55 protein-coding genes, 7 pseudogenes and 2 riboswitches (1 of these 64 running past the window's edge) are annotated in these 57,671 nt (G+C 34.8%); of the genes and pseudogenes, 46 read left to right on the forward strand and 16 right to left on the reverse strand.

The annotated features are described in order from the left end of the window. A partial coding sequence (locus AC1DKZ_RS08585) for a DUF4177 domain-containing protein (protein ID WP_476996163.1) occupies window positions 1-112 on the forward strand: 112 nt, incomplete at its 5' end. 319 nt (window positions 113-431) lie between these two features. Here the strand turns inward: AC1DKZ_RS08585 and AC1DKZ_RS08590 are convergent. Further along, window positions 432-605 (reverse strand): annotated as a pseudogene (locus AC1DKZ_RS08590) (cardiolipin synthase); the annotation flags it as partial. On the opposite strand from AC1DKZ_RS08590, the pseudogene AC1DKZ_RS08595 reads away from it, so the two are divergent. The 8 genes and pseudogenes from AC1DKZ_RS08595 to AC1DKZ_RS08630 form a co-directional block, all read left to right on the forward strand. Beyond that, a pseudogene (locus AC1DKZ_RS08595) lies at window positions 599-736 on the forward strand (IS6 family transposase); the annotation flags it as partial. The pseudogenes AC1DKZ_RS08590 and AC1DKZ_RS08595 overlap by 7 nt on opposite strands. Before the next feature lie 92 nt (window positions 737-828). Next, complete coding sequence (locus tag AC1DKZ_RS08600) at window positions 829-1,038, forward strand: glycine zipper domain-containing protein (RefSeq protein ID WP_000764044.1); 210 nt, start codon at window positions 829-831, stop codon at window positions 1,036-1,038. Between the two features lie 429 nt (window positions 1,039-1,467). Then, a pseudogene (locus AC1DKZ_RS08605) lies at window positions 1,468-1,677 on the forward strand (hypothetical protein). Window positions 1,678-2,377: 700 nt separating this feature from the next. Next, window positions 2,378-2,794: a DUF1259 domain-containing protein gene (locus tag AC1DKZ_RS08610; protein WP_001061492.1), complete on the forward strand. Its 417-nt coding sequence runs from the start codon at window positions 2,378-2,380 to the stop codon at window positions 2,792-2,794. Between the two features lie 387 nt (window positions 2,795-3,181). After that, window positions 3,182-4,306 (forward strand): helix-turn-helix domain-containing protein, encoded by a 1,125-nt coding sequence (locus tag AC1DKZ_RS08615; protein ID WP_476995994.1) that lies wholly within the window; start codon window positions 3,182-3,184, stop codon window positions 4,304-4,306. A gap of 16 nt (window positions 4,307-4,322) precedes the next feature. Then, window positions 4,323-5,348 carry an alpha/beta hydrolase family protein gene (locus AC1DKZ_RS08620; RefSeq protein ID WP_476995995.1) on the forward strand — a complete coding sequence of 342 codons (1,026 nt, stop codon included), beginning with the start codon at window positions 4,323-4,325 and terminating at the stop codon, window positions 5,346-5,348. Between the two features lie 186 nt (window positions 5,349-5,534). Next, a riboswitch (purine riboswitch) is annotated at window positions 5,535-5,638 on the forward strand. A gap of 177 nt (window positions 5,639-5,815) precedes the next feature. Beyond that, window positions 5,816-6,697: a 5'-methylthioadenosine/S-adenosylhomocysteine nucleosidase gene (locus AC1DKZ_RS08625; RefSeq protein ID WP_242310961.1), complete on the forward strand. Its 882-nt coding sequence runs from the start codon at window positions 5,816-5,818 to the stop codon at window positions 6,695-6,697. 397 nt (window positions 6,698-7,094) lie between these two features. After that, a complete protein-coding gene (locus AC1DKZ_RS08630; protein WP_431182693.1) occupies window positions 7,095-7,943 on the forward strand; it encodes an endonuclease I family protein in 849 nt (282 codons plus the stop codon). Between the two features lie 142 nt (window positions 7,944-8,085). Here the strand turns inward: AC1DKZ_RS08630 and AC1DKZ_RS08635 are convergent, their stop codons facing one another. Then, window positions 8,086-9,516 (reverse strand): YfcC family protein, encoded by a 1,431-nt coding sequence (locus AC1DKZ_RS08635; RefSeq protein WP_476995996.1) that lies wholly within the window; start codon window positions 9,514-9,516, stop codon window positions 8,086-8,088. 198 nt (window positions 9,517-9,714) lie between these two features. Here AC1DKZ_RS08635 and rraA point away from each other — a divergent pair, with 198 nt between their 5' ends. From rraA to AC1DKZ_RS08670, 7 genes are all read left to right on the forward strand, one after another. Beyond that, a complete protein-coding gene (gene rraA, locus AC1DKZ_RS08640) occupies window positions 9,715-10,200 on the forward strand; it encodes a ribonuclease E activity regulator RraA (protein WP_002013954.1) in 486 nt (161 codons plus the stop codon). 506 nt (window positions 10,201-10,706) lie between these two features. Next, window positions 10,707-12,389, forward strand: a complete 1,683-nt coding sequence (locus tag AC1DKZ_RS08645) for a DUF4430 domain-containing protein (RefSeq protein ID WP_476995997.1) — start codon at window positions 10,707-10,709, stop codon at window positions 12,387-12,389. A 124-nt stretch (window positions 12,390-12,513) separates the two neighbouring features. After that, a complete protein-coding gene (locus AC1DKZ_RS08650; protein ID WP_002084440.1) occupies window positions 12,514-13,317 on the forward strand; it encodes a DUF4430 domain-containing protein in 804 nt (267 codons plus the stop codon). Window positions 13,318-13,345: 28 nt separating this feature from the next. Then, window positions 13,346-14,224: an energy-coupling factor transporter transmembrane component T gene (locus AC1DKZ_RS08655; RefSeq protein WP_476995998.1), complete on the forward strand. Its 879-nt coding sequence runs from the start codon at window positions 13,346-13,348 to the stop codon at window positions 14,222-14,224. Next, on the forward strand, window positions 14,197-15,858 hold the full coding sequence (locus AC1DKZ_RS08660; RefSeq protein WP_476995999.1) for an ABC transporter ATP-binding protein: 1,662 nt from the start codon (window positions 14,197-14,199) through the stop codon (window positions 15,856-15,858). The genes AC1DKZ_RS08655 and AC1DKZ_RS08660 overlap by 28 nt, the downstream gene beginning before the upstream one ends. Beyond that, window positions 15,831-16,532, forward strand: a complete 702-nt coding sequence (locus AC1DKZ_RS08665; protein ID WP_002167975.1) for an ECF transporter S component — start codon at window positions 15,831-15,833, stop codon at window positions 16,530-16,532. The genes AC1DKZ_RS08660 and AC1DKZ_RS08665 overlap by 28 nt, the downstream gene beginning before the upstream one ends. A 184-nt stretch (window positions 16,533-16,716) precedes the next feature. Next, complete coding sequence (locus AC1DKZ_RS08670) at window positions 16,717-17,439, forward strand: YwiC-like family protein (protein ID WP_476996000.1); 723 nt, start codon at window positions 16,717-16,719, stop codon at window positions 17,437-17,439. A 30-nt stretch (window positions 17,440-17,469) separates the two neighbouring features. Here AC1DKZ_RS08670 and AC1DKZ_RS08675 read toward each other — a convergent pair whose 3' ends face one another. After that, on the reverse strand, window positions 17,470-17,661 hold the full coding sequence (locus AC1DKZ_RS08675) for a hypothetical protein (RefSeq protein WP_002084448.1): 192 nt from the start codon (window positions 17,659-17,661) through the stop codon (window positions 17,470-17,472). A gap of 120 nt (window positions 17,662-17,781) precedes the next feature. Further along, window positions 17,782-17,880: riboswitch (SAM riboswitch) on the forward strand. A gap of 38 nt (window positions 17,881-17,918) precedes the next feature. Between AC1DKZ_RS08675 and AC1DKZ_RS08680 the strand changes: the two genes are divergently transcribed. The 4 genes from AC1DKZ_RS08680 (at window position 17,919) to AC1DKZ_RS08695 (ending at window position 19,839) form a co-directional block, all read left to right on the forward strand. Next, window positions 17,919-18,239 carry a hypothetical protein gene (locus AC1DKZ_RS08680; RefSeq protein WP_002110869.1) on the forward strand — a complete coding sequence of 107 codons (321 nt, stop codon included), beginning with the start codon at window positions 17,919-17,921 and terminating at the stop codon, window positions 18,237-18,239. Between the two features lie 214 nt (window positions 18,240-18,453). After that, window positions 18,454-18,891, forward strand: coding sequence for an SWIM zinc finger family protein (locus tag AC1DKZ_RS08685; protein WP_476996001.1), 438 nt, complete (start codon window positions 18,454-18,456; stop codon window positions 18,889-18,891). Window positions 18,892-18,913: 22 nt separating this feature from the next. Next, window positions 18,914-19,489, forward strand: a complete 576-nt coding sequence (locus AC1DKZ_RS08690) for an NAD(P)H-dependent oxidoreductase (RefSeq protein ID WP_431182686.1) — start codon at window positions 18,914-18,916, stop codon at window positions 19,487-19,489. Further along, a complete protein-coding gene (locus AC1DKZ_RS08695) occupies window positions 19,486-19,839 on the forward strand; it encodes a hypothetical protein (RefSeq protein ID WP_002084455.1) in 354 nt (117 codons plus the stop codon). Before AC1DKZ_RS08690 ends, AC1DKZ_RS08695 begins: the two co-directional genes overlap by 4 nt. Window positions 19,840-19,879: 40 nt before the next feature. Here the strand turns inward: AC1DKZ_RS08695 and AC1DKZ_RS08700 are convergent, their stop codons facing one another. Further along, window positions 19,880-21,226 (reverse strand): short-chain fatty acid transporter, encoded by a 1,347-nt coding sequence (locus AC1DKZ_RS08700; protein ID WP_002084456.1) that lies wholly within the window; start codon window positions 21,224-21,226, stop codon window positions 19,880-19,882. 512 nt (window positions 21,227-21,738) lie between these two features. Between AC1DKZ_RS08700 and AC1DKZ_RS08705 the strand changes: the two genes are divergently transcribed. Both AC1DKZ_RS08705 and AC1DKZ_RS08710 read left to right on the forward strand, forming a co-directional pair. Then, on the forward strand, window positions 21,739-22,509 hold the full coding sequence (locus AC1DKZ_RS08705; RefSeq protein WP_476996002.1) for a putative protein N(5)-glutamine methyltransferase: 771 nt from the start codon (window positions 21,739-21,741) through the stop codon (window positions 22,507-22,509). A gap of 105 nt (window positions 22,510-22,614) precedes the next feature. Beyond that, entirely contained in the window at window positions 22,615-23,049 is a 435-nt protein-coding gene (locus AC1DKZ_RS08710; RefSeq protein WP_476996003.1) for a hypothetical protein, read from the forward strand. 112 nt (window positions 23,050-23,161) lie between these two features. Here the strand turns inward: AC1DKZ_RS08710 and AC1DKZ_RS08715 are convergent, their stop codons facing one another. Next, the gene (locus AC1DKZ_RS08715; protein ID WP_476996004.1) at window positions 23,162-23,509 is read right to left on the reverse strand and encodes a VOC family protein; all 348 of its coding nucleotides are present in this window, start codon (window positions 23,507-23,509) and stop codon (window positions 23,162-23,164) included. A 44-nt stretch (window positions 23,510-23,553) separates the two neighbouring features. Then, window positions 23,554-24,483 carry a phosphotransferase gene (locus AC1DKZ_RS08720; protein ID WP_476996164.1) on the reverse strand — a complete coding sequence of 310 codons (930 nt, stop codon included), beginning with the start codon at window positions 24,481-24,483 and terminating at the stop codon, window positions 23,554-23,556. A 743-nt stretch (window positions 24,484-25,226) separates the two neighbouring features. Between AC1DKZ_RS08720 and AC1DKZ_RS08725 the strand changes: the two are divergent. Beyond that, window positions 25,227-26,867, forward strand: a pseudogene (locus tag AC1DKZ_RS08725) (M20/M25/M40 family metallo-hydrolase). A gap of 404 nt (window positions 26,868-27,271) precedes the next feature. Continuing rightward, a complete protein-coding gene (locus AC1DKZ_RS08730) occupies window positions 27,272-27,940 on the forward strand; it encodes a protein kinase family protein (RefSeq protein ID WP_476996005.1) in 669 nt (222 codons plus the stop codon). A 310-nt stretch (window positions 27,941-28,250) separates the two neighbouring features. Here AC1DKZ_RS08730 and AC1DKZ_RS08735 read toward each other — a convergent pair whose 3' ends face one another. Then, entirely contained in the window at window positions 28,251-28,814 is a 564-nt protein-coding gene (locus AC1DKZ_RS08735) for a GNAT family N-acetyltransferase (RefSeq protein WP_016091782.1), read from the reverse strand. Between the two features lie 117 nt (window positions 28,815-28,931). Then, window positions 28,932-29,081 carry a hypothetical protein gene (locus AC1DKZ_RS08740; RefSeq protein WP_176523476.1) on the reverse strand — a complete coding sequence of 50 codons (150 nt, stop codon included), beginning with the start codon at window positions 29,079-29,081 and terminating at the stop codon, window positions 28,932-28,934. A gap of 132 nt (window positions 29,082-29,213) precedes the next feature. Here AC1DKZ_RS08740 and AC1DKZ_RS08745 point away from each other — a divergent pair. Then, window positions 29,214-29,501: pseudogene (locus AC1DKZ_RS08745) on the forward strand (uridine kinase); the annotation flags it as partial. A 249-nt stretch (window positions 29,502-29,750) separates the two neighbouring features. Further along, window positions 29,751-31,235: a WD40/YVTN/BNR-like repeat-containing protein gene (locus tag AC1DKZ_RS08750; protein WP_476996006.1), complete on the forward strand. Its 1,485-nt coding sequence runs from the start codon at window positions 29,751-29,753 to the stop codon at window positions 31,233-31,235. A 702-nt stretch (window positions 31,236-31,937) separates the two neighbouring features. On the opposite strand, the gene plsY is transcribed toward AC1DKZ_RS08750, so the two are convergent. Beyond that, window positions 31,938-32,570, reverse strand: coding sequence for a glycerol-3-phosphate 1-O-acyltransferase PlsY (plsY, locus tag AC1DKZ_RS08755; RefSeq protein ID WP_476996007.1), 633 nt, complete (start codon window positions 32,568-32,570; stop codon window positions 31,938-31,940). A 119-nt stretch (window positions 32,571-32,689) separates the two neighbouring features. Continuing rightward, a pseudogene (locus AC1DKZ_RS08760) lies at window positions 32,690-32,870 on the reverse strand (hotdog family protein); the annotation flags it as partial. 146 nt (window positions 32,871-33,016) lie between these two features. On the opposite strand from AC1DKZ_RS08760, the gene AC1DKZ_RS08765 reads away from it, so the two are divergent. Further along, window positions 33,017-34,006 (forward strand): beta-ketoacyl-ACP synthase 3, encoded by a 990-nt coding sequence (locus tag AC1DKZ_RS08765; protein WP_476996008.1) that lies wholly within the window; start codon window positions 33,017-33,019, stop codon window positions 34,004-34,006. 302 nt (window positions 34,007-34,308) lie between these two features. Here the strand turns inward: AC1DKZ_RS08765 and AC1DKZ_RS08770 are convergent, their stop codons facing one another. Beyond that, entirely contained in the window at window positions 34,309-34,554 is a 246-nt protein-coding gene (locus AC1DKZ_RS08770) for an Imm59 family immunity protein (protein WP_002203318.1), read from the reverse strand. A gap of 493 nt (window positions 34,555-35,047) precedes the next feature. On the opposite strand from AC1DKZ_RS08770, the gene AC1DKZ_RS08775 reads away from it, so the two are divergent. The 5 genes from AC1DKZ_RS08775 (at window position 35,048) to AC1DKZ_RS08795 (ending at window position 37,156) form a co-directional block, all read left to right on the forward strand. Continuing rightward, window positions 35,048-35,488: an SMI1/KNR4 family protein gene (locus tag AC1DKZ_RS08775; protein ID WP_476996009.1), complete on the forward strand. Its 441-nt coding sequence runs from the start codon at window positions 35,048-35,050 to the stop codon at window positions 35,486-35,488. A 474-nt stretch (window positions 35,489-35,962) separates the two neighbouring features. Beyond that, the gene (locus AC1DKZ_RS08780; RefSeq protein ID WP_476996010.1) at window positions 35,963-36,091 is read left to right on the forward strand and encodes a hypothetical protein; all 129 of its coding nucleotides are present in this window, start codon (window positions 35,963-35,965) and stop codon (window positions 36,089-36,091) included. A gap of 116 nt (window positions 36,092-36,207) precedes the next feature. After that, window positions 36,208-36,390 carry a hypothetical protein gene (locus tag AC1DKZ_RS08785; protein ID WP_476996011.1) on the forward strand — a complete coding sequence of 61 codons (183 nt, stop codon included), beginning with the start codon at window positions 36,208-36,210 and terminating at the stop codon, window positions 36,388-36,390. Then, the gene (locus AC1DKZ_RS08790) at window positions 36,374-36,733 is read left to right on the forward strand and encodes a hypothetical protein (protein WP_476996012.1); all 360 of its coding nucleotides are present in this window, start codon (window positions 36,374-36,376) and stop codon (window positions 36,731-36,733) included. The genes AC1DKZ_RS08785 and AC1DKZ_RS08790 overlap by 17 nt, the downstream gene beginning before the upstream one ends. Before the next feature lie 147 nt (window positions 36,734-36,880). Then, entirely contained in the window at window positions 36,881-37,156 is a 276-nt protein-coding gene (locus AC1DKZ_RS08795) for a hypothetical protein (protein WP_002084476.1), read from the forward strand. 522 nt (window positions 37,157-37,678) lie between these two features. On the opposite strand, the gene AC1DKZ_RS08800 is transcribed toward AC1DKZ_RS08795, so the two are convergent. The 4 genes from AC1DKZ_RS08800 to AC1DKZ_RS08815 form a co-directional block, all read right to left on the reverse strand. Further along, window positions 37,679-38,050, reverse strand: a complete 372-nt coding sequence (locus tag AC1DKZ_RS08800; RefSeq protein WP_002013813.1) for a cupredoxin domain-containing protein — start codon at window positions 38,048-38,050, stop codon at window positions 37,679-37,681. 159 nt (window positions 38,051-38,209) lie between these two features. Next, window positions 38,210-39,469: a serine hydrolase domain-containing protein gene (locus AC1DKZ_RS08805; protein WP_476996013.1), complete on the reverse strand. Its 1,260-nt coding sequence runs from the start codon at window positions 39,467-39,469 to the stop codon at window positions 38,210-38,212. Between the two features lie 99 nt (window positions 39,470-39,568). Next, entirely contained in the window at window positions 39,569-40,768 is a 1,200-nt protein-coding gene (locus AC1DKZ_RS08810) for an MFS transporter (RefSeq protein WP_404449680.1), read from the reverse strand. 15 nt (window positions 40,769-40,783) lie between these two features. Continuing rightward, window positions 40,784-41,203, reverse strand: coding sequence for a MarR family winged helix-turn-helix transcriptional regulator (locus AC1DKZ_RS08815; RefSeq protein WP_002013810.1), 420 nt, complete (start codon window positions 41,201-41,203; stop codon window positions 40,784-40,786). 173 nt (window positions 41,204-41,376) lie between these two features. On the opposite strand from AC1DKZ_RS08815, the gene phaZ reads away from it, so the two are divergent. The 10 genes and pseudogenes from phaZ (at window position 41,377) to AC1DKZ_RS08865 (ending at window position 49,968) form a co-directional block, all read left to right on the forward strand. Beyond that, the gene (phaZ, locus tag AC1DKZ_RS08820; protein ID WP_476996014.1) at window positions 41,377-42,294 is read left to right on the forward strand and encodes an intracellular short-chain-length polyhydroxyalkanoate depolymerase; all 918 of its coding nucleotides are present in this window, start codon (window positions 41,377-41,379) and stop codon (window positions 42,292-42,294) included. A 140-nt stretch (window positions 42,295-42,434) separates the two neighbouring features. After that, window positions 42,435-43,631: an MFS transporter gene (locus AC1DKZ_RS08825; protein ID WP_219303127.1), complete on the forward strand. Its 1,197-nt coding sequence runs from the start codon at window positions 42,435-42,437 to the stop codon at window positions 43,629-43,631. Further along, complete coding sequence (locus AC1DKZ_RS08830; RefSeq protein ID WP_000166302.1) at window positions 43,615-43,815, forward strand: NETI motif-containing protein; 201 nt, start codon at window positions 43,615-43,617, stop codon at window positions 43,813-43,815. The genes AC1DKZ_RS08825 and AC1DKZ_RS08830 overlap by 17 nt, the downstream gene beginning before the upstream one ends. A 448-nt stretch (window positions 43,816-44,263) precedes the next feature. Continuing rightward, on the forward strand, window positions 44,264-44,692 hold the full coding sequence (locus AC1DKZ_RS08835) for a hypothetical protein (protein ID WP_476996015.1): 429 nt from the start codon (window positions 44,264-44,266) through the stop codon (window positions 44,690-44,692). Beyond that, window positions 44,677-45,252: a hypothetical protein gene (locus tag AC1DKZ_RS08840; protein WP_476996016.1), complete on the forward strand. Its 576-nt coding sequence runs from the start codon at window positions 44,677-44,679 to the stop codon at window positions 45,250-45,252. Before AC1DKZ_RS08835 ends, AC1DKZ_RS08840 begins: the two co-directional genes overlap by 16 nt. Before the next feature lie 698 nt (window positions 45,253-45,950). Further along, window positions 45,951-47,186, forward strand: a complete 1,236-nt coding sequence (locus AC1DKZ_RS08845) for a CapA family protein (protein ID WP_113935898.1) — start codon at window positions 45,951-45,953, stop codon at window positions 47,184-47,186. A 48-nt stretch (window positions 47,187-47,234) separates the two neighbouring features. After that, a complete protein-coding gene (locus tag AC1DKZ_RS08850; RefSeq protein WP_476996017.1) occupies window positions 47,235-47,966 on the forward strand; it encodes a M15 family metallopeptidase in 732 nt (243 codons plus the stop codon). 442 nt (window positions 47,967-48,408) lie between these two features. Next, a pseudogene (locus tag AC1DKZ_RS08855) lies at window positions 48,409-48,570 on the forward strand (alpha/beta fold hydrolase); the annotation flags it as partial. A 246-nt stretch (window positions 48,571-48,816) separates the two neighbouring features. Further along, window positions 48,817-49,128, forward strand: a complete 312-nt coding sequence (locus tag AC1DKZ_RS08860; protein ID WP_002190151.1) for a DUF3895 domain-containing protein — start codon at window positions 48,817-48,819, stop codon at window positions 49,126-49,128. Between the two features lie 381 nt (window positions 49,129-49,509). Beyond that, on the forward strand, window positions 49,510-49,968 hold the full coding sequence (locus AC1DKZ_RS08865; protein ID WP_431182677.1) for a hypothetical protein: 459 nt from the start codon (window positions 49,510-49,512) through the stop codon (window positions 49,966-49,968). 170 nt (window positions 49,969-50,138) lie between these two features. On the opposite strand, the gene AC1DKZ_RS08870 is transcribed toward AC1DKZ_RS08865, so the two are convergent. After that, window positions 50,139-51,386 carry an MFS transporter gene (locus tag AC1DKZ_RS08870; protein WP_476996018.1) on the reverse strand — a complete coding sequence of 416 codons (1,248 nt, stop codon included), beginning with the start codon at window positions 51,384-51,386 and terminating at the stop codon, window positions 50,139-50,141. A gap of 221 nt (window positions 51,387-51,607) precedes the next feature. Between AC1DKZ_RS08870 and AC1DKZ_RS08875 the strand changes: the two genes are divergently transcribed. The 4 genes from AC1DKZ_RS08875 to AC1DKZ_RS08890 form a co-directional block, all read left to right on the forward strand. Beyond that, complete coding sequence (locus tag AC1DKZ_RS08875) at window positions 51,608-52,189, forward strand: TetR/AcrR family transcriptional regulator (RefSeq protein ID WP_404449662.1); 582 nt, start codon at window positions 51,608-51,610, stop codon at window positions 52,187-52,189. A 448-nt stretch (window positions 52,190-52,637) separates the two neighbouring features. Then, the gene (locus AC1DKZ_RS08880; RefSeq protein ID WP_476996019.1) at window positions 52,638-53,381 is read left to right on the forward strand and encodes a DnaD domain-containing protein; all 744 of its coding nucleotides are present in this window, start codon (window positions 52,638-52,640) and stop codon (window positions 53,379-53,381) included. 111 nt (window positions 53,382-53,492) lie between these two features. Continuing rightward, complete coding sequence (locus tag AC1DKZ_RS08885) at window positions 53,493-56,921, forward strand: DUF4132 domain-containing protein (protein WP_476996020.1); 3,429 nt, start codon at window positions 53,493-53,495, stop codon at window positions 56,919-56,921. Window positions 56,922-57,022: 101 nt separating this feature from the next. After that, a protein-coding gene (locus AC1DKZ_RS08890; protein ID WP_476996021.1) for a penicillin acylase family protein crosses the window boundary here: on the forward strand, window positions 57,023-57,671 show its start. It continues 1,742 nt past the right edge of the window; the window shows 649 of its 2,391 coding nt (coding positions 1-649); it begins with the start codon at window positions 57,023-57,025; its stop codon lies beyond the right edge, outside the window.

The raw sequence follows: 57,671 nt of genomic DNA on the forward strand, positions 1-57,671 counted from the left end.
ACATGCTGAAGATGGACATGCTGAAGATGGTTGGGAATTTGTTCAAGTCCTTACTCTAACAATGGCAGGATACACGAGTTCTTTGGAGATTATCTTCAAACGAACCAAATAACTCCTTTCAAAAACAAGAGAGGTTTGCTTTAAATAACATACAAAAAGAACTGGAATATTTGGGGATCTAATTGTTCTCAATTTAACTTATAAGACAAATAAGCTAATATTAATCAACTTCTAATAACAAAAATTATGTAAATGAGCTGTCCATATGGACAGCTCATTGTATTTTTGCTTAGCGTGGTTTTTTGATGCATGTTGATCGTTTTTATCGTTTTGGGGTAACTCCTCCTTGTTAGCTTGATGGATATGGGGTATTTGCATTTCTTATCTTGATGGCAATGTGAAACTATCCCTAATATAAAAATACTTTGTCTTTACAAATAATACTCAAACATTTTTGCAACCTTTTCTTTCATTTTTTCTTTTATAGATAATTGATTGACGTCAGAGGATGTTACTTGCTTTGAATTTTGTAAGTCTGCATTAATCACTGGTTTTATTCTCGAAATATAGATAGGGTCATGAATATAACAGTTCATTTCTTCATTGTTCACTCAAAAAATTAAAGGTGAATGACTTTTATAAAAGTACTGCTCATTCTACAATCAAACATTTCAATAATTACATAGAACAAGATCATTGTTATGTAAAGCGCCGGTTTGCTAAATCCTCAGGATTCTAACACTTTGAATAAATCTGTCCTTATAGGTCAAAATATGTAAGGTATTGTGCTGGAATGCACTTGCCTATTCTAAATAAGGAGTGAGATGAGTGGCTGATAAAAACGAACGTAATCGTGTTGATAATGATGCTGGCGAAGCGGTAGGAACTGGTGTCGGTGCTGTTGCTGGAGCTGCTTTGGGTTCTGTTCTTGGTCCACTTGGTACCGTTGCAGGAGCTGTTGCAGGAGGAGCGATGGGTAACAAAGTCGGCGAAGGTGCCGATGAGGCTAATGACAGTGTTGCGAACCGAGAAGATTAGACTTTAATCAAAGTGACACTGAATGAATTGGATTCCCAAAAAGGGAGTCCTTTTTTTATTAAGTTAATTCAGATTTTTTAAGTAAATCATCGGTGAGATTGTGAATCAATTCACTTAAAGTAAAGGGTGCGTTAGTTCAACAAGCTATAAGCAGCAATCATAATCATTTTCTTGATTTTCCGCAATCGGGCGCCTGAATAAACCTTAGATTTTTAATCGACTTTATTGTTATATTTTTGAGTACAGTGAAGTATCTTATATTGGAAATTAAACAACTATATTTTAACCCCGTCCTAAATTTAGAACGGGGTTATGCTTGTTTTAGCTTTTAAAATTTAATAGCACCACCTAAATGGAAGTTTTATCTCGCAACGAAGAGGTAACTCCAGTTCTAAAAGAAGAGCCTGAAGTATTTTGGAGTTTGTAGAGTTGATAGATGCTTTAAAATATGTTTCACCAAGTCGTGATAAACCTTTTAAAGCTTATAAGCATATTACTGAAAATTGGGATGATAACTGGGATAGTGTAAATTCACAGTAGAAAAATATAATTGGAGGATTATCAATTTCTAGTGTCCAAGGTGAAGCATTCAAGGCAGTTGCTAGTACCATAGAATGTTTCTTTAAGGAACAGGAATGACTTAATAGTCATTCCTGTTTGTTTTTTTGCGGTATCAAGTTAAGAAGCACATTCTTCCCCAAAAATCATAAAAATGAACTTCGGTGCTATAAAAAAAATTCCATTTAGGGGGTACTTTAAAATCTTAGCTTGATGGGCATGTGGCGGTACCCCTTATTAAAATTAAAGTGGTTCAAGTTGGAGGAAGGCACCCTAGGCTGTTTTTTCTTTATGCGTTAAAAAGCCTACCTATTTCCGTAGGTGGGCTTTATCTTTATTACACAATACCAAAGTATACTTTCTTTTTTTCGTAAGCTTAATGCAATTATACATATTCGGTAAAATTACACCAAATAAATATTACATGTAGTAAAGTATAACTTGTGGACACGTTCTATAAAGCAGATTCTCCGATTAGAAGGCGTAACACATCTCAACCATATAGATGTGGCGTTGCTTTAATCTAGCCAAACAAACGATCTCGATTTTCTTGTATTTGTACACTAACAATCTGGTAAAAATAAATAATTCTGTTTTATAGGACGTGTTTACTTAATGTCTAATACATATTATTAAAAGTAAAGTGGTTCAAGTCGGAGGAAGGCACCTTAGGGTGTCTTTTCTTTATGGGAATTTCTTGAATTACTTATATAAAAGTTACTTCATAAGTATTAATACTTATGAAGTAACTTTTATCTGATAAGAAAGGGGCATCAGATTTATGAACAACCTTAATTTCCTTTGTGAGCAATTTGCTAAAATTCTTAATGGAAAAAGCAACATAAATCAGGGTGTTTGTTCTGTCTCCTTGCGTCGTAATATTAAAGTGTTTGTTCAAGGACGACCAAGCACCTCAGTGATACCGGTTGGGCTATCTTTTGAATCGTTAGATCAAAGTGGCAATGCGTTGAACTTTGGAGAAATCGCTATTTTACAAGAAGAAATTCCTTTATTTATACAATCAATTGTTCAACAAGGGATTATTGTTAGCGCCTTACATAATCATTGGTTATATATGAAACCATTGATTATGTATATTCATATCCAATCTGTTGAACCACCATTAAGTTTTGCGAAAAAATTGGCAAATTCCTTTTCGGTTTTAAGTAGTTATCCAATTACTGATAACGGGAGCTAATGTTAAGTAGATCCTATTTATTCATTTCTTATATCGAGAATCATGTGAACAAAGAATGCCCTCCAGCTAAGCGATCTGGAAAGCATTTTTATAAATTTTTAGATACATTGAATTCCGATAATCGAAAATTATGTAAATAAGCTGTTCATTGGATTCTCATAGAAAACTGTGGTGAGATGCAAGTTTTGATTTTGAAGCACTTCAAAATTTTAGCTAGATGGCTATGTATCGGTACCCACAATAAAAAGGCAGGAACATATCAAATATGTTCCTGCCTTTGATTTTAGAGAGATGTTTCCTAACAGTTGATTTTGTTAACGAAAGTCGACTTTAAATCCATATTTTGTATAGAATAAAGTACATATAATAAAAGTATGAGGTGATACAGTGAGAGAGATTAATATTCATAAAATCATTGCGGATAAGAGAAAAGAAAAGGGAATTACACAAGAAGAGTTAGCGGCGTATATCGGTATTACAAAGGCATCTGTTTCCAAATGGGAGACGGGGCAGAGTTATCCGGATATTACATTTTTACCACTGTTAGCATCGTACTTTAACATAAGTATAGATGAACTAATCTGTTATACACCGCAAATGAAACAGGAAGATATTAAAAATTTATATCATAGACTAGCGGAAGCTTTTAGTGAGGAACCGTTTGATGAAGTAATGATGGAGTGCAGGGAAATAATCAAAAAATATTATTCTTGTTTTCCATTATTACTTCAAATGGGACTACTTTTTATTAACCACCATATGTTAACAGAGAATACGGATAAAAGAATTGAAATTTTAGAAGAGGCAATGTATCTCTTTAGCCGAGTGCAGGAAGAAAGTGATGATGTTTCTCTTGTGAAAGAGGCGGTATCGTTTCAAGCAACTTGCTATCTTATACTCAATAGACCAAATGAGGTGCTTCAATTACTTGGCGAAACGATACGTCCTAACTTTCCAGAGGAAGATCTAATTGCGCAGGCGTATCAAATGCTTGGAAATGCTGAAAAGGCGAATGAAATGATGCAAATTAGTATGTATCAACATTTAATACAACTCGTTGCGACAATACCGAATTATGTAGTAGTAAATGCCTCAAACGCTGAAAAGGTAGAGGTAATTTTAAATAGAGCATTCATGTTAATAGACATGTATGAAATAGAAAAACTACATCCTAATATGACTTTAAAAGTATACTATGCTGCTGCACAAGTATATTGCATGCAAGACAATTTTGAAGGTTCATTAGAAATGCTACGGAAATATGCAGCAGTTTGTGCGGATAGCTTTACAGTAAATAGCCTGCATTTACACGGCGATTCATATTTTGATGCGATTGATGGATGGTTTGCAGAATTTCCGCTTGGCGCTAAAACGGTTAGAAATGAGGATATTATAAAGCGAAGCATGCTACAAGGTATTGCAGAGAACCCGATTTTCGCATCGATGAAAGATGTAAGAGAGTACAAAAATATAATAGCGAGTTTGAAATTTAAATTGGATATAAAAGAATAGAGGGAGGATAAATATAATGACCTTTGATGAATATGAAGTAGCGATAAATAGTGAATTTACTTTGCGCGGTACGATTACAAAGCCAAAAGCTGACGGGAAGTATGCTGCTGTTGTCATTATTGCTGGATCTGGAGAAGTTGATCGTGATGGAACGATAGTGCCACTGAATATGAAAGGGAATATGTATAAAGACTTGGCACATCTGATTACAAACCTCGGAGTAGTTACATTACGTTTTGATAAACGTGGTGTTGGAGCAAGTAGGGGTGAATTTATGAAAGCTGGGATGTGGGATTTAGTATCCGATATAGAAGCTGTTATTGCGTATTTGAAAGAGCAACCATTTGTTGATCCGGAAAATATCATTTTAGCTGGTCATAGTGAAGGGTGTATGTTAGCGACTGTAGTAAACGCAAGAACACCAGTTAATGGACTCATACTTCTTACAGGAGCTGCGGAATCGTTAAAAGAAGCTACTAAAAGACAAAGAGAGATTATTTATAAAGAGTTAAAAGAGCAAAAAGGAATAAAAGGAAAGTTAATGCGTCTTCTCAATATTGAGAAACGGGGAGAAAAGCAGGCGCAAAAAGCAACAGAGAAAATGATAAACTCCAAAAAAGATATTGTTAAAATTGGTTTTAAGCCAATGAATGCAAAATGGCTTAGAGAGCATTTTCAGCATGACATTTATAAAGATTTAATGAAAGTAAAATGTCCAGTACTAGCAATTGCTGGTGATAAAGACTTTCAGACAAATCCTGAAAAAGCGAAGCGAATTGGTAATTATGTTAAGGGTGATTCTGAAGTATATGTAATAAAAAATATGGATCATACGTTAAAATATTTTGAAGGTGATTTTAAAGCGTTAGAATTTAAAAAGATTTATGCGGAAGGTGCAGATAAGCCGCTTCATCCGAAGCTGGAAGAAATTATTGTGAATTGGATGGATACGAATTTTACTTCGCAATATGCGGGCAGTAAGACTCTCAGCTCAATATTAGGCGAAGGTGAGGAAGTTGGAAGGGAGAGTAATTGTCCGTAAAAGATCGGTTGTTGTAGGTTAATCTAGTTTAGTATATGGGTAATAAGTTTTTTATCGTCGTTTTCCATTTGGTAATGATAAATCCTAACTATTTAAGTTGTAAAAACGAACATTCTTATTATTTTTATTAAAAATGTTAACTTTTAGATTGCGTATACACTAATAGTTTGTTATATTACCAATATAATAATTTTAAATAACATCACTCGTATATACTCGGTAATATGGTCCGAGCGTTTCTACCTAGTTCCCAATGAAAGAACTGGACTACGGGTTAAAGTATTCGGTCGTTCGGTGTATTGAGCCGCTACCGATCTATAATTTAGCAATGGCCTCATCTTTTGCTTAATTAACTTTGACTACCGTAGTTCTAGAAAGTAGAGATTCTTCTACAATTTCTAGAGCTTTTTTCTTTGGACCAAAACCTCGAGTATAGAAAACAACAAGAGAAAGAGGAGAGATTATTTATGAAGAAAAATCTGTTGAAAAAATATGGTGCCCTAGCAACTACTATCGCATTGTCATTCGCAATACTTGCAGGATGTAATGCTAGTCCAAAACAAGTAGCAGAGGCAAAAAGTAATCAAGACCCTATCTTAATTCAAGGCCCAATGCCAATAGAAGCTGAAAAATTTGCAAAAAGGTTAAAAAATGTGAAAGAAGAAAAATCTGGGAGTTTTGTATTTTATAAAGGAACTGTAGACAATTATCCTGTAATCGTTGCGAAAACAGGTAAAGGAATGGAAAATACAGCAGCCGCTACAGCAGTGGCTATTGAAAAATATAAGCCTATAGCGATTATTAACCAAGGAACATCAGGTGGACATGATCCTAATTTAAACGTATTTGATATTGTTTTAGGAAAACAAGTGGCGAATATAGGTTCGTTAAAAACAACAAATATGAATGAGAACCAAGGGATTGAGCCGGCAAAATGGATATCTATGGACCTGATGGCTTCTGAAGGAAGTGCAGGAGAAGATCCAAATGCTGAGAAAATCCGATACTACGAGGGAGATAAGGATTTACTTGCAGCAGCTAATGCAGTAAAAGACAAGTATACAAAAGGTAAAGTGGTGGAAGGTACTATAGGTTCAGCAGACGTTTGGAATAATGAAGTTGATAGAATTAAGTGGTTCCATACAAAATACGGTACATCTGTAGAAGAAATGGAAGGCGCTGCCGCAGCGCAAATTGCAAAAGCTTATGACGTACCATTTTTAGGGATTCGAGTATTATCTAACAATAAAACAAACGGCGGAAAATACAATCCAAATACAGCGGCGGCAAATCAAGAATATGTATATGAAGTAGTTAAAAAGTATATAGATTCGATACCAAATAAATAAAAGTAGTACTATTCTTACCATAAACGTCAAGTAACTCCAAAAGTTTCCGAGACAGATAGACCTATATTAGGATTAGTAGTTGGAAAAGAAAAGCTTGTTTCTTATTTAAAAAAGATAAGAAACAAGCTTTTTTATGTAAATTTTTTTTATGAACTATTCAATAAATATGTATAATTGCATAAAAAAATTGAAGTTTATAAGTTATCATTAAACTACTTTTTACTGTAAGAGAATATTTTAATAGTCTTTACTAGAGAAGAATATTCTTTGTGAAAATAAAAATTGTTTATGTAATTGAAGAAACTGAAATTTAGGAGAACAGTATGAAAAAGAAACTATGTACATAGGCTTTTTTGATTAATCAATTCAAATTATATGTTAAAGGGGAAATGGGTATATGAAGTTCCGAAACACAAAACTTGCTATGGTTACACTATCTTCATTTTTTATTTTAGGTTCTGCATCTCTATCATTCACAGATATCATACATGGTGAAGTAGTTTCTGCATCTCCACAAGTAGATACGTTTTCAGCACAAGAGATTACTGTAAAAAACTATGACGATACATATTATAATAACGCTATAGGAAAAACGGGTTTAGAATTAAAGAAGGAACTTCATAATGTTATTGATGATCATACAAAGTTATCATACAGTGCGGTTTGGGAAGCACTAAGAGATACTGATGAAGATCCAAATAATAAAAACAATGTGCTACTCTTATATACTGGGCGTTCGCAAGGGAAACTTACGAATGGTTCAGGAGTTGATAATTGGAACCGAGAGCATGTTTGGGCAAAATCTCACGGTGATTTTGGAACGACTGCAGGAGCTGGAACAGATTTGCATCATTTAAGAGCGACGGATGTATCTGTAAATAGCTCACGTGGAAATCTGGATTTTGATAATGGTGGTGTGAATCATTCAGAAGCGACAGAATGTAAGTACGATAGTGATTCTTGGGAACCTCGTGATAGTGTAAAAGGAGATATCGCTAGAATGCTATTTTACATGGCTGTTCGTTATGAAGGAGACAACGGCGAAATAGACTTAGAATTAAATGAAAAGGTGAATAACAATAAAGATCCGTACATGGGTAAACTATCCGTTTTACTAAAATGGAATGAACAAGACCCGGTAGATGATTTAGAGCGAAAGCGTAATGAAGTGATTTTTACGAAATATCAACATAATCGTAATCCTTTTATTGATCATCCAGAATGGGTAAATAAAATTTGGAATTAAAATATTTAAAGGTATTTTACTTTGAGAGAAGGGATTGATCACTATGATCAATCCCTGTTTATATCTATACTAGAATAAGTGATTTTTATAGGATTGGAGAATAGAATAGATATTTTATTAAGTTAAGTATAATATGAGTCTTTTAATACGGTCCCCACTCAATATTCACGCCAACAATAAGAAAAATAAGTCCAATGATAAACCAAATGAATGCAAGTGGAGCCATGAAGCGAATCCATTTTCCATAAGAAATGCCGCTCGCTGTGAGAACGCCCATTAAAACACCGGAAGTTGGATTGAGGCAGTTCACTACACCTTCTCCAAGCATAACAGCCTGTACTGTAACTTGGCGTGTAATATGCATGAAATCGGCTAATGGAGCTAATATCGGAATGAAAATAACAGATTCTCCTGTCCCGGATGAAATGAGGAAATGTAATGCGGCACTACTTACATACATGCCGAGAACGCCAAATACAGGGCTATGTCCTTCGAGAGACTGTGCGAGTTGATTAACGATTGTATCAAGTAATTTGCCTTGTTCTAAAATGACTGAAATACAACGAGCCATTCCGACGATCAAAGCACCGTATATGAGATTTTGGCAGCCTGCTAGAAAAGTAGAAGCGATATCGTTTGCTTTCATACCACCTATTATTCCCGCTGTAATTGCTATGAATATAAAAGTAGCGGTCATTTCTGCGTCCGTCCAATGTAGACGAGAAGCGCCTATTAAAAATGCAATTAATGATAAAGCTGAAACGAGTAAAATTAATTTATGACGTATTGTCCAAGGAACTTCTGTTTTCTCTGTTTCTTTCTCACTTGAAAGAGCATTACTTGGAAACCAGTTATCTCCGAGTATGCTTCCTTTATTCGATTTTTTTAAGCGTTTTACATACCAATTAATATACAAAATGGTAGCAATTAAAAAAGAGATATAAATTGTCGTACGTAAACCAATTCCTGAAAACATCGGGAGTTCTGCGATTTTTTGTGAAATGCCTAAAGGTGAGGGAGATAAAATAGTAGCATTAAAACCAGCATAAGTGCCTAAATAAATAATTGCTACGCCGACGATAGCGTCCCATTTTAATGTGCGTGCAACGATGATGCCGATGGGGATAAAGCCGATAACTGAGTTCACGATAATACCAGTCGTTCCGAGAATAGAAAAGAGTGCGGCGACAATACAAATGAAAAGTAATTGCTGATTCCGAAATTTGTTAATTACATGATAGATTAAACCGTCAAGAGCACCTGTTTTTTCAAGAATTGCAATGGCTCCACCTGTAAATAAAATTAAGAAGATGATAGGAGCAGCAAGTGTCATTCCTTTTTCAATAGCGGTAAAAAAAGAAACAAACCCTACCGGCGATTGTGGAACAGAATGATAACTTCCTGGTATTGTCGTTGTAACAGTACCGTTTGTGACTCTTTTAAATTCTCCAGCAGGAACGAAATATGTAGCTATTGCACAAAGTAAAGCAATAAAAAATAGTAGTACGTACGCGTCAGGCATTTTAAACTTTCGTTTACTTGGCTGTTTTTTTGCCTCGGTCTGTAATTGCATAAAACCCCTCCTTTTTCACTTGGTTAATTTTTAATATTCCGAAATTTATCTGTGGAATAGATTATAATAAAGGTGGCTTCTTAAGGCAATAGTTTTTCTGTCCTTTTCTTACACATACAAATTGTTGCAATATTAGACAGGGAAACGAAAAAAATCCAAGAATATGTAATATAAAAGGAAAAGAAAAGAGGGAAAGAGATGTGGAAAACTACGGATCTATGTGATGAATTTGAAAAGGAATTACAAATATGTCGCCAGTCTTTTCGGTCTTTCGGGAAGAAAAAACAATTCTATGGGAAAATCGCAACGGTAAAAGTGAAGGATGATAATGTACTAGTAAAAGAGGGGTTACAAACACTGCCGGAAGGTACAGTATTAGTTGTTGATGGCGGAGCTTCTAAAAATTGTGCGTTACTCGGTGATAATTTGGCAGCTATTGCGGAAGAGAGAAACTTAGCAGGAATTATTGTAAATGGGTATGTTCGTGATTCTAGTGAATTAAAAAATATTAATATTGGTATTGTAGCGTTAGGGACGATGCCAAATAGAAGTGTAAAAGAAGGAAAAGGAGAAAGAAATATTCCGGTGCAATTTGGTGAAGTTGAATGGAAACCGAATGAATATGTTTATGTAGATGAAGATGGAATTATTGTTAGTGATAAAAGCTTACATAGTGAGGGATGACTTCTATTAATGGAAGGCTATTAAGCTATTATTCTTAGAAAATAAATCCGATAAAGCATGGACAAAATTCTTTGTCAATAGTAAAATAATACAGAATTTAAAAATTACAGAATGTATAGGTTTATCGATTTACGATAAAGTGAAACTTTAATCAGTGGGGATTTTGTTCATCCCCACTGATTATTAGCCTTCACCAATCGGGCATTTACGGGCAGTTGATCCCCACTTAACTTCTTTGCTTTCGCTGAATTTGAGGTGGGGGTCTTACTGCTCGGTGAATAGCGGGATAACTTGAAAAGGGAGTAAATTTTGCCTAGAAAAGTGAATGTTATCACAATGGTGCGTTCATAAACGAAATTATTTTTCCTATACAAATATAGCCGCGAATAATGTGGGTAGGAGGTGTTGTACATTTTTGTTCGACACTTACAAAAAGAGAGTGTCAACCGCATACCCTTAAAGGGTCTTTTTTTGTGTGAATGTTAGTAAAGGGAGGGAATTTTGGGATGGCAATGTTAAAGAAATGGCTGCTTACATCATTAATGGCAGTGGCACTTGTATTTGTTTCTTTTGCGAATACAGTACATATTACGTTTGCTGAAGGAAAGACAGCGAAACTTGCAATTATTGGTGAATCACAAAAAGGAATTATGTTATGTCCGAAAGAAGTTTCCATTGAAGATGGAGAAACAGCTTTTAGTTTGCTACAAAAAGTTATGGGTGACAAAGTAACATCTGAAAGTATGTCATTTGGAACGTATATAAAGGGCATCGATGGATTAATGGCCGGAGCAACGAGCGGTTGGTTGTATGATGTAAATGATAAATCTGCAGAAGTTGGTGCGGATAGTTATAAATTAGAGTCTGGGGATGTTGTTGCATTTCGTTACGTTGCAGACTGGAGCAATATGAGTCAACAAACGTTGCAACAAACGTTAGATAAATTTGGCACTTGTAAAACTGTAGAAGAGCCAAAACCAGAAGAACCGAAAACAGAAAAACCAGAAGATAAAGTAACAGAACAATCAAAGCAAGAGAAAGTCGAAATTCCAGCAGCACAATTAAACGAAGCGATTTCTAAAACGTCAGAAAAGATGTTACAAGATGGAATTGGTAGTGATTGGGTTGCGATTGGACTTGCTCGTTCAGGTGTAAATGTTCCGCTTGAAACGAAAATAAACTATGTTAAGCCAGTAGCTGAAAAGGTTAAGAAGCGTTTAAATCGTTTTTCAGCAACAGATTTAGCTAGAACGATTATTATGATGAATGCAATGAATGTTGATCCTACAAAGGTAGAGGGACAAAATTTAGTACAAAATTTATTTGAATCAGATAAAGTGAATTCCGTTACAGGATACGCATTTACATTACTTGCATTAGATACAAAGAAATATGAGATTCCGGCCGAAGCAAAATGGAATCGAGCTGCTTTAGTACAAGCACTTTTACAAGCGCAGCATACAGACGGTGGCTGGACGTATGATAGTTCAAGTAGTAAAGAAAGTGCTAGTAACGTTGATGTAACAAGTATGGTATTAGCAGCATTAGCTCCTTATCAAGATCAAGCAGATGTAAAGCCAGCTATTCAAAAAGCTGTTGATTATTTATACAAGCAGCAGCTAGGTGATGGTGGTTTTGCCGCTGATGGACAAGAGAATTCTAATAGTACTGCACAAGCAATTATTGGACTATCGCTAGTTAAAGATGTAGATCACGATCGTCTTAATAAAGCAGTACAAAATTTAATGTCATATCATCTTCCAAATGGTGAGTTTAAATGGTTACCAAGTGATCAAAAAGGTAGCGGAATGGCTACAGAGCAAGCATTTTTAGCTTTACTTCAGTTTAAAGATCTTGGAAAATCGATTTATGATTGGTCAAATGTAGTAGAGAATGAAATCGATACGAAACCAATTGTAGAACCAGAGCCAATTGTAGAACCAGAACCAACTGTAGAAGAAAAAGAAGTTGTAGAACAACCGAAACAACAAGAAGAGTTACAAAAACAACCAAAAGATGAAAATCTGAAAGTTGTTGTAAATAACGAACGAGTTAATAAAGAAACAAATAAGAATAAGAATCAATTACCACAAACAGGAGCATCTTCTCATAGTGCAGCTACACAAGTAGGTATGGGTGTATTATGTATCGCTTCTGCATATGTATTATGGAGACGTAAAGCAGCTTAACAAAAATTAGGAGCAATCATTTGCTCCTAATTTTATTATAAAAGGTGAGGGCTAATAATGAGTGGAGATGAACAAAATCTCCACTCATTAAAGTTTCACTTTATTATGAAAGGTGAGAGGCAGCATGAGTAAGATGAAATGGTTCATTTCTTTAGTTCTTTCATTGGGATTATTAGCCGGATGTGAAGAAACGGCTGTAAAGCCTGAGAAGAAGGTAGAACCGAAGCAAGAAGAGCAAAAAGAAGTAGCGAAACAGGAAGAACAAAAAGATGTACCGAAACCGGAAGAGAAGCAAGCTGAACCGGAACAGAAACAACAAGAAGAGCAGAAAGATAAACAAGAACAAAAAGTAGAAGAGAAACCGAAAGAAGAAAAAGCGCAGGAACAACCTGAAGTAAAGAAAGAAGAGAAACCAAAGGAACAGCCTGCTGCAAATAAACAACCAGAGCAACAAAAAGTACAAGAAGAGAAACCCCAGCAGCCGAAAGCGCCAGAAGTAAAAGAAGAAGCAAAGGTTGTTAATCAGCCAAAAGAAACACCAAAGCAGGAGCAAAAGAAAAATCCAGAAGAGAACAATAATCTACCAGCTCCGCCACCACCGGTACCACCACCAGATCCGGTAATACCAAAACCAAAACAAGTTACTATCTCCGTAAAAGGACATGAAGGATACTTATTAGGTGCAAAAAAGGTTGATGTACAAGAAGGCGATACAGTTTACAGTGTACTAAAGAGTACAGGATTAGATGTTGATGCGAGTGGATCTAAAGGTGATGTTTACGTAAAAGGTATTGAAAATTTATATGAAAAAGACGTAAATGATAATAGTGGATGGAAATATCGTGTGAACGGTGCATTTCCGAACCGTAGTGCTGGTGTAGTTACAGTTAAACCAGGAGATACAGTTGAATGGGTGTATGTATACTAAATTAAGAAGGGATATTCGGTAAAGGACTATGAAAATAAGCTTTTCTTCTTTACATCCTTTTGTGAATTTTTTCTATTATATTGGGGTGATGATACTATGTATGATGTGTCTTCATCCTCTTTTTTTAATTGGAGCGATTATACTAATAGTAATCTTAAATATAGTACAGGGAAATGGTGAGAAAATAAGAAAGATGCTACCTAGTACTATCGTATTCTTTTTGATGGTTATTTTATTTAATTCTTTATTAACACATAGAGGAGCGACTACGTTATTTCATTTAGGAGATAGCCGGATTAAGCTTGAGGCCTGTATGTACGGACTTGTTATGGGTTTATTATTAGTTGCGATTATGTTTACGTTTGCTTCTTATAACGATATTATTTCGAGTCATAAATTTTTATATTTGTTTTCAAGAATTTCACCGAAAGTTGCATTGTTAACGATGATTACAGTGCGATTTGTTCCTTTGTTTATTAGGCGGTTAAAGAAAATTACACTCGTCCAAAAAACGAAAGGTGTACAATTAGATTCAGGTTCACTCATTGAGCGTATAAAAAATGGAATGAAATTACTGCAAGTGTTATTAGTTTGTTCGTTAGAAGATGCACTACAAACAGCAGATTCTATGCAAGCTCGTGGATTTGGTGTAACGAAACGTACGACTTATATTCGGTATAGAATGGAAAGACGCGATTGGTACACGCTAAGTTATTTAAGTATTCTATTTATAGCCTCATTCATATTTAGTTATTATGGCGGAGGGAAATTGATCATTTATCCGAAAGTGGAATCAATACTATTCCAGCAATACGATGGAATTATGTTTATATTATTTATGATGTTTGTTAGTTTACCAATTATGATGGAAGGAAGGGAATGGATGTGGTGGCACATGCAGAAATGAAGAATTTATCATTTATATATACTGATGAAAATGAAGAAGCGTTACAGCATATTTCTCTTTCTGTTCAAAAAGGAGAATTTATCGTACTTGCTGGCGGTTCAGGTTCTGGGAAGACAACTTTATTAAAACATTTTAAAAAGGAGTTACTTCCAATTGGCACGCGTTCTGGACATACATATTATGATGGTGCTTTATTAGAAGAAGTACCAGATTTATTATCTGCACAAGAAATTGGTATGGTATTTCAAAACCCAGAAAATCAGCTCGTAATGGATACAGTTATTCAAGAATTAGCATTCTCTTTAGAAAATATTGGGTTACCATCACATATTATTCAAAAAAGAATAGCGGAACTCATTAGCTTTTTAGGATTTCAAGATTTGTTACATCAATCTGTCCATACTTTATCTGGTGGTCAAAAACAACTAGTAAATTTAGCAGCAGTATTAGTCATGCAGCCGAAGCTACTATTACTGGATGAACCGACAGCGCAGCTAGATCCGATTGCTGCAAAAGAGTTTTTAGGATTATTAAAACGTATTAATGAAGAACTTGGAATTACGATTATTTTAAGTGAACATCGTTTAGATGAAGTTATACCGCTCGCAACACGCGTTGTTTGTATGGATAATGGCAGAATCATTTATGATGGTACTTCTAAAAGTGTGATAGCGAACATGTGGGAAGTAGAAAAGTTTCGTCCATTCATTCCGCAAATTCCAAGATTGTTTTTAGAGTGGAATGTGAAAGAGATTCCATTTACAGTGCGAGAAGCACAAATGAAAATGAATGATTTTTCAGCGATATCATATAGGAATGGGCAAGTAGAACAATGTGAAAAGCAAGAAGTAATTTTAAGTGCAGAACATATATCTTTTCAATATGAAAAAAGTAGTCCACTTATTTTACGCGATTTAACAGTAAACATCGAAAAGGGAAAATGGACAGCTCTAGTTGGGAAAAACGGAACCGGGAAGTCTACGCTGTTAACGATTTTAGCAGGATTACAAAAAGCTAGAAGAGGTAAGGTAAAGTGGAATGGAAAAATGATACATAAAATTGATTCGAAAGAACGATTTAAAAGTATAGGGTACGTATCACAACACCCGTATTATCATTTTACATTTGATACAGTGTGGGAAGAGGTTTATGAGCGCGCGCGTGAATTATATGGAGAAGAGGGAAAAGTAATAGCAGAAGAAATGTTGAAAAAGTTCTGGTTAGATTCACTTAAAGAGCGCCATCCACATGATTGTAGCGGGGGAGAGCAACAACTACTCGCATTATGTACAACTTTATTGTCAAAGCCAACTTTATTATTACTGGATGAGCCGACAAAGGGACTAGATCCATGGAAAAAGGAAAGAGTTGGAGAACTATTTAAACAGTTGCAAAAAGAAGGTACAACAATTGTAATGGCAACGCATGATATTGAGTTTGCAGCGAAATACGTTGATCAGTGCATGATGTTATTTGACGGGAAAGTCATTATGAATGATGCACCGAAAGAGTTCTTTAGTGGTAACTTCTTTTATACAACATCTATTAATCGATTCATCCGTAGAGAGTTGCCGTTTGCATTAACGTGGGAGGATGTGTACGAAGCGTGTCCAAACGATATGTTGCATTCATAATATTTATTTTTGCTGTTGTAATATGTACACTACTCTTTACGACTTTTATTATGGACGGGTATTACATGGTAAGTAGTTTGTTTTTATTAGCTGTCATTATGTTACCTTTCTATGTTCGTTTTGAAAGGAAGGCGTTTGTTTCACGTGAAATTGTTATCGTTGCTGTGTTAGCGGCGATTGCAGCGGTTAGCCGGGTACCATTTTCTATTTTACCAAGTGTACAACCGACTTCTTTTGTCATTATCGTTTCTGCAATTGTTTTTGGGAGTGAAACTGGCTTTATGATTGGGGCAACGGCGGCTATTGTATCTAATATTTTTTTAGGACAAGGTCCGTGGACGCCGTGGCAAATGTTCTCTTGGGGCATGATCGGGTTTATAGCTGGACTATTACGTAATACATTTTTAATGAAAAAACTGTGGGGAAGACTGTTGTACGGATTTGCCGTTGGATTTCTATTTGGCTGGATTATGAATTTTTGGGGTCTTCTTGGTTTTATACAAGAAGCAACGTGGGAAACAGTTATTGCTTACTATGTCGCAAGTTTTTACTTTGATCTGAGTCACGCGATATCGAATGTTATTTTCCTTCTGTTATTTAGTACGTCATGGATTACGATCCTCACAAGATTTAAAAAGAAATACGGTATATTAGATGAGCATAACGTGACATAGAAAAGCATACTCATATAAGGTAGGGTCGCGACTTACATATTCGTTTGCCTCTTTCATGCTTCTTACATATTGTAAGGAGCATTTTTTATTGTCAAAAAATAGATCTAATATATATCCGTTATTATATGAAATTATTTGTATAATAGTAGGTGAGAACTATTTTCAAGAGGGGGGTGTATAGTTAATGAAGTTAGTTATTCCGAAGCAACATGGTGCGTGGGCAATGCTTGTTATACCTTTTCTATTAAGTGTTATACTTGGGAAACCTACTTTTTATCATATTCCATTGTTTTTAGCTTGGTTCTTTATCTATTTAGCTACGTATCCATTTCTCGTGTACATAAAGCAAAAACGAAAAAAAGAATTTCTACACGCTGCAATTGTTTATTTTATCATTGCATTTGTATTTGGGATGATTTCTTTATTATATGAATGGCGAATTCTTTTATTCGCAGTATTAATGATTCCATTGTTTATTATAAATATGTATTACGCTCGTCAAAAAAATGAACGAGCATTACTAAATGATGTTTGTGCGATTATAGTGTTTTGTATAGGTGGTTTAATCAGTTATTATTTCTCCATGAAATTAATAGATAAAACAGCATTATTCATTGCGCTTATTTCATTTCTATATTTTTTAGGAAGTACGTTTTATGTGAAAACGATGATTCGTGAAAAAAATAATCCGAAGTATCGTTTTATATCTTGGGGGTATCATATTGTATTAACAGTAATCGTATTTACTATAAATCCATGGTGTTCACTCATATTTGTACCAAGTTTAATTCGGGCCATTATGTTGTATGGTAAAAAGATTTCTATATTAAAAGTAGGGATTTTAGAAATTGTTAATTCTGTATATTTTTTAATCATAACGGCAATAATGATGAAGTATGCCATTTGAAAAAACTTCCCATCTTTTGATGGGAAGTTTTCATTCTTGTTCTAAAATGTGAACGGTATAATCACATCTTTGTAATGCTTGCTCTACAGCGTAAAGGGATTGTTCAATACGTGCGCGATTAAAATCTTCTTCAACAGTTTGTAATGCATCTTCTAAACAATGTTTTGCTTCTTGTAAGGAATGAAAAGAATCTTGTACGTATCCACGAGCATTCTTTTTCAAAGTAGTAGCCTCCTTTTGTACATCTTTTTGTAGTATGAACAATAAAGAAGAAAATATAATTATTATATTTATTTGACAATTATAATAAAATTACGTATAGTTAAATTTAAAGTGAATATTTTCTTATCCAGAGAGGTGGAGGGACTGGCCCGATGAAACCCAGCAACCGCGATGCAGGTGCTAATTCCAGCAGAACATATTTGTTCTGGGAGATAAGACGAAGATATACGTAACTTCTTCTTATCGGAGAGGTTTTTTTGTTGCAAAAAAACCGATTACGAAAACATATAATAAGAAGAAAGGGGTTGCGAAGTACTGTGACACTCGAAAAATACGTAAAACTGCGTAGTACAGTTTATGAATATATGATAGAGCAAGATAAGCCAATATCATTGTTAGATATTCAAGAACATATCGTTTCGCATCATGAAGGAAAATTCACTAAAAAAATGTTACATCAATTTTATTTATCAAGACTATTAGATGAACTCAAACTGGATGGGAAAATTACTTTAGCTGATGATGAATATCGCTATGCTGAAAAAGGGGTATTTTATAAAGCGGGAAAAGGGAGCTAGGCTCTCTTTTTTTCTTGAAATAACGAAGTATGTAGCGTAAAAGACTGCTAAAGCAGCCTGATACAAGGGAATGGTGTTGAGTGTGTAGTGTCAAAGATTGAATGTGCCTGAAAAAGGCACTTCATATCGGCTGCAAATGAAAAGAGACACCTTCGCCGAATAGGTGTCAGTCGTTTGTCACGTAGACTCGCTACTTGACAGTTATTAGAATAACATGCAGGATTTTGGAAGTCAAAAGGGAATTAAAGGAAGAGGTGTTGTGATGTATGCATACTTATTAAAAGATATAATGAAATGGATTCCAAAGTACATTATAGATAGAGGATATGAATATTATGAAGAGGGACATGTAGAAGATGTTGAAATACACGACAAGAAAGTATTTGCTTTCGTTACTGGAAATGCAGGGAATTATGAAGTGATTATTGATCTTGAAGATTTTGCAGAAAGTAGCTGCGAGTGTCCTTATGAAAATTATTGTAAACATATGGCGGCAGTTGTGTATGAAATTCAAGGTGCTGGTGAGAGTACAGTTAAAGAGCAATTGAAAGGTTTAGAAAAAGAAGAGTTACTAACAGTATTAAATCGTTTGTTACAAAGTTCGAAAAATGTGCAAATTGTAGAGAAAATGTTAAAGAAGGGGAAACCTTAACTAAAGAGGGAGTTGTTTTGTAGTGAACGTACTAATTATATATGCTCATCCTAATCCTTCAAGCTTTAATGGGGCAATTTTAGAGCATGTGCAAAAAGGACTTGAGGAAACAAATCATTCTGTTACGCTACTTGATTTATATAAAGAACAATTTGATCCAGTGCTTGTATTTAATGAAGAGAAGAAAAGACGTGATTTACTAAATGAAGAAGAGACGAAGCGATATAGAGAATTAGTGCAGAAAGCGGATATTCTTCTTTTCATATATCCGATATGGTGGTGGGGCATGCCTGCTATTTTAAAAGGATTTATCGATCGTATTTTTGTAGCTGGATTTGCTTATAAATATGAGGGGGCATTACCGAAAGGCTTATTTAAAGGTAAGAAGGCGTGGGTTATTAATACGTTAGACTCACCGTTATGGTACGTAGCACTATTATATCGATCAGCGGATTGGATTATGATGAAAAGAGGGGTTTTGCGTTTTTGTGGTATTCGCAATATAAAACGTTCTGCTTTTCAATCTGTGAAAACGAGTAAAGTAACGAAGCGTGAAAAATGGCTGTTACAAATAGAAGAAGCGGCTCGTACATTATGAATGAAATCGATCGTATTATAAAGTGCTGTAAGTATGATGACGAACTTTTTCGTACGTATATTAAGTGTTTAGTCCAATTGAAGAAGTGTAGTGAAACGTTAAAACAAATTCAGATACAATTAAGAAATGATTATTTAATAAGAGGGATTTGTGAAAGAGAAGTTGATGAGGTAATAAAGGGAAGTAAAGAATATGAAACATATTTTCTTCCTAAAGTATTGCAGTGGAATTTCCTTAAGAACAATCCTCATATGATTGAAAAAGTATGTGAAGATTTGTTTACATATGAAGCATTAAATCATGCAGAGGTAGAGTGGAGGAAGGTAATAAGCTGTATAGATAACGAATGATTTATTATATAAAAAAGCTAGTATAAAACTAGCTTTTCGTTTAAATAAATAAGAAACATAGACTAATGATAAATCCTGCATATAGTAAGTTAACAACACAAAATCCCATAATATCACGCGCGCCTAAACCAGCTATCGCTAATGCCGGTAATGCCCAGAAAGGTTGAATTAAATTTGTCCAAGCATCCCCCCATGCAATTGCCATCGCTGTTTTCGCGGCAGGTACACCAAGTTCAGCGCCAGCTGGAATCATAATTGGTGCTTGCACTGCCCATTGACCGCCTCCAGATGGAACGAAAATATTTACAATGCCAGCACTTAAAAATGTAAAGAGCGGAAATGTGGTTTCATTTGAAATACTAATAAAGAAAGTAGAAATAGCTCCTCCAAGCGAAAGCCCTTCACTATTTACTCCAATCATCATCCCCATAATTCCAGCATAGAACGGAAACTGAAGTAAAATGCCTGAAGCACTCTTAGTTGAGTCAGAGAAAGCGCGAATATATTGAATCGGAGTACGGTGGAAAATAAGACCGGCAATTAATAACATAAAAATAACGATATCAAGTGTAAGGTTAAAGCCTTTCGTACTAAAATAGTTAAAAATATAAATAAGACCTAATAATCCGATGCAAAGTGTAATAATCATACTATTTTCCATTTTTTCAGCGAATGTTTTTTGCTCTACTTCTTGAGCGGCAGCCTCTTCATGGAACACGATAGGGTCTACAGTAATTGTATGCTTTTCATCTGGATGCATTGCTCGGTTAATAAGAGGCATCGTAACGAGAAAGATAATAACCGGAACGAGAGCGTATGGCGAGAATAACGTTTCTGTTATTGGAATCGCTTCGTTAATACTCCCAGCGGTCGTTTTGATTAACGTTTCGCCGCCTGTTGCTAACGTAAGAGGGATAGAAGCAGAAAGGCCTGCATGCCAAATGAGAAATCCAGAGTAGGAAGAAGCAATTGCTAACCTATAATCTAATCCTTCTAACTGTCTGGCCACTTCTTTTGCATATAAAACCGATACAACAATACCAAATCCCCAGTTTATGTATGCTCCTAGTAAACTTACGATTGAAATAGCAATAATACCTTGTCCATTTGTTTTCGGTAGTTTCGCTGCTTTCGTTAATCCTTTTTTAATAAGAGGAGCGTTTGCTAATGCAGATCCTGTCACGAGTACAAGAGCCATTTGCATAGAAAAGGCGAGAAGTCCCCAAATTCCATTACCCCAGTGATTAATCATTTCTACAGGTGTTTGGCTCGTTGCAAACATGCCGAAGAAGATAACGAAAACAGTTAATAAACATGATAAAATAAACGGTTCTGGTAAGAAACGCTGCACAAGGGCAACACATCCATTTGTAAATGAACGAAACAAAATAGCTCAACCTCCTTATGTTATGTATGTTTATTACAATATTCGAGGTTGTTTAGGTGATAACCTTTAATGTATAGAAAATTCAGATATCTAAGGTGGTTGTCATAATGTCTAGGTAGATTGATAGTCTATGTTGAAATGTTATTTCATTTTGAACTGAAATATTTCAAAGAGGGGTAGTATCTATGCAAATCAACTTAAGCAAAGCAAATAGCCCAAAACGTTAAAATTATAGTTTGTATATATAAATCGAAATAGTGTAAAAATATGTGTTTTCGTTTATATCTCTGTTAATTAGATTTGACGAAAACAGAAATTGAAAAGAATGCTCTATATACAAGGGAAAGAGATGGTCATAGACGAATATGTCCATCAAATGACAGTTTATGTAATAATCAGATTATTAAAAAAGGATATTAGCTATTTTTAACGAATTCTGAATTACAAACAAAATTTATCAAAAGTGGTGAGATAATATAGAGAATAAAACAAATTTATTTTTGGATATGAAAATGGAAAAATATATAGTTAGCAAGCTTCGAAGTGCCGGTTGTGTTTTTGCAGAAGATGAGACCCGGTTACTTATGTCAGAGGCACTAACTCCAGAGGACCTTATGAAAATGGTAGAAATGCGAGTCAACGGTTTACCTCTGGAATACGTTGTTGGATACACGGAGTTTTGTGGTCTACGAATAGAAGTGGATCGAGGCGTTTTTGTACCGCGTAAACGTACCGAGTTCCTTGTTCATCAAACAGAGGCTCTGTCACGTTCTAGCGATATCATTGTTGACCTATGTTGTGGATCAGGTGCGGTGGGCGCAGCACTGGCAGCAGCTTTGGGACGAGTTGAATTGTATTCTGTTGACATTGACCCTATCGCAGTACAATGCGCTAGCCGCAATGTAACGAATTTTGGCGGTCATGCTTTTGAAGGTGACTTGTATAAAGCTCTACCAGACTCACTTAAGGGCCATGTAAATATCCTAGTTGCGAACGTACCTTACGTTCCTACTGAAATAATAAAGTTTCTCCCCCGGGAGGCACGCCTATATGAACCACATGTAACGCTTGAGGGAGGAGAAGATGGTCTTAACATTCTGCGAAGAGTAGCAGAAGAAGCTTTACTCTGGTTAGCTTTGGATGGACATCTTTTGATAGAGACGAGCGAAGTTCAGGCACCCCAGGCCTTTGAAATCTTTGCTGGTGCTGGGCTTAGCACAAAAGTTGCTAAAAACAAGGAACTGGACGCTACTGTCATAATCGGTTCTAATTCTAGCTTTTAGAGTATTACTAGTGTTACGTACGTTTCAAATGTTATGACAATCCAAAGAGAATATAGTGTTTACTGATAGGTGGTAATAGATCAATGAAAAAAGAATGTAATCATATTGGTTTTGTTTTTTGTTTTGAGTGCTTGTTCTAGTAAAAATAATATTACTTTTAAACAAGCAGATGTTGAAAATGGAATAGTGTATGAATTAATTTCTAAAAATATTAATATGAACACTGAAATATCTTATAAAATAAAAATGACTAATAATACCGATTATATTATTGTACAAAATAATGTTATGTTTTCATTTCCTAAATCACCTACTGTTTCTGGCCAAACAACAAATCCATTTAGAGTGTTAGCTAAAGGTAATAAGTTAAATATTAAACCTGGGGATAGTATTGTTTTAGAAGTATCATTTTCTCCTGATTTTTATTCTGAATTTAAGAATACAGAAGTATCTAAAGCAAATCTGTATATAACTGGTTATATCGATAAATTAGCTGATGAAAATCATTTTTATTTTATTAAAAGTATTAATTTAGAGTGAAAAAGTGCACCTCCGATTGTTAGACTGTGTCTAATGAATGGAGATGCACTTTTTTTATTTACCTTATTGAACTAAAGCATCTGTTAGCATAATAGCAAATGATTACAACCGGCTATTTCTCCCAAAGTTCGATCAATCGCCCTTCAGGATCTTTAATCCAAATAAACTTTCCAAATTCATTAATCTCTTCTTTCTTTTCAAGAGGTACACCAATATGTTCAAGATGCTGAATAGTCTCGTTTAGATTATGTACTTGGAAATTCAACATCACTTGTTGTTCTGTTGGGAAATAATTGTCATTTTCAGTGAAGAAAGAAAAGATAGTCTCAGTTCCTAATTCGGGTTTAATCACAGTCCCGTTCCAATTTTCTATTTCAATTTTCAACACTCCACTGTACCATTTTTTTATAATATCAAGATTTTTAGTTCTCCAAAATATTCCTCCGAAACCTTTTATCATTGTATTTAATTCCTGTCTATCTTTAAATTTTTAATGATATAAGTTCAACCTTCAATAAAACGCAGTGCACAACGGGAATGGTAATCGGTTAGATCTTTTGCAAATTGTTGATTCGGAAATCCTCTGTGAAGCAATCTCAACCCGCCTGAAGTTAAGGATATATGATGATGGAATCGATAGAATAACATCCTGTTGGGGTCGAGAGTATCATTCTTTAAATATCGATAATAATCCCCAAATCGAAACTGCAAAAAACTGTGCTCATACTCAATATCAAAGAACTCGGCTCCTTCGATATCAATCAAATAAGGTTCTAGTTTGTCATTAATTAATACATGATCGGGGCCGAGTTCCCCATGTATAAATCCATAACGACTTCTTGTTTCAATTTTTGATTCAAGCACGTACAATGTATCGAGTAGATTGCTATGACTAGCCCTGATGCTGTCAATATGTTGGCATGCGTAATCTAAATCTCTTTTTGCATTCTTCATTTGCAAGTGATGACATTTTTCCGTGTTGATCCCACTTTGATTCACTTTCCCATGAGTAAGTCTCTCGTTGGCATGCATGTCTGCCAGCATATCTCCTATCCGCTGAAACACTTTATCTTTAACATATGAATCGGAATGTTGAAAATAAACTTCTGCCTTTTGTCCATTTACATATTCAACGAGAGCATAATCATAAGGATGACGGTTTCTTTCCTTATTCAGATCATATAGAAGGGGAGTTTGAATTCCTTGTTGAATTAAATACTTGTTATTTAATTCAAATAAATCACTACTATAGGAGTGCTCATGTATATCTCGGTTTGCTATTTCTTCTTGAAAATAATTCATGGTAAGATCCCAAACATACAGAACGCAGGAAAATCCATTGCTGCAATCAATCTTATAGACTACCTTTTGTGCACCGCCATGCATTTTCGTTACACTAGAAACCAAATAACTGGTACCAAAGACTTTTTGCATATACTCCTGTAAATCAGATTGATCAAGGTGACAAGTGATTCTCAATGAATAACACCCCTTTTCTTAGGTTTTGCTGTCAATCAAACTATATAAAAAATCTAACCAAAAGTATAGAATGTTTATTTGTAATTTGTGATGTTAAATTGGGTCTGGAAAAATAGTCATATAAAAACCCGTTGGAGCTTCAATGTTTTTTTGATGAAATCATTCTTACTTCTCAAATACCTCGCCACACAAAAACTTAAAATGTATTACAATGAATGAATCTATACGATTTTCAATCCTTCTTCTTTTCGCTAACTTTACCATTATTTTTAATTGAGTATTACTGCCCCGTCAGTTTAAGTAAAAAACCTTCATAATCTCAATGATATATTCAAACTCGAATAATCTAATTTCCTGAAAACGTTCCTCAACAATCTGGCCCTTTAGTGGAGTAACTTTATTGCTACTCAGCAGTTTCTTAATCCGCCTTTCAGTTCAGATCTTCTTTTCACTATAAAAACATCTCTTTAGATAAACAGATCCAAAGGGGCAAAACATCGCGCTTTTAAATAAAAACAGTGATTTTATTTAAAAGCGATATTAAAAATATTCTTCAAATCCTGGAAGCATATGTTTGCCGCAAACAAAAAGAACCATAAGCTTGCCAAACGGCAAAATTATAATTTTGATAGCTGTCGTCATTTTTTATTCATATATTGGAAATGAATTTCATAATGCGGAAAAATAGGGGGATTTATATGTCAAAGTGGCAATCTAAAGAACAATTGGTTCAATTATTAAGCAATCTTGTTGAAATTCCTAGTATTACAGGTTCAGAAGCTGAAGTTATATTGCCAGACTTTGTTGTAGAACAACTATCTGACTTACAGTATTTCAAACAAAATCCGCATCATTTGCAAAAAAATCTGACGGGGGATGGACGATATTTTGTTACAGCTTTAGTAAAGAAAAGTGATAGTACAAAAAATACTGTAATTCTTGTTAGTCACTTTGATGTTGTAGATGTACAAGATTACGGAGTGTGGAAAGAAGATGCATTTAACCCTAAAAAATTAACATCTATGTTTTATTCTCATAAAGATGAGCTACCAGATCATGTACGTGAAGATATTGAACAAGGAGATTGGCTCTTTGGTAGAGGAACGATGGACATGAAATGTGGTCTAGCCTTACAAATGGTGATGGTTGAGCAAGCTTGTGAAGGAAGATTTGATGGGAATGTTCTTTTATTGGCTGTTCCAGATGAAGAAGTGAACTCTGTAGGGATGAGAGCCGCTGTTCCAAGATTATTAGACTTAGCAAGAGAACATGACTTAGAGTATAAAACGGTCCTAAATTCAGAGCCTATGTTTTCAAGGCATCCTGGTGACCAAAATAAGTACATTTATACTGGTTCTATTGGTAAGGTGTTACCTGGTTTCCTTTGCTATGGAAAAGAGACACATGTAGGCGAACCTTTTGCAGGATTAAATGGGAGTTATATGGCTGCATTATTAACAGCTGAATTAGAGTTGAATACTGACCTTTGCGATATTGTAGATGGTGAAGCGAGTCCTCCACCAACTAACTTGCTTTAAAGAGACTTAAAGGAGGATTATTCTGTACAAATTCCTCATCGTGCAGTCACATTATTTAATTTGTTTTTACTAGAAAAAACGATGACAGATGTAGTTTCATTGTTACGCCAAAAAGTAACGAAAGTAGCAGAGAAAATTGAAGAATCGTATGAGGAGCGAGCGTATCATTTTTCTAAGCATAATCCGTTCATACCGCCTAATCTTAAAGTAAATGTATTAACGTATGAAGAGCTTATTGCTTATGCAATTGAACAACATGGGCAAGGAAAAATAGATGAAATTCAATCCGATATTATAAAAAATAGAGAAGATAAAGATGATCGTGCGGTAACTATTGATTTAGTAGACAAATTAGCTATCTTATGTAAAGAAAAGGCTCCAATGATTGTACTTTTCTTTGCACCGCCATACTATCCAGCTGTGAGTTCACGCAACAATCCTTTAATTAAAGAGGTAGTTGTAGAAATGGAAAAGTATGCCCACTATAATCATAGCATTACATTTGAAAACCAAAATTATTTTGGAGGAATTTCAGATTTAAGCTATGTGGGCTTACAAAACCCATTGGATTCAATGGGTTCTCTTGTAGACAATATGCCATTATGGGATAAAGGTTATTTGATTCCACTAGAGGAATTAGAAGAGTTTGACGTTCCAGTATTAAATATGGGACCAGTAGGAAAAGATGCACATCAATGGACGGAGCGTCTGGATGTAAATTACGCATTTGAAACGTTATTAGATATGTTACCTATATGTATTGAAAAACTACTTGTTTCTAATAAAGTTACACAGTCATAGTGTTTGCATAAGAGCGAGAAAAGGACCGTAGTGATACGGTCTTTTTTTCGTAATGAATAGTTTGAAACCTTAGATTTATGAAATTGTGATGTAAGAATTCTCCTTAAAATAGATTCGCAATAAACTATTTAGAGAGAGTAGATATGGCTTGTACACTTTTTGTAACGGTATTTGCTGAGTTTTTGTATAATATAATCATGTGAAGTTAACATAACTTATTGTATCAATAATATATATTTGCGTAGAATATCCATTTTAAGGTTTTGAAGTACCCCCCCTAAATGAAAATTTTATTTCGCTAAAGTTAGTTACTTAGTGAAGTCTGCTCATTTTTTTCGTATTAGGAAAGAAGGTACTTTTTAACTTGGTGGGTATGGGGTAGTACCCCTTGTAGCAAAACCGGAGTGGAAATGATGAGTATAAATAGTTTTGTGAGATTGATAAAGGACGAATTATTAAAAGAGGTAAGCATAAGAAGTGAGGATGAATTCGAGCCTATAGTAGTTAAAGATATTCCTAGACTTTGGAAGTGTTTAGGGACAGGTAATTATGCCGCAGTATTTATGCACAAAGAATACAAAGATTGGGTAGTGAAAGTTTACGCGCGAGAAGGAGAAGGAATTGAAAAAGAGTCAGAAGTATACCGAAGAATCGGAAATCATCCTTCTTATTCGGAGCTTATGTATAAAGGAGAAAATTTCATAGTATTGAAACGTTTAAAAGAAATTACCTTATACGATGCTATTCATAAGGGGATTAAAATTCCTAAGCAGGTAATCCTTGATATCAATGAAGCTATAGAGTATGCAAGGGAGCAAGGATTAACTCCTTGTGATGTTCACGGAAAAAATGTGATGATGGAAAACGGAAGGGGATATGTAGTCGATGTATCTGATTTCTTAAAAACAAAAGAAGATAGTAAGTGGAGAGACTTAGAAAAGGCATACTTCACCTTTTACTTGCCTTTCATTTATAAATTGCCTTTCCCTGTTAAAATACCGTATTTCATGTTAAACATTGTTAGACGTTCATATAGAAAATATAAGAAGCTTACAAAGAAATTCAAATTGTAAAAGGAGCACATACTTATCTTTAGGTTAGATAAGTACTAGTAAACAAAAGGACCGTACATATTTCTAATATGTACGGTCCTAATTTCATAACTTCATGAAGTAATTTATTTATAAAATGATTGTAACATTTGTATATAATACTGATATTATTACTATGAGAAGTAAATCTTCTTGTTTTAATAGAATATACCATTTCAGTACATTTCATTTTAAACATATTGATGTACTATAGTTCTAAACAAATCACAATAACGGATTAGAAGGGGAATAAACTATGTACACAGACGCAATTGAGTATTAAAATTTCAATCTAATTTACCTTTGCATAGATGCAGGTATCAGTTAGTTTTTTACCGTCAGCTGAAAGATCTTCATTACGTAATATCCCTTCAAGCTCAAAACCTAGTTTTTCAGGGATCGTACGACTTTTAGTGTTAGTAGATTCACATCTTATTTCAATCCTTCTAAATTTGAGTAACTGAAATCCAAGGTTTGTTAACTCACTTACTACCTCTGTCATATATCCATTGCCACTAAATTGCGTGTTAATCCAGTATCCAATTTCACATTTAGAAATCTTCCAATTAATTCCGTGAAGGCTAGCAGTTCCAATAAAATCATTAGTATCCTTATGATAGATAAGATAGCGAAAGCTTTCTCTTTTTAAAAAATCTATATGGGCATTTCTCAGGATAATTTCCGTTTCTTCAACAGTAGGGATTGACTGGAATAAAAGCAACCATTGTTTTAACTCATTAATTGAATCCTTAATAGCTTGGTGTACGACATTCCCGTCACCAGCTTGAAGTGGTGCTCGAAGAATTAGTCTGTCTGTTTCTATTTGTAACGGAACATCTAATAAAATAGAATTCATATCATTTCTCCTCTCGAAAACTTTAAATTATGACAGAATGAAACTTATATAATAAAAAAACTTTCACCCAAAAGAAATAATTCTTGAGGACGAGAGTTGCAATTTCGTGGTACGTTATTATGATAAATAAATTAAAAAACACCCTATCTCACTAACAGGAGATCCCGTCACAGCATCACTATAAATTATTATAGAACCGTGCGAAACTCCTAGTCTTTCTTCATTAAGAACTTGATATGCAGCAATACAGTAAAGCTTATCTCCCATAAAGGGACCTCCTAAAAATTAGTGAACAATAAATGTATATTCAATTAATTACTTGGAAATCCCTTTTCACATATTGAAAACTAAACTGCCAGTTGGTACAAAAAATGGCTACCGAAGCAGCCTTAGGTTATTCAACTAATGATTGTAGAAGGAATGAGTGTCGCATTTATTAATCCCGATTTATTTGATTAAAAAATTTACTTCTATGCAGATGGTGAAACAGAATTAATGAGAAGGTCTAGCCGCGATATTGCTGAAAGGAGAGCCGATATCAATTATTTAAGGCGGTCTCATGCAGAACGTCGGATTCAGTACGAAGTGTTTATGCATCCATACAGTCAATGTTTTGATATTATTATCAAAAATTCCGATGAAGCAATATGTCTAGAAAAAAATACATTTGAGTTTTATAGAGTGTAAATGCAAATACTCTATTTGTTATGTTTATTATGAGGGTTCATTTTCATTATTTGGCTCCCAAATGAAGCAACTTTAGTATTCACTCAAAAATCCATTGTCTATGAAACAATTAGATTTTTAAACGGCTTTAATAGACAACTGCCATTTACATAGACAGATGTCTATTGTATTTTTGGCGGCAAGATTAAATAGCTTTTTTGTTACTTTACAATAAAGTATACTTAATATCAGTAATTCATGTAATTAGGAGTGATTTCTATATTTAGGGGAAATGCAAAAAGGTTACTTCTGTCATTAGTAACAAATCCAATACTAATAATTGTATACGGCATTTTTTGTTATGAGTTAGCCTTATACTGTAAGTACGGAAGGATGAATTATAATATTTATATTTTGTTATTATGTATAGTACTTTTTATATCCATGACTACATTTACTACAATGCGGGTGATAAAAAATAGAGAATATGAATCTAAAAAATTAACTAATTCAATAGCATGGAGATCCATTTCTATTATCATTATTGTTGCAATTACATCATTTTATGGGATGCAGATTTATAAAAGTGCAATAAATTACAATGGCAAATTGGCATGGTTTATAGAAAGGTTAAAACATGAAAGGTCAGTTAAACTTAAACATAATAATATATATGAATCTGGAGTAGAAGGTATTTTTGAAGATATAAATAAAAAACATCCTTTGCCAAAGAAATTGTATATGGCAACTGATTTTGATCTTACATTTCATTCAGATGGAACAATCACAGCGTTTGATACATTTGTTTATGGGAAAAATGTTGATGGGAAAGAAGAAACTTATTTAATCTCTTATAATAAGAAGAAATCAGAAGATATTACTATAATACGAGACGGGTATGCAAAGCCTGATTATGATGATGATAAATTAGTAGAACCTTTAATTAAAACGGTTAAGGCGATTCCAGTTAAGCAAACGGTTAGAAAGTGGAATGAAAGTAAGTATGGGTTGATTTATTATGGAAAAAGAAATTGGGGATCCAATACAGAGGGAATTATTAATATTACTGAGGATGGTAAGGGGCAGAGTCTTAAAGAAGCAGCTTCTGAAATCATTGGATATACTGTATCTATATTTGTCCCTGGAAAAGAGAAAGAGCTAGTACCTGCTAGATATAACTTAATATGTGACGCAAGTTGGAGTAAATCAAAGACGCCTCCAAATGAAGATAGGCTTAAAGAGAAGAAACAACAAGATTTAAAGAATGAAAAAGAACAGTTTTTCCTATCAAAAGAAGTTGGTTATAAACTAAATATGACAGATAAAGCATTAGGGAGCGCCTTTTATTCATTAAGCAAGACTAGTGATGAAGGGGAAACATGGGAGGTTATCAATCCAGACCCATTTAATAGGGGGATTGGTAGTGTATCAGGAATCACTTTTATAAATGATAAACTTGGGTTTTTAGGAGCAGTTAGACCTTCTGGTAATGAGGGAGAGTTATATCGCACAGATGATGGGGGGGTATCTTTCAAAAAGGTAGAATATCCGCCGCATGAAGTCAAATTAGATCATACACAGTCCACAATAAGTCCTTTTGATTCTCCTAGTATGCCATATGAGAAAGATGGGGTTTTTAATATGTTAGTTGGACAAGGGGCAGATGGAGACTACAATGGCGATAGTAGTGTACTTTATCAATCAAAAGATAACGGAGAGACATGGGAATTTGTAGAAGAAGTGAAAAAGAAATAGTCAGAATGTTTTTTTGAAAAATAAGGTAACTAATCAGCTATACATTTCATTTAGAAGTTTGGTAAGGAGTATAATTCCAGCCATGAAGATAAAAATGGACCTACACCTCGCTGCCTTTCTTTGTTTTAAAGCTTTACGCGTGGCAGGAAAAGGCCCTGACCGCTTCTATGCATGGCCAGTCCCTCTCGCCCATTTAAAAAGATGCTTTTCTGGCTTTTTTTCATAGAGGGGCTGAGTAGTTACTAAAAGTAAATAATTTAAATCGAACCATAAGCTTGCCGGCAAATTTATGGTTCGATTTTTTTTAGGGCAAAGATATCGTTCTAAACGGGTATTACCACATCGCTATCAAGTTTAAATTTTATAATGCCCCCAAAATGAAAAATTTGTGTCATTTATAGAAAGAAGTTTATTTTTATCATTTTGGGGATACTTCAAAATATTAAGTTGATGGTGGTGGGGTAGCACCACATCGCTATCAAGCTAAGATTTAAAAGTACCCCCTAAACGAAAATTTTGTGTTGTTATAGCACCGAGGTTCATTTTTATCGTTTTTGGGGCAACCTGTTCTGTTAGGTTGATAGGCATGTGGCGGTACGCCATAAAGTACATTTTTCCTGAGTGGCTCCAAAAGTAAAGAATCGTTGCCGTACCCCTTAAATGGTTAACTAACCCCAATTTTTTTCTATTTTGACGACATGCTCAACGCCGCAGAAAAATAAGTTTATTTTCTGTTCCTGAAAGCAGCCTTTTTATATTTTCCATATGCCTGAAAATAACCATAAACGCCATTAGGAATGCAAATATATAAAAATATACGGTATTCCCAAAAACAGGAATAAATGAAATGACCGCAATAAGCAATGTAGCACATATTGTACCTAAAGAGACATAATGGGTTAAAGCTACTATTATCACAAAAAAGCCAAGGCATAAAAGGGCCATAACCCAGTCAACCATAAACAGCACAGCCACTGCTGTAAGTGCTCCCTTGCCCCCTTTAAACCCAAAATATACCGGCCAGTTATGCCCTATAACCGCCCCTGCGCCTGCCGCTAAAAGGCTTACGCAATCTTTAGCCTCTCCCGAATAAAAGTAAACGCTAAGGAACAAGCCTATATAACAGGCAATTATCCCTTTTAATATATCTCCCGCAAGAACAAACACCGCAGCAGATTTCCCAAGTACTCTCAGAGTATTGGTAAGCCCGGCGCTTTTGCTTCCATGGCTTCTTATGTCCTTTCCGTATATTCTCCCTACAATCACCGCTGTATTAAGGCTGCCTAAAAGGTAGCCCAAAACTAAGGCCGCAAAAATCTTTAAAATATCAATCATCACTCTTCTCCCTTTAAATTATTCTAAATTTCTTTTATTTCTCCATTAATACAGGGTTTTAGCATTGTTCTTCTCCAGAAAATTTTTTAATAAACTTCTACTTTTTTTATTCATGTTAAAAGGGCATCTACAATAAGGATGCTGTTAATGACTGAATAGTCAGAAAAACAACTGGTAAAAAACCCTTGATTAGTCACAACATTTTTGAGCCAAACTGCAGGCTTTCCTTCTTCTACTTCAATGATCCGATAGGGGGTAACGATGGGGAATAATTTCTTTAATTTGTTGAATATTGAACATGAATTTCTCTCCTTTATACCATAGCTAGATATTGTAGTTAGTTTAATTCCCTAAAATAGCATGTTCGAATATTGACAATAATTAGCACCTGGTACTATTATTTGATTATATAATTAAGTGTAAAAATAGTAAAGGAGGATAAATGTATGCAATCAAAAGCAAGAATTACAGCTATTGGTACCTATGTACCTGAAAAAAAGCTGACCAATGATGATTTAGAAAAAATAGTAGATACAAATGATGCATGGATTGTACAAAGAACTGGGATGAAGGAAAGAAGAATTGCTGGTGATAACGAATATGCCTCTACATTAGCTTTTAAAGCTATTGAAAACTTAGTGGAACGTTATCATAAAAGTCTTGTCGACGTGGATTGTATTCTCGTTTCAACAACTACGCCTGACTACACTTTTCCAAGTGTAGCCTGCCAAATACAAGAGCATTTTAATATTCAGCATACAGGCGCTGTTGATTTCAATGCTACTTGTGCTGGTTTTACATATGGATTACATCTGGCGAATGGTTTAATTACATCTGGTCTTCATCGCAAGATTTTAATTGTAACGACAGAAACCTTATCTAAGATTACAGACTATACAGATCGAACTACATGTATCTTATTTGGAGATGGAGCCGCAGCTGTTTTAGTAGAGAAAGATGAAGAAGTGTCTAGCTTTATAGCTACCCATATTGGGACAAATGGGGAAGGAGGTATGCATGTATATCGTAAAAATTTATCTACTACCATGTTTGGAAATCCTTTAAAAACACATGGGAAGATAGTTCAAAATGGAAGAGAAGTATATAAGTGGGCAGCACGGACACTACCAATTGGTAATAAAGAATTGTTATGTCAAGCAGAGTTACAACTGGATGAGGTGAACTGGTTTGTTCCACATAGTGCTAATTTGCGAATGATTGAATCTATATGTGAAAAATCAGGTGTCCCACTGGATAAAACATTAACGAGTGTAACATACATGGGGAATACTTCTTCCGTCTCCATTCCATTGGCATTAGACATAGGTATGAACGAAGGAAAGGTGAAAAACGGGGACACTCTCTTACTCTATGGGTTTGGAGGAGGTCTTACACACGCTGGACATATCATTAAATGGCATTTAGCAAAGGAATAGGAGATGAAATATTCAATAGTAACATAAACGTATTTTATTACATTAAAAATCTTTATAGGGATTCCGTCCCATCGCTATAAAGCTAAGTTTTTGCACTACCCATAAAGCAAAAAACGCCATCCTTTCCTATGATTCTACAGAAAGAATAACGTATTTTTTTCACTTTGAGGGGATTTCTTTTTGTTAGCTTGCTAGCAATGTGGCGAGACCCCAGGACTAACTTAAAAAGCAGTAGCCTGAAATTAATTTCGGGTTACTGCTTTTTAACTATATTCAAAAAAAATTAACTCAACCTTTTATCTTCATGGCTTTAATATTTTTTCCAATCTTACTCGTTTAATAAAATCATCTAATGCCTCTTCTTCATTACCATAATGAGCAATTGAGGTTTCTACAATACTCGCTCTCTCATCAGTTGCACAAACAACCCACTTATTATCCTCTTTATAAATTAGAACCTCATCCGGATCCACATCTTTTTCATGAAACCAGTTATAATATTTTAATCCTTCTTCTGATAGGATTCGTTTTGCCTCATCTCTTGTCATATTAAAATTATCCTCCTTATTTTATTAGTTTCAATCCTTCTAATTGTTCGACTGTTAAAGGAAGTTGTATTTGTGTGCCCCCTTTTATTGTCCCAAAACCTGGAGCTATCTCTCCAATTTGTGCTTTTAATTTGCTATAATCACCACAATAGTACTAGCATCTACCTGTGCTTTTAGTGTAGGGTCACTACAATTATCAATATAGGTTTTTATATTCGAGAAATCAGCTACAAGCTCATATTGATGGTATTTACTCACATCTTCCAAATACTACTCAAATATAAATATAGGATGTTAGGTAAGAATCCTCCATTCTTCTCTATTTACCTATGCGTATACTTTAAATCAAAGAATCAAGGAAAGACCTGGTTAAAAGAAAAAAGGTTAACACCTCACCATAAAAGTTCTACTGAAATTGAGTTAATTCCAACAGATTTACATGCTAATATACCACATATAGGTTCAGCATCAGATTTAAGAGGCGGAAAATAAAATGGAAAAAATAATAAAGCAAGTATTAAATGAAATAATTGATTCGGAAATGGTAGTATCAAAAAAAGAAGATGCATATAAGTCAATCGAAACAATTAAACGAATATATGGTGTAGATTTACCATTAGACTACAAAGAGTTTTTGCTTGAATATGGAGGGTGTTTTATTAAGGATAATAGAATGTACCAGCCAATTGAAGTTACCCCTGTAACTCCCAAGGATGGTTTTGACTCGATAGGTGGCTTTTATGGTATTACTAGTGATGCCTATGAAATTGAATCAATCATTCAAACTTATAAGGATATTTTAGGAAGTAGTGTAATGCCTATTGCAGATGCAGACGGGGGAGATTTAATATGTATAGGCTTAAAAAATAAATACAGGGGTAAAATTTATTATTGGTATCATGAAGGTGAAACAATAAACGAAGATGGAAAATAATATTATTATCTTATAGCAAACTCATTTGAAGAATTTATTTTAAAATTTTCAATTCATGAAAGAAAAGAAAGTGTAAATTTAGATGACATCGAACTCTTTTTAGACGAAGATTTATTAAAAGATTAAATAGTATCCCATAGATAAACGATAGCGACAAACCTTATTCAAAGTTCTTTAGGGATGTAACGCTAAAGAATTAAAAAAGTAAAAGTGTATAAGAAAAAGCCCCCACCACCGCCAAGTAGAGAAGAGCTTTTCCAGGTAAACTACGATAAAAGAAGTCGCGAAGTATTATATTAACGCATAGTGTCCTTACATAACCCTCTGTAAACCAATTAGATAAAATCAGATATTGATTATTTGGGAAACTAACAGTTATTTTAAGTTGAATGATCTGAATTCCCGTAAATAACTGTAAAATAATAAAATTTTCGTTTTGGGGGTATTTGCATTTCTTAGCTTGATGGTGATGGGGTGGTACTCCAACTAGAAAAATTGTCTCTGCGTGAACGTGAAGAACTTGAAAAATTTAAAAAAGAAGCAATGGAAGAACCACCGGATTTCTTTGAATATATTCAGTCTACCGAAAAAAATAATAAATGATACATAATGCCTCCAACAGAATATTTATCAAATTGATAACATATGTATCCCTTTCGGTTTTTACAGAAATTGTAATGATATAAGTATATGTATATAGAAGGGGAGGCATAGGTTCTATGAAAAATGTTAAGTTTTATGGGTTAATTCTAGCATTCATCTTGCTACTGGCAGCTTGTAGTAGTAATTCCTTTGAAGATTATACATCAAAAGCTGATAAGAACATTAAGGATAAAAAATATAGCGAAGCTATAAAGAATTGTCAAGAGGCTTTGAAGTTGAAGGATGATAAGAAAAAGTAAGTTAGAACAAACCGAAAATTTAAAGAAAGCGCAAGATGCTTTTGATAAACATGAAATCGGGAAAGCTATGAATAATGTTCAAAAGGCAAAAAGTGATGAAAATAAAGAATTAACAAAGCAAGCCAATGCATTGCAAGGTGAGATTCAACAAGAATTTTTAGCTACATTTAATAAGTTGAACATGAATGGTATTACTGGCGATGTAAAAGAAGCCCGTCAATCTTTAGATGATCTTATGGCTTGGATACAACAATCTGACTTATTAAAATCTCAAAAAGATTTTATTGATACGTTACCTGAAAAAGAAGCAAGTATCTCTAAACTACAGGAAAGTAAAAAATAAAGAAAAGAGGTTGCCTAAAAGTAACTATTCAGCGACTTTTGGGACAACCTCTTCTTTTCGTTGTGGATTTTTAAGAAAATTTAGAATAGAATAAAAATATATCCATCTACCTATTATTCACTAATGAAAAGAAAAGGGGGTAGCGAAATGCAACTGAAGTATGGGAAGCACATTAATATATTATCTATTGTTCTAACTTTGTTCTCTTTTTCCGTAATTGTAAGTTTCTCTACCTGGTTGAGTGGATATTCAATTCCCAACCTTTCTACAATGCTTAAGGTAACAATGTGGAGTGCATTTATTCTTGGAATTATAGGGTTTAGACAAGAGAAAAGCGCACTAGCGATTATAATTATGGGAATATGTGCCTTTGCTCTAGTCGTTCTATATACTTATGCGGTTATAAGTTTTCTTGAGCATTAAACACAAAAAAAAGAAACGAACATTTTTGTTCGTTTCTTTTTTTTGGGGATGATTATTATAAAATAGCCTCTTCTAATGATTGAGTGCTGAATCCAAGAATTGATTTTTGAGTGTTATTCTCATGATCTTTTACACGGGAGAAAATCTCACCGGTACAAGAAGAAAACAGCCTTTGATATCTTAGGCGTCGTATATGACTTTACTATGTCTCACAATCATGTAGCATAATCAAAAAAATTGAAACCCAATAGGGTTTATTTAGTATGCAAATCTTTAAAGAACTTACACTGGACCTTTAGAAAAAAGAAAAAATTCTACGTAAAGTTAAACTTATATAAGCTTAACTTGATGGCGATGGGATAGCACCATCAAAACACAAATTTCATACGCTATGAAAATGTAACGATTTTATGCTACCAGTAAAAAACTAATTAGTGAGAGCTCATAATCTGTGGGGGATGGATACCCCCACGAATTTAAGTTTCACTTTATCAAAAAGTAAGGATCGACCGGTACCGCTCGTTATTTGACTATTACTTTTCCATCCATTCCTTTCAAGTAGTGGAACCGACATATTAGTTCATATGTACCGGGAGTTTCAGGTTTTACGGTAATTGTTATTTCTTTTCCTGACGGGACTTCGGCGTCAATTCCGAGTTTTTTCACCGTAAAGGTATGTTCTCTATTTCCTTTGTTTTTCAATAGCAACGTCGTCGTTTTCCCAACCGGAACAGTGATGATACTCGGATTAAAGTAATCATCATTCAATTCAACCTCAATAGGCTGTCTCACAACGTCGGATTCGGCAAATACGCGGAGCGAACCTAAAGTAGTCATAACTACAATCATCGCAAGTGAAATGATTAATCCAGTTAATAGCTTTTTCACAGACATTCGTAATCCCTCCTTTCCTAAGCACTAGTGTTTTCAAATTACTAAAATATTATCAATATAAATGGGGTTTACGCGTGGCTTAAATAGTAATTCTTTCGGCAACTCCTACTAACCAAGTACTAACTGGAATAGGATTTGGGTAAATAAAAAAAGCCTCTACTACTGTGGAAGCTTCTCCAAATGATGTGCAATATCAATATACATATCGGAATAAACCGAATGGATTTCATTACTAGGCGCAGCGTTAGAAGAGAAGTGGACGATTACCATACTTGCTTTCGGATCGATGTAAAGAGTTTGTCCGTAACTGCCTAACACTTCGAAAGCACCTTGTTCATTGTGCGGAATCCACCATTGATTATGATAAGAAATGGAAGCACCACGACCAATTGCGAGCTCACCTTCTTGTACATTTTTCACACCTTCTGTAATAGAAGAAGGGACGATTTGTTTTCCATTATATTGACCATTATTTAAAAGTAATTGCCCGAACCTCGCCATATCTCTAGCAGTTGCATTTAAACCAGCGCTTGCTTGTTCTACTTTTGTTTCATCTGTAACGTAATAAGCGTCTTCTTCCATACCAATTTGAGACCAAATTCGCTCGCTTACATTTTCAGCTAATGATTTTCCTGTGATTGTTCGGATAATCCAAGCGAGTGTTTCTGTTGATCCGTTATTGTAAGAAAAAGAGGAACCGGGTGGTGCAGTTTCTTCTGCTTCTAGTAACATATCATAAATTTTCATAGGCCCCTCGTAATTTTTACCTCGGGGTAAAATATTACTAGCTAAATATAGTTGTGCATCTTGATTTTCTAGTCCTAGCTGCATATATCCGTGAGTAGGGTATTCAGCGGAAACTTGCATGTCCATTAATTGTTGAAGTGTTGCTTTACCAAACGGTGTATTTTTTAATTCTTTTATGTAAGTGTCAGCTGTTTTTTCTACATCAATTCGATTTTCTTCAGCGAGCGATTGTATAATTGCACCAGTAAACACCTTTGCTAACGATGCCATTCCATGAGGTTCACTCTCGTTATATCCATTGAAATATCGTTCATAAACAAGTTGACCATTCTGTACAACGACAAAAGCATCTGTTTTGTTTTCGTCTAAAAGTTTTTTTAGAGGAGTCGTATTTCCAAATCTGCGCTCCACAGCAAAATCGTCTAAGTTTTGTAACGCGGTAGGGAAGGGAGCAACTTGGTCAGGGTTGTTTTTTACTTCATTTATTAAAGTGAATTCTTTCATATGTGTATACGACCAGCGTAAGTAAGGATCGTCTAACCAGTTTTCTTTTGTGACATTTGCTTTAGTGGGGGTCGTTTTATTATTTTTAAAAAAAGTAAACCCAAGCCCTGTAACTACGAATAGTAATACTAGTAACAGTAATAGCAGGGGAGATTTCTTTACATTCATGCATGTACCTCCTTTAGTTTCTATTATAAGTATACGCTCGTTTTAAAATAAATACAAAATAAGGAAAGTAAACGGGTAAGTTTACTTTCCTTATGAACGTTAAGCAGATATTTGTCCGTCTGTACTTTGTTTCTTGAATTTTTGTTTTCGTCCGTGTAATCCATAATATAGAAGTAAAGTGAACGCAACGATAATAGCTGCGATAAAATACATATTATGATAACTTGATTTGGCAGCGACTATACCTAAAATGAAAGAACCAAAGCCAATGCCGCTATCAAAGAACGAGAAGTAAGTAGCTGTCGCAGAACCACGTCGATGGTTTGGAGCGGCAGAAATCGCAATCGTTTGGAAACTTGGAATTAATGTTCCGTATCCTAAACCGATTAACATACCTGCGCCAAGGAACCAAAATGAAGTTTGCGCTTGGCTTAAAATGAACATCCCAATTGTGAAAATAATGATAGCTGGATAAATAAGTACATTTTCACCGAAACGATCAAATATTTTTCCTGTAAATGGACGAGAGATTACAACAACAAGTGCGTATAGAATAAAGAAGTAACTTGCAATTTCGCTTAAACCGAGTTCTTTCGCATAAATAGGAATAAAGGATAAAATGCCACTATAAGAAAAGGCTAAAACAAATCCTGTCAGAGCGATCGGAATAGAAGATGGTTCAATTAAGTCTTTCCATTTCATTTTTTCACGTGTTTGTTTACTTACTGGTTTTTCATGCGGAATATTGACAAGTAATCCTAATAAAAATGCGAGTAATGAAAATACTGAACACACGATAAATAGTACAGTAAATGAAAAATGAGAAATAATTGTTAAACCTAAAAAAGGACCAATTACCATCGGTAGACTCATAAATACGCCGTAATAAGCAAGTGCTTCACCGCGTCTATGAGCTGGTGCTACATCAGTTACAATTGTTCCAGTTGCTGTTGTTGCCATTCCGAATCCAATACCATGTAAGAAGCGAAGGGCAAGTAATAAAAATAAACTTTGCGTACCGAAATACATAACAGTAGCGGCTAAAAATAGTGAAAGTGAAATAAATAATATTTTCTTTCTTCCTAAATCATCGAGCCATTTTCCTGTGAATGGTCTACATAAAACAGATGAAATAAGAAAAACAGTTGCAACTAAACCAATTTCCTCAGGTTTTCCTTTTAGGCTGTCTATAACATAGACAGGCAGAGTAGTCATAAGCATGTAAAATGTTAAAAAGAGAAACAGACTACTAAAACAAGTTCCGAGGAAATCCTTCGTCCAAAGTTTTTCACTTTGCATCGTCATCCCTCCAAATTAATGATCTAAATTTTTGATAATTTGTTGTAACAATTGAAAAGCTTCATGTAAGTCTTCTTCTTTAATACCTTCTAGCGTCTTTTCTTCAAAAGAATCAACTTCTTCTTGCCATACTGGAATCATTTCTATTGCTGTTTCCGATAAGGAAATGAGCTTCTCACGGCGATCTTTTCCTTCCGTACGAATAATCCAGCCCATCGTTTCCATACGTGTTAACGTGCGAGTCATCGTTGGTGATTCAACATTTAAATATTGACATAATTCTGTTTGAGTACAAGATCCAGTTTGATTAATGCGGAAAATAACAGCCCATTGCGCACTAAATAATCCTGTTGGAGATACACGTTCATTAAATTTCTTCGTAAACTTACGAGAAGTTTGACTGACAATGTGAAAAAAATGTTGTTTTTCGTCCATGTATTTTGATCCTTTCAAATTAGTTACCTAGCTAACTATATACCTTTTTATTTTACTTGTCTAGTAATAGACATGTTGTTTTATGTGGAAATTTCGTATAGATTTTGTATTGAGAACGTACATTCTACATGGTATTCTTTAATTAAGTAAAGAATTTTCTTTCTATTAAAAGAATGGGGGAACTTGTGATGATTAAGCCTGCAACAATGGAGTTTGTTTCACTATCGAACGGAGAAACGATCGCGTATCAAGAAGTTGGAAGGCAAAATGAAGAAATGCTCGTACTCATTCATGGGAATATGACATCGTCACAACACTTTGATTTAGTTCTTGAGAAACTACAAAATCAATATCATATTTACGCAATTGATTTAAGAGGATTTGGACAATCAACGTATAATAAGCCGATAGATTCTTTACAAGACTTTGCAGAAGATGTGAAACTTTTTATAGATAAATTAAATTTGAAGAAATTTTCATTAATGGGATGGTCAATGGGCGGTGGTGTTGCGATGCAATTTACAGCGAATCATCCAACATTTGTCGAAAAGTTGATTTTAGTAGAATCAGTGGGAATGAAGGGATATCCAATTTTTAAAAAAGATATTAACGGGCAACCGATCGTATCAAGTTTAGTAAAGACGAAAGAAGAAATCGCGCAAGATCCCGTACAAATTGCTCCAGTGCTAGATGCGATAAAAAATATGAATAAATTATATTACCGTACAGTATGGAATCTATTAATATATACACATAATCAACCTGAACCGGATCGTTATGAAAAGTATTTAGATGATATGTTAACGCAACGTAATTTCGTAGATGTGAATTATGCGCTCATTACATTTAATATTTCGGATGAACATAACGGGGTTGTAGAGGGAAATAAGCAAATTCATCGTATTAAAGCTCCGACACTCGTCATACAAGGTGACAGAGATTATGTGGTACCACAAGTAGTTGGCGAGGAATTAGCGAAACATTTGCCAAATGCGGAGTTGACGATATTAGAAGATTGCGGGCATTCACCGTTTATAGATTGTTTAGATGTATTTATAAAACATGTTGAGGATTGGTTAGAAGATAAGTAGGTTGAGGAAGAAGTTAGATGAAATGTATCTAGCTTCTTTTTTGTGGGAAAACCAAAATTATTTCAGCCACTAGTTCTTTCTTATTCCACAGTAAACAATATATAATGAGTGTGGTGAATTACAAAAGGGAGAGATTAGGGATGTCAATGCGTTTTACTTTTTGGATTATGGTTGGGATTGTGGCAATCTCAGGTTTATCACAAGGGATGCTCTTACCTGCCATCGCAATGATTTTTGAACAAGAAGGGGTTAGTTCAAGTATTAACGGTATTCATGCGACGGCATTATACATCGGGATATTATTTATTTCACCGTTTCTTGAAAAACCGATGCAAAAGTTTGGAATGAAACCAATTATCGTAATTGGTGGGTTTCTCGTTATTATTTCATTATTCTTTTTTACACAAACATTTTCATTTTGGATATGGTTTATTCTTAGGTTCCTAGTTGGTGTTGGAGATCATATGCTCCATGTCGGAACGCAAACGTGGATTACGACAACGTCAGATCCTAGTAAAATAGGTAGACAAGTATCGATATACGGTGTATTCTTCGGAATTGGTTTCGCAGTTGGCCCGTATTTAGCAAGCACTGTTCAGTACGGTCTTGCAACACCATTTATCGTATCTACTATACTTTGCTTAATAGGATGGCTTTTACTGCTACCAACGAAAAATGCATTTCCAGCACAAGATGAGGCAAAAACTGAAAGTAAATCATCCTTTTCTCGTTATAAACAAGTCGTTGGATTAGCTTGGATTGCGCTAATTGGTCCGCTCGCATATGGCGTACTTGAAGCGATGTTAAATAGTAACTTACCAGTATACGCACTTCGCAAAGGATGGTCTGTATCGGAAGTTTCCTTCTTATTACCAGCATTCGCAGTTGGGGGCATTATTACACAAATTCCACTCGGTATATTAAGTGATAAATACGGAAGAGATCGTATTTTAACGTGGACGTTCAGCGTAAGTACGGGAATTTTCCTACTCGCAGCAGTATTTGATCAATATTACTGGATTGTCTTTGCATGTATGCTTATAGCAGGTATGGTCATTGGCTCATGCTTCTCACTAGGGCTTGGATTTATGACAGATTTATTACCGAGACACTTACTACCAGCAGGTAATATATTATCCGGAATCGCCTTTAGTATAGGAAGTATTATGGGACCTGTATTAGGAGGCGTATTTATAGAAAAAATACAGTATACAAGCTTTTTTATTGCGGTTATGATTATAATGGGAATTCTCGCAATGGTATATATGGTCTACATGAAGAATCAATTCGCATCAAGAAAAATAGAAAGTAGGTTAGGGCATGACAAAACAACCTAATAAGAAAAAATTTGAAGTACTAGAAAACGAAACGATTACAGACTGCTTAGCGCGTATGGAACAAGAAGGATATGCACCGTCTCGTCGCATGGAAGAGCCAATCTTTCATGAAGTAAAGAAAGACGGAAAAACAGAAGTTGAACCGTGTGGTAGAAAAATTGTTTTTGAGGGTAAATTGAAGTAATACAAATAATAAATTCTCTTTATCGTATAGAGCCATCCAATTCAGTCTTTGTGAGTTGGATGGCTTGTTTTTTTATTGACCAATGAAGGAATAGGAAGATGAGGAATTGAATAGAATGAATGGATATTTTCTAGGAAGAACGAAAAGAAACTAGTTGGCCGGACATGGATTGGAGAGCGAATATAATAAATTAAAACTAAAAATTTGCAGGGGAAAATAGGTGAATTAGCCGAGTGCTCGTTAATCTGTATTCCATCAATTTTGTCGTCTAGAAGAAAAGTGTAATATCAAAAAGCATACTATAAATACGTATCATTTTTTGTGTTCGGTGCGGAATGGCAAGTAAATACAACCGCAACTTTAAATCTTTCTGGAAGAGCAGAATTATACTAGCTTTGTATTTTAGTTAGTTCGAAATTGATCGCTTAAGCGAGGTGGAGTTCAAAATATGGAAGTAAATCAAAATCAGCCAATCCTCTATGCGGTTTTTGAGGATGAAATTCAATTGCCGGTGCTGGATATCACTCATCCCCTTTTTAATGAAAGTATTGATGAACAGGCGTATCATTTGAATTGCCTCAAATCAGCCCGGAGCATTGAATCGTTAAAAAAGATGCCTAGCTTTATTCAAAATATCTTTGTGAAAATGTCGAATGTTGATGATTCCTATCTTAGCGGTATGCGTACTTTACTGTACAAACTAGGCCCTGGTTTAAGTAAGGGGATAAAATTAGGCTTTCGGGACAAGTGGGCGGTGAAGCAAACTTCTTTTATGGGACTTCGGATTAGGCTGAGGGATCTTTGCAGACACCAGTCGGAAATTTTGTTGCCTCAGCTTAAGCAATTCCCTGAACGGGGTCTTTGTTTTTTAATATAGCTGGTGGTGCTGCTACGGACAGTATCAATACTTTGATTTTAATACAGGAATCAGACCCGGAATTACTTAAGGGACGAAAGATTGAGATTAATATTTTAGATATTGATACTTACGGCCCTAATTTCGCAAAAAGGTGTATGGGTGTCTTGAAGCAGCAGGGGGAACGATTCCATGGTCTTGATATAGCTCTTAATACAACTCATTATAACTGGAGCCAACCGGATTCATTATTAAAAATGAGCTTGGAACATTCAGGTTGGATTCAGCTCTGTTCATCGGAAGGGGGGCTTTTCGAGTATGGTTCGGATTCAGATATCATTGAGAATTTAAACCGTTTCTTTGAAAATTCCCCAGCGGATGCCCGTGTCACGGGTTCATTAATTTTCGACCGAGCGCATGTAAATCCGGGATACCTTGGATTTACGGAGTTTATTGGTGTGCAAATTAGGTATCTTGGATTGGAAGGGTTACAGAAGATTTTAAATCAAACTTCGTGGGTATTAGAAGAATCGCATGAAATTGAAAAAATCTATATTCTATTTTCGCTGAAGAAAGCGTGAAATTATATTGAAATGATTGGATGAGGGGTTGGTACCAATGTCGGTACTACCTCTATTTTTTTTGCGGAAATTCATAGAAGACAAACGGGGAATTATGTATTTATTGTTTTTGCTAAAAATTATGTGCAATTCAGAGTAGGATACATATAAAATGCCATTTCCTTTTGCATTTCTCCTAATTGGCTTCTTTATATAGGGCGTAGAAAAGATTGCTACTTTTTTTGTATATTGGTAAAATAAGTTCTTGGGTCTTACTTGTTTTTATCGGTATAATATTTGTCGCTTAACGTAAAGAAATTAGTTACAAAGCTTCCATAATATTTAAAGGGGGTTACAGCAATGATCCCCTCTTTTTGGAGCCACTCACGAACGTAAAGCAAGAGAAGAGGCTATATGAACTATTCTCCTATCTTGTTTAGATTAAATCAGTTACTGCAATTGGAACAGGTATATGAAACTCAATATCTGGAGGATTGATTAGAATCTAGTCGACATCCTGATGGATCATGTTTTTCTAGCAATCTATCAATTCTGATTGAATTGATAGATTGCTAGAGAATGGAAAATGATTATCCGTATATTCCGAAGCAGTTGTAACAAAGTGTCCTTCCATAATTAAGGGTAAAACCAAAATACGTTGTTTTAAAGAATGATTTGTTAGAACTGGTTATAAGTAATAAAACAGAAAAGAGGATCACATGTTAGATACTTTACAGAGAAGTAAAAAGTTTTTTTTATTATGTCTTATTTTTTTAGTGCTTTTAACCGCTTGTGGTAATACAGATGTTAAGACATCTAAAGCTTCATTACCACCGGCTCAATCCAATATAGATACATCATTAAAAGCACCAAATTGGGTAGATAAAAGTCCTATCCAACAGTCTCCTAATTTTACGGAAGATAAAAAAGTAAAATCGGTTGTGAATTTAATAGCAACGGGTGATAATTTATACCATGACGCAGTAATTAAAGATGGCAAACAAAAAGACGGTTCATATGATTATAACTATATTTATGAAAATATCAAAAAAGCTGTTAAATCAAGTGATCTTGCTATAGTGAACCAGGAGACCCCGATTGCAGGAAATAATTTAAAAGTACAGGGATATCCTACTTTCAATACACCTGAAGAAGTGGGTCAATCTTTAGTGGATACTGGATTCAATATAGTGACTCAAGCGACAAATCACGCCATGGATATGGGTATTAAAGGTGTTGCGAATACAAGAGAATACTGGAAGAAATATCCGGATGTTATCCCGGTAGGCATTAATGAGAGTCAAAACGAGCGCAATGAAATAAAAACGATTACAAAAAATGGGATTAGTTTTGCATTACTTAATTATACATATGGTACGAATGGAATTAAAATTCCAGCTGATAAGTCTTGGGCATTAAATTTAATTGATAAAAAAGCGATACAAAATGATGTGGAAAAGGCAAAGAGTAGTTCTGATATGGTGATTGTTATGGTGCATTGGGGAGTTGAATATACCACTACACCTTCAAAACAACAAAAAGAAGTTGCTCAATATTTAACAGATTTAGGTGTAGATGTAGTAATTGGAAATCATCCACATGTAATTCAACCAATTGAGTGGAAACAAAATAAAGATGGACATCAAACGCTAATCTATTATTCTCTTGGAAATCTTATTTCTGCTCAAGAAAAATTAGAAACATTGGTTGGAGGATTATCCTATATACAATTTGTTAAGTATGAAGATAAAACTTTTGGTATACGACAAGCGGCACTCGTACCGACAGTAACCGACTATGCTGATGGTAAGAAACAATTTAAAATTCAATTTTTAAAAGATTATTCGGATGAAAATTCTAAAAATCATGGGATTAAAAAATTTGTAGGTCCCGTTTCTTTGAAGGATTTCAAGGATATCCCTAGAGATGTGTTGGGAAATTGGTATAAAGACTAATAAACAAAAAGGGAATGAGATACAATTAAAAAATTTATAATTTTAGCATTGGTATTGACATTKGGATGGAGCCTTGCTGCTTGTAGTGGAAAGCAAACATCTCAGGAAACTACTAATAATAACGATAAAAATAAAAATGAGATAAATGCGAATAAAAAAGATGTYTTACCTATCTCTGATCTTAATGATTGGAGAATTATCCTTGTAAATAGAGAGCATATGTTACCAAAGGAACTAGGAATTGAATTAACAAGTATTACCCAAAATGCTAAGCCAAATATGAAAATCGATAGCAGAATTGCAACTTCCTATCAGGATATGGTAACAGCTGCAAAAAAAGAGGGGATCAATCTTTATTTAAGATCAAGTTATCGAGCTATAAAATTACAACAAACGTATTATGATGCTTCAGTTAAAAGCTATAAATCTCAAGGTTTGTCGGATAAAGAGGCTAGTGCTAAGGCATTGGAATATCTTCAGTATCCTGGCGCAAGTGAACATCATACTGGATTAGCATTAGACATTATTTCAGTTGAATGGCAGAATACTGTAGAAGATTTAAATGCAAAATTTGAAACTACCGATGCATTCAAATGGTTAGATAAGAATGCTGCAGAGTATGGGTTTATTCTCCGCTATCCAAAAGATAAAGAGAATATTACTGGCATTAAGTATGAGCCATGGCACTATCGTTATGTAGGAAAAGAAGTTGCTGTTTATCTAAAAGAAAAAGGGTTAACTTTAGAAGAGTATTGCGAAAAAATTAAGTCTAGCAAATAAAAATACACTTGGATTCTATTAAAAAGCCATATCTGGTGGAAGTATTAACCTTCCTCCTAGTATTGCGAAAACGGTGTATGATAATTTGAGCACGTATGAACCAGTTATCGTGTGAAAAGATATATGTATCAAGAAATTAAATTTATAAAAGAGGCAGTGAAAAAGGATCTGATATTCATATCAGATTCTTTTTCATTCGTAACATAGAATACTTGCTTACTGTATCTGCTTAACTAGGCTTTAGAGACTGCCTACTTTCCAGATGCTACAATATTAACCTCGCCATCTTTTTTGTTTTGGATGTTAGCTTTTCTTAGCTTGATAGACATGTGGAGGTAGCCCAAACACTGCGATTGGTAGTGTTTTTTATTTGTTAGCATCTTACAAATTTTGTTAAGATGAAATAGTTGGTGTAGGGAAAATATTTTAGGAGCTGAATAGGGTGAAGAGATATTTTGTTAATAATCGACATAAGAAAGTACACATCACAGAATGGGGTAATAAGAAAAATCCGGTTATCTTTTGTTTACATGGGTTAGGTGGCTCTAGTCTTACTTTTATAGAAGTGGCTGACAAACTAAAAGATGAGTATAGATTTGTTACATGTTTTGTGCAACTAACAAATCAGATGATGTTCACCATTGCTTTCATTTCTGCAATAACGAATTCAATAGATGATAGAACGTATATTTGGTATAATTGAAACATACTACTTAAAATGATGCACATGAGTTATAAAATTTATGTAAAGAGGTAAGGACTACATAACAATAACTAAATTTAAAAGTTCTAGTACATATAAGATTCAGTTCATGTTAAGCAAATTCATTATCAGAAAGGAAAAGATGTAATGAATCAAATTTCATTTGAAGATTTATTTGAAGAGGAAAAAGAAACGGTGGAGGTAGCTGAGATACCAGTACCTTTATCGCCATTGCAACAAGATATATTGGGATTATTTAATTCTGAAGAAATAAGTGCACTTGAGCTATGTGAACAATTAGTACGAGCTGGTAAAATACCCGATGAAAGATTCACTACGAATAAGCCGAAAGCATATGGACAAGTATGCTTACTATTAGAAGGTTTTGTTAAAGAAGGAAAGCTGGTTTTTGTCAAAAGTGATGAGAAAAGAGATAGGGTATATAAAGTGAAACTTTAATCAGTGGGGGGCATCCCCCACTGATTATTAGCCTACACCAATCGGGCGTTTACGGGCAGTTATTCTCCCACCTAACTTCTTTGCTCCAGCCAAATTTTGAGGTGGGAGTCTTACTGCCCACAAATAGCGGGATAAAATGAAAGAAGAAGTTTCTAACACATAAGTTGTACAGGGTATAGTAAAGAAATAAGGATGAAGCATCATTAAGCATGTAAAGAAAAGTTAAAGTTATGTAGGGACTAGGTTTAAACGGCCTAGTCCCTTATATAAGTAGGAAATGTAAATAATATTTTTTGTTTGGCTTTTTCTTCGCGTTGCCATGTTATCCTTTAATAAAGCGATAAATGAAACTAAAACTTAATCACGTGAGGTTAGTTATAAATGATAAAGAAATTTACTAGAGTAGTATTAACTGCAGTTATGCCAATCGGTCTTATTACCGGTTGTGGGACTACTGAAAAAACTGAAGTACAAGAGCCGAAAGCGGTACAAGCGGAGAAAAAGGATTATACGGATTACTCATATGGTAGCAAAGGTATATTAGTAAGCGGCAAAGCGAAAGAACGTCAACAATACGAGATAGGGTATATGGATGATAACAAGTTAATTGGGATCGATGAAAATATTGAGGACTGTATTATTTTAGATAATAAAGATGAAGCAGGTTACATTTGGAAACAAATAGAGCGCGGATCTATTATTGAAGTGCAATACGGTAAGGACCGCAACGACATCGTAGGCGTACAATTAGTAGGAGATCGTGAGCCACACGAAATTAGTGACAAGTTTGATCGAAATACGATAAACGAGATTGTTGGAAAAGTTAAAGGTAATTTGTAATAGATGTATTTTGCTAGTATATGATCTATTATCATGACATGGCGAATCGCATACATAAAATTTGAAATCAACGGCATTTTTAATATGAAAATGCCGTTGATTTATTTTAAAAAGTAAATGGTATTCTATAATCTTGTAGAAAAATACGTATTAAAAAATATATAAATGAATTATTCTTCTTTTAGTTGTGATGATCGCCGTAAGGTCATTGCCCAAAATAAAAGAGCACAAGCACTAACGGATGCACCTAATATACAAACTCCGTTCCATCCGTAGCTTGCATAAATGTTTGTTGAAAGAATTGCACCTGTTGCACTGCCGATAGAATAAAAAATCATGTAACTGGCAGTGAGGCGACTTCTCGCTTCTGGACGCACTGTGAAAAGCATACTTTGATTGGTGACATGTACAGCTTGCACAGCTAAATCTAAAAGGATAACACCGATAACTAGTAGGAATAGAGAATGGTTCATTAATTTAATTAGGAGCCATGAAAGTAATAATAAGGATAAGGCTATGCCAGTAGTTCTCTCTCCGAATCCGCGATCAGCAAGTTGTCCGGCTTTAGTGGCAGCTAATGCACCAGCAACTCCAGCAAGACCAAATGCTCCGATAGCTGTATGTGATAGATTATATGGTGCAGCACTTAGAGGTAAAACTAATGAAGTCCATAAAATACTGAATGAAGTGAAAATGAGCAATGCTAATATTCCGCGAATGCGTAAGAGGCGCTCTTCTACAAATAATAAGAGAACGGAATGTAATAATTTAGGATAGGTCATAGCTGTTTTTTTAGGTTTAAGATTAGGTAAATTACGATATAACAAACCAATTACGAAGAGCATAAGTACAGCAGAGGTAAGATAAACGGAACGCCATCCCGCTAAATCTGTTAATGTTCCAGCAAATGTACGTGCAAGTAGAATTCCTATTACGACACCACTCGTGACGAAACCTACTATTCGCCCACGGTCTTTTGGGTTAGCTAAAATGGATGCGTATGCGACGAGTGTTTGCGTAACAGTCGCAAGAATTCCGACTAAGGCCATACCTATAAAAAGTACGGTACTGGAAGGAGCGAATCCGACCACAATTAAAGCGAAAACGGATAAAAGCATTTGAACAATGATAAGTTTTTTTTGGTTTAACAAATCACCAAGTGGAACTAATAAAAGTAATCCGAGTGCATAACAAACTTGAGTAATAGTAATAACGACACCAATAGTTGAATAGTTGATCTTAAACGCATTTGATAAAGAATCAAGTAGAGGATGAGCGAAGTATATATTCGCCACAGCCATCCCGCAAGCTATTGAAAATAATAGAGTTATATAGCGGGGCATGATTGTATTGATAGGTGATTGGAACTGATCATTATTCTGTGTAAGAGCAGTTGTCATTTTTTCTTTAGCATCCATAATATCATCTCCTTTTGTTTTTAAAGTAATGTACCGAACGGTATGTTATTTCGTAAGTCAAATATAATCAGGGATAAGTTACTATGTCAAGTGAATTGTAAATTAAATTCAGTTTCTTTTGACATGTCATTTATAATTTAATACGATATATAATATACTGATTAGTACATAAAAACGTGATTTGTAATTTAGAAAACAGGTGAAAAAAGAAGAGGGATTAAATGGCTCGACTACGTGAATTTGATAAAGAAAAAGCTTTGGATGCTGCTATGCAACTTTTTTGGGAGAAAGGATACGCTGCTACTTCATTAAGTGATCTAACTGCTAAAATGGAAATACAAAGACCGAGTTTATATGCGGCATTTGGTGATAAAGAAGGGCTATTTGAAGCTGCATTACGGAGATACACGAATTTACACGCAGCTAGCATTCGAACGAAACTTCAAAAAGAACAATCTGTAAAAGAGGCCATTCGTATATTTTTTGAAAATATGGTGGAAGAGGAATATAAAAAAGAATCAAATAAAGGCTGTTTTTGTATTAATACAATGGTGGAAATTGCTCCCCATAATGAAAAATTTGAAGTGCTGACTAGAGAACATCAGATGTATCTTTCAGTTATATTTCAAGAGTTAATCGCCAAAGGTATTCAGTCTGGAGAACTGCAAAGTGATGTAAATGCTAAAGCATTGGCACAAACGCTAGTCACTTCATTAATTGGATTAACGGTGTTAATGAAATCTCGCCCAGAACGTTCAGTTATAGATAATTCGGTATGTATCATATTATCGTTACTAAAATAAATGTAACAGAATTGTATATCAATCAACTATGTCGATTATAGACACTTTTATTTATAAACTTTTAACTTTAAGCACTGAATTGTCTACGAAGGCAACAAGTACTTTTTATTTTCGTGTAAATATGAGCAGGTGAATCATAATGGTTGTCTGCAATATATGAAGATTGTTGGAGACATTTGTAATTAGACATCAGATAAGAGGGGAATGAAAACACTATATAAGCCCCTTCGAAGCCCATTATAAGCACCTACCAAGTAATAAATCACTAAGAAATGAAAAAACAAAACAAAAACAACTACAAGAACAAAACAAGCGCGAAAAAATAAAACCGGCGTAGTAGTAGTAAAAAAATTTGGAACTCGAATGCCAAAACCGTTACCTCATTCCTATATTTATATTGAAGGATTAGAATTTTCCTTTTTACTAGTAAGGAGCGGGAGGAAAACTGATGGCGGTGTACCGTAATGTGCAGGTGAACTTTTGGCAAGATGAATTCATATTAGATTTAACGCCAGAAGAGCGTTATTTTTATATATATTTGTTAACTGGTACGAAAACGAAGCAATGTGGTATTTACATATTGCCAAAACGTTTGGCAGAGCTTGAAACTGGTTACAGTATGGTGACTGTTGAGAAGTTATTGAACCGGTTTGTGGAATACGGGAAGATTTTATATGATGCGGAAACGAAAGAGTTATTCATTATAAATTGGCTACACTATAATCCTATTTTTAATACGAACATAGAGAAATGTGTATTACGTGAGCTGAAAATGGTGAAAAGTAAAGAGTTCCTACATAAGTTTTTGCGTAAATGTCTTGAAGAAGAATGCAAGATTCCGTTATTACTTCAGTATTTTGGTATGCCAAAAGAAGAGGATAATAGTAGTTTACAAGAAGTTGCTGAGGAGGAAGATATAGAAGAGGATACTTCGCATAGTGAAGTTTATAAGTTTTATGAGCAAAATATAAGTAGTCTATCTCCGTATATCGTAAAGGAATTGAAGGAGTGGATACAAAAAGTTTCAGGAGAGACAGTACTAGATGCACTTAAAATTGCGTTTGAACATAATAAGCGAACGCTCGCTTATGTGAAGGGAATTTTGAGGAATTGGTGTAGCGAATATGGTGAAGAGAAGTGTGTAATGGGAAGTTTAGAGAGAAGGAGAAGTGTTTTGAGTAGTGTTTTTTAATTTACATAAATTTAATACAGAATATACGTTCGTATACGGTGGGCTGTATGCTATACTACAATTAAATAAGGGTATTTTTATAATAGATAAAAAGATGCGGGGGAACAAAGTTTGACTACTAATACATCTCAGTTGTTTCAATATATTCATATGACAGAAGAACAGGAACAATTATCATCACGTTATTTAGAAACGAGAGAAGAAGAGATTTTAAATAATATTCAACTAACGACAATTAGAGATCAAAAAAGAGGCGATTTTGCCGAGCAATTTATAAATGATTTTAGAAAAGTATATAAACAAGATCCGGATTTCTTTCGGTTATTTTACCATATACTCGAGGGACAATTATTAAATGTTCTTGTAGTACGTTTTGTACATGTAAGTTTTCCTGAAATGAAGGTTTATTTAGAAAAAAGTGCACTTCCTTTAGACAAACTTGTAGCAATTGCATGTAAATATTTATCCAGTATTTCAAGTTATGTGAATGAAGCAGTTGTTTTTCTTAGAGAATTAACAAAAGAGAACCCGAACTATATAGATGAACAATTACACGCTTTACCAACTCAGCAACAATTAACATTACTTCTTGTAATGTTCCATGTAGATTATGAAAAGTTTCGTACATATAGTTCTTTATTGAATGAGAGATTAGAAGAGCATGCAGAATTTATATTGAGACTACCAAGAGAAAAGGAAAAGGTTGAAGCGGTTAAACAATATATGAAAGGTAAAGATGATAGTGAAGTATTTATAGGTGGGAATTTATCAGAACATATTTGGCGATTATTATTTAGTGTTCATAAGTATTCAAATGTTGCGAGGCGATATGTTGAGATATTAGCGAAGAAAAATGTGTGGAGTTTTATAAACTATGCAACACGTTATATGTGTCACACTCTCGGCCAGCCTCAAAACTACAAAAGAACAGGTAGTGTAAATAAGAAAACATATGAAGAGATTCAAATGTTTTGTAAACAGTTTTGGGTTTCTGAGGAAAGATTCTTTGCACACCGGCTGAGGCAACATGATTTGAATAGTGAAGATTTCTGTAAGACGTATGAATATGAATTGCTATGCTTCATGGTGGAAGAAAATCCTGGATTTGTTCAACGTACTTTGCATTATTTAAGTAAAATTAATTATCTTATCATCGCAAGAATGTTAGCTGAAAAAGGACATGAGCTAAATAGAGGGAAAATGCGAGAAGAATTTTTTGTAGCTGCTTTGCAAATTAAGTTGTCTACAGTGCGGGACACATATCGTAATTATTTACTAGGGAAATTGCCATTTGAGGATATGAAGCAAATACTTGAAAATCCGAAATATAGAAATATGTATTGGGATATGCCAGTTTTAGAGGTCGCAATCCTTTGGGATATAGATGATGTGGCGAAGAGAGAAGCTGCACTCACCCTGCAATTTGGAGATGGATATAGTGTTAATTTATATGAACTTCTTTACGAGTGTTCGGTCAGAGGAATAGAACCTGAACAAATAATAGAAGATCTGCTTTCTTACGGAGTAAGTAAAGATAAGCTTATCAATTATTCAGTTGAACAAGCTTCATGCTACGGGGAAGAGAGAAATAAGGCGAAGGAAGCGCTTGTTCATGTCATTGTAAAAGAACAAGCGTACATAATTGAACGATTTGATGAGTATTCTGATCAGGCAAAAGCATATATTTTGGATGAATTAGCAAGGGATAACATGGTTGAAATGCGTCCGATTTTAATTAAAAGCTTAGGCGCTTCATCTAAAAAAATCCGTGAGTCTGTAGCTAAACTGCTTTCAAAAGATGTAGAATCGGCAGAAGATGTAGCGGTCGAACTTAATAATAAAAAGAAAATTGTTCGTGAACATGTGATGGAAATACTTATAGATTATAAGATTGAAAAATATATGCAACTTGTACAGGAAGCTTTACAAGAAAAGAAGAATGCCCCTTTTATTGAGAAGTTTGCTCCATTACTTGAAATAGGAAAGGTAGGAGGAGATTCAAGAAATATCGAAGAACTTTGTAGTCGTATAGTAACGGAACAAAAAAGAAATGCACTTGTACAGTGGATTGGGTTTGAACCAACGATCCGTCTTCGCGATTCAAAGGAAATAGCAGACGCAACAATTCCGTTAGCTTATATACAGCAGTATATTTCAGATTCTGTCATTGAGAAGAAAGAGGCGGCTGAAGTAATTGGTAATACTTTGAATGAAGAAGACTTGAAAGATTATGTGCAAACAATATATCAAATATGGATTTCTCAAGATGCAGATGTGAAGAAACGTGGAATCCTTTCATTATATGGAATATTTAGTGATGATAAAATGGTTGGCATACTTAAAAAGCAAATTGATGAATGGGTGCTTCATATGAGAGGAAAGATTGCAGCGGATGCTGTTCGAGCTTTGGGCTTGTCATCATCTAAGCTTGCACTTATGTCTATTCATGCAATGGCATTTAAATATAAACATAAGCTAGTGCGTAATACGGCAAAAGAAGCGCTAAGCCTTGCTGCGAAAACACGTGGTATAACGGAAGAAGAACTAGAAGATCAATTGGTACCAAACCTTGGTTTCAATATACGTGGTGAAAAGAAGATTGATTTTGGAAATAGATGCTTTACTGCTATTTTAACTTCAGAGTCAAAAATTGAATTAGAGACAGAAGAAGGAAAACGAATTAAGTCACTTCCAAAGCCGAATGCAACAGATGATGTAGAAAAGGCTGAAGAAGCTAAGAAAGAGTTAACCTCTTTAAAGAAGGATCTTCGAAGTACTCTTTCCATGCAGAAACAACGTTTGGAAGCCGCGCTATCACTAAAGCGATACTGGTCATACGATACGTGGAAGTCGGTATTTTTGGAAAATCCAATTATGAAGCAATTTGCCATTTCACTTATTTGGGGTGAATATACGGAAGGGAAGTTGCTGAAAATGTTCCGTTGTGCGGAGGATGATGCGTTTTATTCAATGATAGGAGAGAACCATGAGCTTTCATCTGGAACTGTTATCGGTTTAATTCATCCGTTAGAATTATCCGGGGCGGAAAAGGAGTTGTGGAAAGAGCAACTGACCAATTCGGGAATTGTTCAGCCGTTCCTACAAATTGAACGTCCAGTGTTTGTAGTAGAGGAAAGTGATGAGGTTGCTGCTGAGAGATTTGGCGGTATTTTACTAAATGGTCGCTCATTATTCGGTAAGATGACGAAACTTGGATGGACTCGCGGAGCTGTTCAAGATGGCGGCGTGTATTATACGTTTTATAAAGAAGACACTCGAACTGGAGTAGGAGCGGAACTTTCATTTAGCGGAGCGCCGATTGGATATGAAGGTGAAGAAGATGTATGTGTATTTGAAATTCAATTTTATAAAGCGGGTACAGTGAACCGTGGTTCATATGAATACGACGAAATTGATGAAGAGAGACGCATTGTACCAAAACAAGTAGATAAGCGCTTCTTTAGTGAAATGTTATATGATGTGCAATTAGCGACCGAGTCAAATCTTGGTCATAATGAAAGTTGGCGTAGCGGACGATAAGAAAAACCCCCTTCATTGATAGGGAAATGAAGGGGGTTTTTCAATTTTTCTAAAAGGTTCTTTCACAATAGAAGCGAATAGATTGAGAGAGGAGGGATTGTATGGAAGTCGTCATAAAAAAGAAACGAAATAGGGGAAAAAGAATTTTTATTTGGTCTAGTAGTATCGTTCTTTTTTTGTTTATTTGCGCTATGATTTTTTTGAACATATATACGTTGAGATCTATGCCAAAGATAGATGGAACGATAAAACTTGAGGATTTACAACATGCTGTTGCGGTGAAACGAGATAGTAAAGGTGTACCACATATTAAAGCGGAAAATGCGCATGATTTATATTTCTCGCAAGGGTATGTACAAGCGCAAGATCGTTTGTTTCAAATGGATTTAAGTAGAAGACAAGCTTCTGGTATGTTAAGTGAAGTTGTAGGGGAAGCAGCTGTTGATCGAGATAAATTGTTTCGAACGCTCGGTTTACGGCGAGCGGCAGAAGCATCTGTTAGTCAATATGATGGAGAAGCGAAATATGCCCTGCAATCATTCGCGGATGGGGTGAATACTTTTATACGTGAAGCGAAGGCCGAAAAGAAATTGCCAGTGGAGTTTACTCTATTAGGTTATGAACCTGCTGAATGGTCAATTGTGGACTCTTTAACGATTGGAAAGTATATGGCGTTTGATTTAGGAGGACATTGGCACGGACAAGCATTTCGATATTGGGCGTTGAAAAATCTTCCGGAAGAGCAAGCAA

It is taken from the genome of Bacillus sp. 05T21, assembly GCF_056396785.1.

Coding starts and splice junctions, on each gene's coding strand:
- AC1DKZ_RS08610 (WP_001061492.1), top strand. CDS start 2,378: ATGAACAACCTTAATTTCCTTTGTGAGCAATTTGCTAAAATTCTTAAT.
- AC1DKZ_RS08620 (WP_476995995.1), top strand. CDS start 4,323: ATGACCTTTGATGAATATGAAGTAGCGATAAATAGTGAATTTACTTTG.
- AC1DKZ_RS08625 (WP_242310961.1), top strand. CDS start 5,816: ATGAAGAAAAATCTGTTGAAAAAATATGGTGCCCTAGCAACTACTATC.
- AC1DKZ_RS08630 (WP_431182693.1), top strand. CDS start 7,095: ATGAAGTTCCGAAACACAAAACTTGCTATGGTTACACTATCTTCATTT.
- AC1DKZ_RS08635 (WP_476995996.1), bottom strand. CDS start 9,516: ATGCAATTACAGACCGAGGCAAAAAAACAGCCAAGTAAACGAAAGTTT.
- rraA (WP_002013954.1), top strand. CDS start 9,715: ATGTGGAAAACTACGGATCTATGTGATGAATTTGAAAAGGAATTACAA.
- AC1DKZ_RS08645 (WP_476995997.1), top strand. CDS start 10,707: ATGGCAATGTTAAAGAAATGGCTGCTTACATCATTAATGGCAGTGGCA.
- AC1DKZ_RS08650 (WP_002084440.1), top strand. CDS start 12,514: ATGAGTAAGATGAAATGGTTCATTTCTTTAGTTCTTTCATTGGGATTA.
- AC1DKZ_RS08655 (WP_476995998.1), top strand. CDS start 13,346: ATGAAAATAAGCTTTTCTTCTTTACATCCTTTTGTGAATTTTTTCTAT.
- AC1DKZ_RS08660 (WP_476995999.1), top strand. CDS start 14,197: ATGGATGTGGTGGCACATGCAGAAATGAAGAATTTATCATTTATATAT.
- AC1DKZ_RS08670 (WP_476996000.1), top strand. CDS start 16,717: ATGAAGTTAGTTATTCCGAAGCAACATGGTGCGTGGGCAATGCTTGTT.
- AC1DKZ_RS08685 (WP_476996001.1), top strand. CDS start 18,454: ATGCAGGATTTTGGAAGTCAAAAGGGAATTAAAGGAAGAGGTGTTGTG.
- AC1DKZ_RS08695 (WP_002084455.1), top strand. CDS start 19,486: ATGAATGAAATCGATCGTATTATAAAGTGCTGTAAGTATGATGACGAA.
- AC1DKZ_RS08705 (WP_476996002.1), top strand. CDS start 21,739: ATGGAAAAATATATAGTTAGCAAGCTTCGAAGTGCCGGTTGTGTTTTT.
- AC1DKZ_RS08715 (WP_476996004.1), bottom strand. CDS start 23,509: ATGATAAAAGGTTTCGGAGGAATATTTTGGAGAACTAAAAATCTTGAT.
- AC1DKZ_RS08720 (WP_476996164.1), bottom strand. CDS start 24,483: ATGCAAAAAGTCTTTGGTACCAGTTATTTGGTTTCTAGTGTAACGAAA.
- AC1DKZ_RS08735 (WP_016091782.1), bottom strand. CDS start 28,814: ATGAATTCTATTTTATTAGATGTTCCGTTACAAATAGAAACAGACAGA.
- AC1DKZ_RS08740 (WP_176523476.1), bottom strand. CDS start 29,081: ATGGGAGATAAGCTTTACTGTATTGCTGCATATCAAGTTCTTAATGAA.
- plsY (WP_476996007.1), bottom strand. CDS start 32,570: ATGATTGATATTTTAAAGATTTTTGCGGCCTTAGTTTTGGGCTACCTT.
- AC1DKZ_RS08765 (WP_476996008.1), top strand. CDS start 33,017: ATGCAATCAAAAGCAAGAATTACAGCTATTGGTACCTATGTACCTGAA.
- AC1DKZ_RS08770 (WP_002203318.1), bottom strand. CDS start 34,554: ATGACAAGAGATGAGGCAAAACGAATCCTATCAGAAGAAGGATTAAAA.
- AC1DKZ_RS08775 (WP_476996009.1), top strand. CDS start 35,048: ATGGAAAAAATAATAAAGCAAGTATTAAATGAAATAATTGATTCGGAA.
- AC1DKZ_RS08785 (WP_476996011.1), top strand. CDS start 36,208: ATGAAAAATGTTAAGTTTTATGGGTTAATTCTAGCATTCATCTTGCTA.
- AC1DKZ_RS08790 (WP_476996012.1), top strand. CDS start 36,374: ATGATAAGAAAAAGTAAGTTAGAACAAACCGAAAATTTAAAGAAAGCG.
- AC1DKZ_RS08795 (WP_002084476.1), top strand. CDS start 36,881: ATGCAACTGAAGTATGGGAAGCACATTAATATATTATCTATTGTTCTA.
- AC1DKZ_RS08800 (WP_002013813.1), bottom strand. CDS start 38,050: ATGTCTGTGAAAAAGCTATTAACTGGATTAATCATTTCACTTGCGATG.
- AC1DKZ_RS08805 (WP_476996013.1), bottom strand. CDS start 39,469: ATGAATGTAAAGAAATCTCCCCTGCTATTACTGTTACTAGTATTACTA.
- AC1DKZ_RS08810 (WP_404449680.1), bottom strand. CDS start 40,768: ATGCAAAGTGAAAAACTTTGGACGAAGGATTTCCTCGGAACTTGTTTT.
- AC1DKZ_RS08815 (WP_002013810.1), bottom strand. CDS start 41,203: ATGGACGAAAAACAACATTTTTTTCACATTGTCAGTCAAACTTCTCGT.
- phaZ (WP_476996014.1), top strand. CDS start 41,377: ATGGGGGAACTTGTGATGATTAAGCCTGCAACAATGGAGTTTGTTTCA.
- AC1DKZ_RS08825 (WP_219303127.1), top strand. CDS start 42,435: ATGTCAATGCGTTTTACTTTTTGGATTATGGTTGGGATTGTGGCAATC.
- AC1DKZ_RS08830 (WP_000166302.1), top strand. CDS start 43,615: ATGACAAAACAACCTAATAAGAAAAAATTTGAAGTACTAGAAAACGAA.
- AC1DKZ_RS08835 (WP_476996015.1), top strand. CDS start 44,264: ATGGAAGTAAATCAAAATCAGCCAATCCTCTATGCGGTTTTTGAGGAT.
- AC1DKZ_RS08845 (WP_113935898.1), top strand. CDS start 45,951: ATGTTAGATACTTTACAGAGAAGTAAAAAGTTTTTTTTATTATGTCTT.
- AC1DKZ_RS08860 (WP_002190151.1), top strand. CDS start 48,817: ATGAATCAAATTTCATTTGAAGATTTATTTGAAGAGGAAAAAGAAACG.
- AC1DKZ_RS08865 (WP_431182677.1), top strand. CDS start 49,510: ATGATAAAGAAATTTACTAGAGTAGTATTAACTGCAGTTATGCCAATC.
- AC1DKZ_RS08870 (WP_476996018.1), bottom strand. CDS start 51,386: ATGGATGCTAAAGAAAAAATGACAACTGCTCTTACACAGAATAATGAT.
- AC1DKZ_RS08875 (WP_404449662.1), top strand. CDS start 51,608: ATGGCTCGACTACGTGAATTTGATAAAGAAAAAGCTTTGGATGCTGCT.
- AC1DKZ_RS08880 (WP_476996019.1), top strand. CDS start 52,638: ATGGCGGTGTACCGTAATGTGCAGGTGAACTTTTGGCAAGATGAATTC.